This is a genomic window from Streptomyces sp. NPDC005791 (assembly GCF_042871485.1).
GTDB lineage: Bacteria > Actinomycetota > Actinomycetes > Streptomycetales > Streptomycetaceae > Streptomyces.
Window position 1 is genome coordinate 340542 of record NZ_JBIAIP010000004.1, and the last position, 57049, is coordinate 397590.

46 protein-coding genes and 1 pseudogene (2 of these 47 only partly in view) are annotated in these 57049 nt (G+C 70.9%); 22 read left to right on the top strand and 25 right to left on the bottom strand.

Annotated features, from left to right (window positions below):
- Positions 1–1346, top strand: the 3' portion of a protein-coding gene (locus ACFYSH_RS11110; RefSeq protein ID WP_359463485.1) for a protein kinase. Its footprint begins 262 nt before the window's first position; only the last 1346 of its 1608 coding nucleotides appear in the window; its start codon lies beyond the left edge, outside the window; it ends in the stop codon at positions 1344–1346.
- Between the two features lie 9 nt (positions 1347–1355).
- Here ACFYSH_RS11110 and ACFYSH_RS11115 read toward each other — a convergent pair whose 3' ends face one another.
- From ACFYSH_RS11115 to ACFYSH_RS11125, 3 genes are all read right to left on the bottom strand, one after another.
- A complete protein-coding gene (locus ACFYSH_RS11115) occupies positions 1356–2411 on the bottom strand; it encodes a phosphotransferase (RefSeq protein ID WP_359463482.1) in 1056 nt (351 codons plus the stop codon).
- Between the two features lie 25 nt (positions 2412–2436).
- Positions 2437–3015: a hypothetical protein gene (locus ACFYSH_RS11120; RefSeq protein WP_359463479.1), complete on the bottom strand. Its 579-nt coding sequence runs from the start codon at positions 3013–3015 to the stop codon at positions 2437–2439.
- 83 nt (positions 3016–3098) lie between these two features.
- Positions 3099–3758 (bottom strand): response regulator transcription factor, encoded by a 660-nt coding sequence (locus ACFYSH_RS11125; RefSeq protein WP_359463476.1) that lies wholly within the window; start codon positions 3756–3758, stop codon positions 3099–3101.
- 345 nt (positions 3759–4103) lie between these two features.
- Between ACFYSH_RS11125 and pdhA the strand changes: the two genes are divergently transcribed.
- The 3 genes from pdhA to ACFYSH_RS11140 are packed head-to-tail and all read left to right on the top strand — an operon-like array spanning position 4104 to position 7647.
- Positions 4104–5264 carry a pyruvate dehydrogenase (acetyl-transferring) E1 component subunit alpha gene (gene pdhA, locus ACFYSH_RS11130; RefSeq protein WP_359463473.1) on the top strand — a complete coding sequence of 387 codons (1161 nt, stop codon included), beginning with the start codon at positions 4104–4106 and terminating at the stop codon, positions 5262–5264.
- Between the two features lie 2 nt (positions 5265–5266).
- Complete coding sequence (locus tag ACFYSH_RS11135) at positions 5267–6247, top strand: alpha-ketoacid dehydrogenase subunit beta (RefSeq protein ID WP_359463471.1); 981 nt, start codon at positions 5267–5269, stop codon at positions 6245–6247.
- An 11-nt stretch (positions 6248–6258) separates the two neighbouring features.
- On the top strand, positions 6259–7647 hold the full coding sequence (locus tag ACFYSH_RS11140; protein WP_359463469.1) for a dihydrolipoamide acetyltransferase family protein: 1389 nt from the start codon (positions 6259–6261) through the stop codon (positions 7645–7647).
- A gap of 321 nt (positions 7648–7968) precedes the next feature.
- Here ACFYSH_RS11140 and ACFYSH_RS11145 read toward each other — a convergent pair whose 3' ends face one another.
- The 3 genes from ACFYSH_RS11145 to ACFYSH_RS11155 all read right to left on the bottom strand — a co-directional run bounded on the left by ACFYSH_RS11145 (position 7969) and on the right by ACFYSH_RS11155 (position 10788).
- Positions 7969–8868, bottom strand: a complete 900-nt coding sequence (locus ACFYSH_RS11145) for a serine hydrolase (protein ID WP_359463466.1) — start codon at positions 8866–8868, stop codon at positions 7969–7971.
- 153 nt (positions 8869–9021) lie between these two features.
- Positions 9022–9441, bottom strand: a complete 420-nt coding sequence (locus tag ACFYSH_RS11150; protein ID WP_359463463.1) for a hypothetical protein — start codon at positions 9439–9441, stop codon at positions 9022–9024.
- Positions 9442–9474: 33 nt separating this feature from the next.
- Positions 9475–10788 (bottom strand): AAA family ATPase, encoded by a 1314-nt coding sequence (locus ACFYSH_RS11155; RefSeq protein ID WP_388751914.1) that lies wholly within the window; start codon positions 10786–10788, stop codon positions 9475–9477.
- A 124-nt stretch (positions 10789–10912) separates the two neighbouring features.
- On the opposite strand from ACFYSH_RS11155, the gene ACFYSH_RS11160 reads away from it, so the two are divergent.
- Positions 10913–11593 carry a GntR family transcriptional regulator gene (locus ACFYSH_RS11160; protein ID WP_359463457.1) on the top strand — a complete coding sequence of 227 codons (681 nt, stop codon included), beginning with the start codon at positions 10913–10915 and terminating at the stop codon, positions 11591–11593.
- Positions 11590–12897: an MFS transporter gene (locus ACFYSH_RS11165; RefSeq protein ID WP_359463454.1), complete on the top strand. Its 1308-nt coding sequence runs from the start codon at positions 11590–11592 to the stop codon at positions 12895–12897. Before ACFYSH_RS11160 ends, ACFYSH_RS11165 begins: the two co-directional genes overlap by 4 nt.
- Before the next feature lie 93 nt (positions 12898–12990).
- On the opposite strand, the gene ACFYSH_RS11170 is transcribed toward ACFYSH_RS11165, so the two are convergent.
- The gene (locus tag ACFYSH_RS11170) at positions 12991–13815 is read right to left on the bottom strand and encodes a maleylpyruvate isomerase family mycothiol-dependent enzyme (protein WP_359463451.1); all 825 of its coding nucleotides are present in this window, start codon (positions 13813–13815) and stop codon (positions 12991–12993) included.
- Between the two features lie 200 nt (positions 13816–14015).
- Here ACFYSH_RS11170 and ACFYSH_RS11175 point away from each other — a divergent pair, with 200 nt between their 5' ends.
- Positions 14016–14813: a carbon-nitrogen family hydrolase gene (locus ACFYSH_RS11175; RefSeq protein WP_388751916.1), complete on the top strand. Its 798-nt coding sequence runs from the start codon at positions 14016–14018 to the stop codon at positions 14811–14813.
- 83 nt (positions 14814–14896) lie between these two features.
- On the opposite strand, the gene ACFYSH_RS11180 is transcribed toward ACFYSH_RS11175, so the two are convergent.
- On the bottom strand, positions 14897–15403 hold the full coding sequence (locus ACFYSH_RS11180; protein WP_388751918.1) for an LURP-one-related/scramblase family protein: 507 nt from the start codon (positions 15401–15403) through the stop codon (positions 14897–14899).
- A 64-nt stretch (positions 15404–15467) separates the two neighbouring features.
- Here ACFYSH_RS11180 and ACFYSH_RS11185 point away from each other — a divergent pair, with 64 nt between their 5' ends.
- Positions 15468–17279, top strand: coding sequence for an NHL domain-containing thioredoxin family protein (locus ACFYSH_RS11185; RefSeq protein WP_388751920.1), 1812 nt, complete (start codon positions 15468–15470; stop codon positions 17277–17279).
- A 409-nt stretch (positions 17280–17688) separates the two neighbouring features.
- On the opposite strand, the gene ACFYSH_RS11190 is transcribed toward ACFYSH_RS11185, so the two are convergent.
- On the bottom strand, positions 17689–18087 hold the full coding sequence (locus ACFYSH_RS11190; protein ID WP_388751922.1) for a VOC family protein: 399 nt from the start codon (positions 18085–18087) through the stop codon (positions 17689–17691).
- A 93-nt stretch (positions 18088–18180) separates the two neighbouring features.
- On the opposite strand from ACFYSH_RS11190, the gene ACFYSH_RS11195 reads away from it, so the two are divergent.
- On the top strand, positions 18181–19170 hold the full coding sequence (locus tag ACFYSH_RS11195; protein WP_388751924.1) for a helix-turn-helix transcriptional regulator: 990 nt from the start codon (positions 18181–18183) through the stop codon (positions 19168–19170).
- A 214-nt stretch (positions 19171–19384) separates the two neighbouring features.
- Here the strand turns inward: ACFYSH_RS11195 and ACFYSH_RS11200 are convergent, their stop codons facing one another.
- The 3 genes from ACFYSH_RS11200 to ACFYSH_RS11210 all read right to left on the bottom strand — a co-directional run bounded on the left by ACFYSH_RS11200 (position 19385) and on the right by ACFYSH_RS11210 (position 22948).
- The gene (locus tag ACFYSH_RS11200) at positions 19385–19606 is read right to left on the bottom strand and encodes a DUF6458 family protein (protein WP_359463433.1); all 222 of its coding nucleotides are present in this window, start codon (positions 19604–19606) and stop codon (positions 19385–19387) included.
- A 104-nt stretch (positions 19607–19710) separates the two neighbouring features.
- Positions 19711–21012, bottom strand: coding sequence for a M18 family aminopeptidase (locus ACFYSH_RS11205; RefSeq protein ID WP_388751926.1), 1302 nt, complete (start codon positions 21010–21012; stop codon positions 19711–19713).
- Between the two features lie 109 nt (positions 21013–21121).
- Entirely contained in the window at positions 21122–22948 is a 1827-nt protein-coding gene (locus tag ACFYSH_RS11210) for an acyl-CoA dehydrogenase (RefSeq protein WP_359463426.1), read from the bottom strand.
- Positions 22949–23119: 171 nt separating this feature from the next.
- Here ACFYSH_RS11210 and ACFYSH_RS11215 point away from each other — a divergent pair, with 171 nt between their 5' ends.
- The 3 genes from ACFYSH_RS11215 to ACFYSH_RS11225 all read left to right on the top strand — a co-directional run bounded on the left by ACFYSH_RS11215 (position 23120) and on the right by ACFYSH_RS11225 (position 25856).
- Positions 23120–23560, top strand: coding sequence for an SseB family protein (locus ACFYSH_RS11215; protein WP_359463422.1), 441 nt, complete (start codon positions 23120–23122; stop codon positions 23558–23560).
- A gap of 169 nt (positions 23561–23729) precedes the next feature.
- A complete protein-coding gene (locus ACFYSH_RS11220) occupies positions 23730–24686 on the top strand; it encodes a pirin family protein (protein WP_359463420.1) in 957 nt (318 codons plus the stop codon).
- Positions 24687–24776: 90 nt separating this feature from the next.
- The gene (locus ACFYSH_RS11225) at positions 24777–25856 is read left to right on the top strand and encodes an AI-2E family transporter (RefSeq protein WP_388751929.1); all 1080 of its coding nucleotides are present in this window, start codon (positions 24777–24779) and stop codon (positions 25854–25856) included.
- On the opposite strand, the gene ACFYSH_RS11230 is transcribed toward ACFYSH_RS11225, so the two are convergent.
- On the bottom strand, positions 25851–27977 hold the full coding sequence (locus tag ACFYSH_RS11230) for a SpoIIE family protein phosphatase (protein ID WP_388751931.1): 2127 nt from the start codon (positions 27975–27977) through the stop codon (positions 25851–25853). The two genes, ACFYSH_RS11225 and ACFYSH_RS11230, sit on opposite strands and share 6 nt — an antisense overlap.
- A 209-nt stretch (positions 27978–28186) precedes the next feature.
- Here ACFYSH_RS11230 and aspS point away from each other — a divergent pair, with 209 nt between their 5' ends.
- From aspS to ACFYSH_RS11245, 3 genes are all read left to right on the top strand, one after another.
- Positions 28187–30004, top strand: a complete 1818-nt coding sequence (aspS, locus tag ACFYSH_RS11235; RefSeq protein ID WP_359463412.1) for an aspartate--tRNA ligase — start codon at positions 28187–28189, stop codon at positions 30002–30004.
- A gap of 254 nt (positions 30005–30258) precedes the next feature.
- Complete coding sequence (locus tag ACFYSH_RS11240) at positions 30259–31020, top strand: hypothetical protein (protein ID WP_388751933.1); 762 nt, start codon at positions 30259–30261, stop codon at positions 31018–31020.
- 67 nt (positions 31021–31087) lie between these two features.
- Positions 31088–31669 (top strand): Uma2 family endonuclease, encoded by a 582-nt coding sequence (locus ACFYSH_RS11245; RefSeq protein ID WP_388751935.1) that lies wholly within the window; start codon positions 31088–31090, stop codon positions 31667–31669.
- 65 nt (positions 31670–31734) lie between these two features.
- Here ACFYSH_RS11245 and metG read toward each other — a convergent pair whose 3' ends face one another.
- Positions 31735–33348 (bottom strand): methionine--tRNA ligase, encoded by a 1614-nt coding sequence (gene metG, locus ACFYSH_RS11250; RefSeq protein WP_359463404.1) that lies wholly within the window; start codon positions 33346–33348, stop codon positions 31735–31737.
- A gap of 49 nt (positions 33349–33397) precedes the next feature.
- Between metG and ACFYSH_RS11255 the strand changes: the two are divergent.
- Positions 33398–33622: pseudogene (locus ACFYSH_RS11255) on the top strand (ATP-binding protein); the annotation flags it as partial.
- Here ACFYSH_RS11255 and ACFYSH_RS11260 read toward each other — a convergent pair.
- The gene (locus tag ACFYSH_RS11260; RefSeq protein WP_388751937.1) at positions 33556–35124 is read right to left on the bottom strand and encodes a VWA domain-containing protein; all 1569 of its coding nucleotides are present in this window, start codon (positions 35122–35124) and stop codon (positions 33556–33558) included. The pseudogene ACFYSH_RS11255 and the gene ACFYSH_RS11260 sit on opposite strands and share 67 nt — an antisense overlap.
- A 459-nt stretch (positions 35125–35583) precedes the next feature.
- Here ACFYSH_RS11260 and ACFYSH_RS11265 point away from each other — a divergent pair, with 459 nt between their 5' ends.
- The 3 genes from ACFYSH_RS11265 (at position 35584) to ACFYSH_RS11275 (ending at position 39980) form a co-directional block, all read left to right on the top strand.
- Positions 35584–37644, top strand: a complete 2061-nt coding sequence (locus tag ACFYSH_RS11265; RefSeq protein WP_388751939.1) for a PhoX family protein — start codon at positions 35584–35586, stop codon at positions 37642–37644.
- Positions 37645–37844: 200 nt separating this feature from the next.
- The gene (locus ACFYSH_RS11270; RefSeq protein WP_388751941.1) at positions 37845–39509 is read left to right on the top strand and encodes a hypothetical protein; all 1665 of its coding nucleotides are present in this window, start codon (positions 37845–37847) and stop codon (positions 39507–39509) included.
- 36 nt (positions 39510–39545) lie between these two features.
- Positions 39546–39980: an RNA-binding S4 domain-containing protein gene (locus ACFYSH_RS11275; RefSeq protein WP_359463394.1), complete on the top strand. Its 435-nt coding sequence runs from the start codon at positions 39546–39548 to the stop codon at positions 39978–39980.
- Here ACFYSH_RS11275 and ACFYSH_RS11280 read toward each other — a convergent pair.
- Positions 39968–40213: a DUF2630 family protein gene (locus tag ACFYSH_RS11280; RefSeq protein WP_359463392.1), complete on the bottom strand. Its 246-nt coding sequence runs from the start codon at positions 40211–40213 to the stop codon at positions 39968–39970. The genes ACFYSH_RS11275 and ACFYSH_RS11280 overlap by 13 nt on opposite strands.
- A gap of 128 nt (positions 40214–40341) precedes the next feature.
- Entirely contained in the window at positions 40342–41199 is an 858-nt protein-coding gene (locus ACFYSH_RS11285) for a hypothetical protein (protein ID WP_388751944.1), read from the bottom strand.
- 126 nt (positions 41200–41325) lie between these two features.
- On the opposite strand from ACFYSH_RS11285, the gene ACFYSH_RS11290 reads away from it, so the two are divergent.
- The gene (locus tag ACFYSH_RS11290; RefSeq protein ID WP_388751946.1) at positions 41326–41742 is read left to right on the top strand and encodes a hypothetical protein; all 417 of its coding nucleotides are present in this window, start codon (positions 41326–41328) and stop codon (positions 41740–41742) included.
- Between the two features lie 82 nt (positions 41743–41824).
- On the opposite strand, the gene ACFYSH_RS11295 is transcribed toward ACFYSH_RS11290, so the two are convergent.
- The 3 genes from ACFYSH_RS11295 to ACFYSH_RS11305 all read right to left on the bottom strand — a co-directional run bounded on the left by ACFYSH_RS11295 (position 41825) and on the right by ACFYSH_RS11305 (position 44108).
- A complete protein-coding gene (locus ACFYSH_RS11295; protein WP_388751948.1) occupies positions 41825–42247 on the bottom strand; it encodes a universal stress protein in 423 nt (140 codons plus the stop codon).
- Positions 42248–42342: 95 nt separating this feature from the next.
- On the bottom strand, positions 42343–43002 hold the full coding sequence (locus ACFYSH_RS11300; protein ID WP_388751950.1) for an FMN reductase: 660 nt from the start codon (positions 43000–43002) through the stop codon (positions 42343–42345).
- A gap of 5 nt (positions 43003–43007) precedes the next feature.
- Complete coding sequence (locus ACFYSH_RS11305) at positions 43008–44108, bottom strand: LLM class flavin-dependent oxidoreductase (RefSeq protein WP_359463377.1); 1101 nt, start codon at positions 44106–44108, stop codon at positions 43008–43010.
- Positions 44109–44467: 359 nt separating this feature from the next.
- On the opposite strand from ACFYSH_RS11305, the gene trpS reads away from it, so the two are divergent.
- Positions 44468–45523, top strand: coding sequence for a tryptophan--tRNA ligase (gene trpS, locus ACFYSH_RS11310; protein WP_388752011.1), 1056 nt, complete (start codon positions 44468–44470; stop codon positions 45521–45523).
- Positions 45524–45544: 21 nt separating this feature from the next.
- Here the strand turns inward: trpS and ACFYSH_RS11315 are convergent, their stop codons facing one another.
- From ACFYSH_RS11315 to ACFYSH_RS11330, 4 genes are all read right to left on the bottom strand, one after another.
- Positions 45545–47548 carry an NAD-binding protein gene (locus ACFYSH_RS11315; RefSeq protein WP_359463374.1) on the bottom strand — a complete coding sequence of 668 codons (2004 nt, stop codon included), beginning with the start codon at positions 47546–47548 and terminating at the stop codon, positions 45545–45547.
- 17 nt (positions 47549–47565) lie between these two features.
- Positions 47566–52464: a DNA repair ATPase gene (locus tag ACFYSH_RS11320; RefSeq protein ID WP_388751953.1), complete on the bottom strand. Its 4899-nt coding sequence runs from the start codon at positions 52462–52464 to the stop codon at positions 47566–47568.
- Positions 52465–52551: 87 nt separating this feature from the next.
- Positions 52552–54678 (bottom strand): flotillin family protein, encoded by a 2127-nt coding sequence (locus ACFYSH_RS11325; protein ID WP_359463369.1) that lies wholly within the window; start codon positions 54676–54678, stop codon positions 52552–52554.
- Between the two features lie 88 nt (positions 54679–54766).
- Positions 54767–55405 carry a hypothetical protein gene (locus ACFYSH_RS11330; RefSeq protein WP_388751955.1) on the bottom strand — a complete coding sequence of 213 codons (639 nt, stop codon included), beginning with the start codon at positions 55403–55405 and terminating at the stop codon, positions 54767–54769.
- A gap of 302 nt (positions 55406–55707) precedes the next feature.
- Here ACFYSH_RS11330 and ACFYSH_RS11335 point away from each other — a divergent pair, with 302 nt between their 5' ends.
- Entirely contained in the window at positions 55708–56772 is a 1065-nt protein-coding gene (locus tag ACFYSH_RS11335) for a helix-turn-helix domain-containing protein (protein ID WP_359463364.1), read from the top strand.
- Between the two features lie 69 nt (positions 56773–56841).
- Here ACFYSH_RS11335 and ACFYSH_RS11340 read toward each other — a convergent pair whose 3' ends face one another.
- Positions 56842–57049: the 3' portion of a TerB family tellurite resistance protein gene (locus tag ACFYSH_RS11340; protein ID WP_359463362.1), read on the bottom strand. It continues 248 nt past the right edge of the window; only the last 208 of its 456 coding nucleotides appear in the window; the start codon falls outside the window, past its right edge; it ends in the stop codon at positions 56842–56844.

Here is a 57049-nt window from a genome sequence, read left to right on the forward strand (position 1 = left end):
ATGCGATCGTCGCCGTGTACGACTCCGGCGAGGATGTCGTGGGCGGGTCGACCGTGCCCTACATCGTCATGGAGCTCGTCGAGGGCAACACCATCCGTGACCTGCTTCTCGAAGCCGAGGCCCCGCCGCCCGAGCAGGCGCTGATCATCGTCTCCGGTGTGCTGGAGGCGTTGGCGTACTCCCACCAGCACGGCATCGTGCACCGCGACATCAAGCCGGCGAACGTGATCATCACGCACTCCGGCGCGGTCAAGGTCATGGACTTCGGCATCGCCCGCGCGCTGCACGGAGCCCAGTCGACGATGACCCAGACCGGCATGGTCATGGGCACGCCGCAGTACCTCTCCCCGGAGCAGGCGCTCGGCAAGGCCGTCGACCACCGCTCCGACCTGTACGCCACCGGCTGCCTGCTCTACGAACTGCTCGCCCTGCGGCCCCCGTTCACGGGCGAGACCCCGCTCTCCGTCGTCTACCAGCACGTCCAGGACATGCCGGTCCCGCCCTCCCAGGTCGGTGCCGTCCCGCCCGAGCTGGACGGGCTCGTCATGCGTTCCCTCGCGAAGGACCCGGACGACCGGTTCCAGAGCGCCGAGGAGATGCGCGGCCTCGTCCAGTACAGCCTGCAGATGCTGCAGGTCCAGGGCGGCCACACAGGTACGTGGAACACCGGCCCGGTCAACGCGCACGACGCCGGTCACACGGCGGCGATGAACATCGGCGCCACGACGGCCATGGGCCACCCCACGCACGGGGACACCTCGCAGGGCCCGATCCTGCCGCCCATGAACCCTGACGACGGGGCGTACGCGGGCGGTCATCACAACGGCGGCGGCCGCAGCAAGATGTGGCTCTTCGTCCTGCTCGCGCTGATCGCGATCGGCGCGGGCGTGGCGTTCGCCGTCCAGGCGGCGAGCGGCGGCGACGACACCAAGAAGAAGCCGGTCACGCCCACCACGTCGAGTTCCCCCTCGCCGACCCCTTCGTCGGCGGAGCCGACGGACGAGGAGACGCAGGAGGAGACCGAGGAGCCGTCCGGTTCCACGGGTGGGCAGCAGTGGCCCACCGAGGAGTCGACGTGGACCCCGACGCAGAAGCCGACCGAGCCGAGTCCGCAGCCGACGGAGGAGACCCCCTCGCCGGACCCGGGTACGAGCGACGGCGGCAGCACGACGCCGGACGGCGGTACCGGTGACGACGGTGGTGCCGGCGACGACGGCGGCGCCGAGGACGGCGGCGCCGGCGATGACGCGGGAGGGGCGGCGGAGGGAGCCTCGGTCGGCACCTCGGTCGGCACCTCGACAGGCACCGCCGAGGGAACCACGGCGGGCTCCACCGCCGGCCAGTGACGACCGCCTTCACTCCGTGAAGGCCTCGCCCACCGCCTCGTACTCCCGCGTCCACCACACCGCCAGGGCCGACACCGCAGGGAACTGCGGGTCGGCCCTGCGGTCGTTCAGGCGGTAGCGCCAGCTCAGTATCCAGAAGTCGTTGAGGCGCTCCCACCACACCCGGTGCACCGCGGCCGCCAGCTCGGCCGCCCCGGCGCCCGCCGACCGCCGGTAGGCGCGGGCGTACGCCCGCACCTTCTCCAGCTCCAGCTCGCCGTCCGGCCGTACGAAGAAGATCGCCGCAGCCCGTACGGCCTCCTCCGCGCGCGGCTGGACGCCGAGCCGGTCCCAGTCCACGATCGCGACGGGGTCGGCGCCCTGGTAGAGCAGGTTCAGCGGGTGGAAGTCGCCGTGCACCCAGCCCCTGGCGGATCCCTCGGGAGTGGGCGGGCGGCGGTGCGCGTGCTGCTCCAGCAGGGCACGGCGTTCGACGAGACGGTGCACGGCGAGCTCGTCGAAGGCGTCCCGTGGGCCCAGGTGCCGCGCGGCCGTCAGCAGCTCGTCGATCAGCGTGAACGTGTCGGCGGGGTCGGGGCTCTGGCCGCGTACCGGAGGTGGCTGGTCCGCCTCCATGACCTGCTCCAGGCCCATGTGTACGGCTCCGAGGAGCGCCCCGAGGCGGCGCGACTGGGCGGTCGTCAGCTGGGCGCCGTCCCGGTGGAGGCCGTCGACCCATCGGTGCAGGGCGTAGCGCTGCCCGTCGATGACGGTGACCGTGTCACCCTGCGTGTCGGTCAGGGGCGGGGCCACCGGTACACCGAGGGAGTGAAGCTGCTGGGTCGCCCGGTGTTGCCGGACGATCGTGGCGTGGTCGCCGCTGGCGTCGTCGAGGTGATGTTTGTCGAGGTGGTGCTTCAGGAAGTACGAACCGCGGGTGGTGGACACGCGATAACCGTGGTTCAGCAGGCCTTTGTCGAGGGGCTCGCAGGCGAGGGGCTCACCGGCGTCGGGGTAGCGGCGCAGGACCTCGCCGACCGGAGGGACAGGCGGGTGGGTCACATATGAGCGCAGCACTTGCCACATGTTAGGTGACCCTGCGTGTCCGGTTTTACGGACTTGTGTCAAACGTCAAAGTGTGTATAAGGGCGAGTTCTGGATCGAGCCGCAGATACACCGGATCGAAGTCCTCGCCGTTCACTTCGGCCGGGCCGGGCCCGAACCGTCCGCGCTGCTCGGCGGCCGGGTGCACCATCTCGACGGGGCCGGTGAACTGCACCGACCAGAGGTCTTCCACGCCGCTGGACACGCCGCCGGACACACCGCCACCCAGGCCGCCGGAAGCGTCACCGGACGCGGCGGAGTTGCAGTTGTCCGCCCCGTAGGCGATGACACTTCCGTCGCAGGCCTCGTGGAAGCCGAGCCCCCGGTGCATCCGCAGGATGACACGGCCCTCGATGACCAGGTGCCGGGCCACCGCCAGGAAGGGCAGCGCGCGCATGCTCATGGCCAGACGGCCGTACCGGACGCTGCCGAGCAGCTCGATCGCCAGCAGCCTGTCCGCCGCCGAGGAGGCGGAGGCGGACGCGGCGGGGGAAGGGGCGGGCGCGGCAAGGACGGGCGGCCCGGCAGGGCCGGAGGAGTGGATACCCGTCGCCGTACCGGTGCCGGAGGGGCGGGAGGAGAGCATGCTCCCACTCTCCGCCACGGGTAGGAGCCGTGTAAGGGCCTGCCGCCCCGACGGGCAGGGACCAAAGTCCCCGCACCGCCCGCTCAGCGCTTCTCGGCCTGCAGCCTCGCCACGTACGCCGCCGCCTGTGCGCGCCGCTCCATGCCCAGCTTGGACAGCAGACTGGAGACGTAGTTCTTGATGGTCTTCTCGGCGAGATGCAGCCGCTCGCCGATCACCCGGTTCGTCAGTCCCTCGCCGATCAGATCGAGGATCTTGCGCTCCTGCTCGGTCAGCCCGGCCAGTCGGTCGTCGCCCTTGCCGTCCTTGCCCTCGCGCAGGCGCTCCAATACACGGGCGGTGGCCGCGGGGTCCAGCAGGGACTTGCCGGCCGCCACGTCGCGCACGGCGCCGAGCAGCTCGGCCCCGCGGATGGCCTTCAGTACGTACCCCGAGGCGCCCGCCATGATCGCGTCGAACAGGGCTTCGTCGTCGGCGTACGACGTGAGCATCAGGCAGTGGATGCTCTCGTCCGCCGAGCGGACCTCGCGGCAGACCTCCACCCCGCTGCCGTCCGGGAGCCGTACGTCCAGGACGGCGACGTCGGGACGGGTCGCCGGGATGCGGGCGAGCGCGTCCGCGGCCGTGCCGGCCTCGCCGACGATCTCGATGTCCTCCTCGGCGGTCAGCAGCTCATGCACTCCCCGGCGGACGACTTCGTGATCGTCGAGCAGGAATACCGTGATTTTTCCTTCTTCGCGCACATTCGCAGTCTCACACACTCCCTTCTGCTCCGCCCTTCCCTGCGACTGAGTACCGGGATAACGTGCCGTTGTTCCGGCCGCCTGCCGGGCCGTTACCAGTGCTGTGACCAGCGGGAGTTCGTGATTTTGGCGATTTACTTGGAAATCCAAGCAAAATCGCAGGTCACAAGGTGTTTCGCAGTTATGCGATGCACTGGGTAACGTGCTTATGACAGGACGCTCGCCGGGGCACCTGTCACGCCTGTTCCGGCCGAGTGGCACCCACCCCGTGCACGGGTCCGGACGCAGGCGAGCCGCACTGGTTCCCGGCCATCCCGGGGGCCGGACCGACGGAGGAGCACGCACGTGACCGTGGAGAGCACTGCCGCGCGCAAACCGCGACGCAGCAGCAAGCGGACCAGCGCCGCGAAGACGCCCGCGAAGACGCCGGAGCAATCCGGCCCCCAGCTGGTGCAGCTGCTGACGCCCGAGGGCGAGCGCGTCGAGCACCCGGAGTTCCAGATCGACCTGAGCGCGGACGAGCTCCGCGGTCTCTACCGGGACATGGTCCTGACCCGTCGCTTCGACGCCGAGGCCACCGCGCTGCAGCGTCAGGGCGAGCTGGGTCTGTGGGCCTCGCTGCTGGGCCAGGAGGCCGCGCAGATCGGCTCCGCCCGGGCGCTGCGCGACGACGACTACGTCTTCCCGACCTACCGTGAGCACGGCGTGGCGTGGTGCAGGGGCGTCGACCCGACCAATCTGCTCGGGATGTTCCGCGGCGTGAACCACGGCGGCTGGGACCCGAGCACCAACAACTTCCACCTCTACACGATCGTCATCGGCTCGCAGACGCTGCACGCCACCGGCTACGCCATGGGCGTCGCCAAGGACGGCGCGGACTCGGCCGTGATCGCGTACTTCGGCGACGGCGCCTCCAGCCAGGGCGACGTCGCGGAGTCGTTCACCTTCTCCGCCGTCTACAACGCTCCGGTCGTGTTCTTCTGCCAGAACAACCAGTGGGCGATCTCCGAGCCGACCGAGAAGCAGATGCGTGTGCCGCTCTACCAGCGCGCGCAGGGCTTCGGCTTCCCCGGTATCCGGGTCGACGGCAACGACGTACTGGCGTGCCTGGCCGTCACCAGGTCCGCGCTCGAGCGTGCCCGCCGGGGCGAGGGGCCGACCCTCGTCGAGGCGTTCACGTACCGCATGGGTGCCCACACCACCTCCGACGACCCGACCAAGTACCGGGCGGACGAGGAGACGGCGGCCTGGGAGGCCAAGGACCCGATCCTGCGGCTGCGCACGTACCTGGAGAAGCAGAAGTTCGCCGACGCGGCGTACTTCACCGCGCTGGACGAGGAGAGCGAGGCCCTCGGCAAGCGGGTGCGCGAGGTGGTGCGGACCATGCCCGAGCCCGACCGGCTGGCGATCTTCGACCACGCCTACGCCGACGGCAGCCCGCTCGTCGACGAGGAGCGCGCCCAGTTCGCCGCCTACCAGGCATCGTTCGCCGAGGAGGGCAACTAGCCATGGCCGCCACGAAGATGTCTCTCGCGAAGGCGCTCAACGAGTCGCTGCGCAAGGCTCTCGAGACCGACCCCAAGGTCCTCATCATGGGTGAGGACGTCGGCAAGCTCGGCGGGGTCTTCCGCATCACGGACGGTCTCCAGAAGGACTTCGGCGAGGACCGGGTCATCGACACCCCGCTCGCCGAGTCCGGGATCGTCGGTACGGCGATCGGCCTCGCCCTGCGCGGTTACCGCCCGATCGTCGAGATCCAGTTCGACGGCTTCGTCTTCCCCGCGTACGACCAGATCGTCACGCAGCTCGCGAAGATGCACGCCCGTGCCCTCGGCAAGATCAAGATGCCGGTCGTCATCCGCATCCCGTACGGCGGCGGCATCGGTGCCGTCGAGCACCACAGCGAGTCGCCCGAAGCACTGTTCGCGCACGTGGCCGGCCTGAAGGTCGTCTCGCCGTCCAACGCGAGCGACGCCTACTGGATGATGCAGCAGGCCGTCCAGAGCGACGACCCGATCATCTTCTTCGAGCCCAAGCGGCGCTACTGGGACAAGGGGGAGCTCGACACCGAGTCCATCCCCGGCCCGCTCCACAAGGCAGCCGTGGCCCGTGAGGGCTCCGACCTCACGCTCGTCGCGTACGGCCCGATGGTGAAGGTCTGCCTGGAGGCGGCTGCCGCGGCGCAGGAGGAGGGCAAGTCGGTCGAGGTCCTGGACCTGCGATCGATGTCCCCGATCGACTTCGACACCGTACAGACCTCGGTCGAGAAGACCGGCCGACTCGTGGTGGTCCACGAGGCGCCGGTGTTCTACGGCTCCGGGGCCGAGATCGCGGCCCGGATCACCGAGCGCTGCTTCTACCACCTCGAAGCGCCGGTGCTGAGGGTCGGCGGCTATCACGCCCCTTACCCGCCGGCCCGGCTCGAGGACGAGTACCTGCCGGGTCTCGACCGGGTGCTCGACGCCGTCGACCGCTCGCTGGCGTACTGAGGAGAGGGTTCGTGACGACGATGACCGAAACGTCTGCTCGCTTCCGTGAGTTCAAGATGCCCGACGTGGGCGAAGGGCTGACCGAGGCGGAAATCCTCAAGTGGTTCGTCCAGCCCGGAGACACCGTCACCGACGGCCAGGTGGTGTGCGAGGTCGAGACGGCCAAGGCCGCGGTCGAGCTGCCGATCCCGTACGACGGGGTGGTGCACGAGCTGCGCTTCCCCGAGGGCACGACCGTCGACGTCGGTGAGGTGATCATCGCGGTGGACGTGGCGCCCGGCAGCGGTGACGCCCCGGCGGCTCCCGCAGCGGTGCAGGAACCCGTGAAGGAGCCCGAGTCGGAAGCGCCCGAGGGCCGGAAGCCGGTGCTCGTCGGCTACGGCGTGGCCGTGACCTCCACCAAGCGCCGTGCCCGTAAGGGTGTCGAGGTCCCGGGTCCGGCCGCCGCCGCGGTCCAGGCCGAGATCAACGGCCACGGAGCGGTGGTCCCGGAGAGCCGGCCGCTCGCCAAGCCGCCGGTGCGCAAGCTCGCGAAGGACCTGGGCATCGACCTGGCGACGGTCACCCCGACCGGCGAGGGCGGCATCATCACCCGCGAGGACGTCCATGCGGCCGCCGCGCCGGCCGCCGCCGAGGCCCCCGCACCCGCGCCCGTACCCGCCGCGGTTCAAGCTCCGCCGGTGGAGACCGTCGCGGGTGCCCGGGAGACGCGTATCCCGGTCAAGGGCGTACGCAAGGCCATCGCGCAGGCCATGGTGGGCAGTGCCTTCACCGCGCCGCACGTCACCGAGTTCGTGACCCTCGACGTGACGCGCACCATGAAGCTCGTGGCGGAGCTCAAGGAGGACAAGGACATGGCGGGGGTCCGGGTCAACCCGCTCCTGATCATCGCCAAGGCGCTCCTGGTCGCGATCAGGCGCAACCCGGGGATCAACGCCGCCTGGGACGAGGCCAACCAGGAGATCGTGCAGAAGCACTACGTCAACCTGGGCATCGCCGCCGCCACCCCGCGCGGTCTGATCGTGCCGAACATCAAGGACGCCCACGACAAGACCCTGCCCCAGCTGGCCGAGGCACTGGGCGAGCTGGTCTCCACGGCCCGTGAGGGCAAGACGTCCCCCGCGGCCATGGCGGGCGGCACGGTGACCATCACGAACGTCGGTGTCTTCGGCGTCGACACGGGTACGCCGATCCTCAACCCGGGCGAGTCCGCGATCCTCGCGGTCGGGGCGATCAAGCTCCAGCCCTGGGTCCACAAGGGCAAGGTGAAGCCCCGCCAGGTGACCACGCTGGCGCTCTCCTTCGACCACCGGCTGGTCGACGGCGAGCTCGGCTCCAAGGTCCTCGCGGACGTCGCGGCGATCCTGGAACAGCCGAAGCGGCTGATCACCTGGGGCTGACGGCCTCAGCGGTACGTGTTTGCGGTGGGCCCGCGCGAAGGATGTGCGGGCCCACCGGCATGTCCGACCCTCGTAGCGCGACGTCGGCGAACACGGTCTTCCCGACGGTGCGTGGCTCGACGCCCCACCGGTCGGCGAGCTGCGCGACGACCATGAGGCCCCGCCCGTCACAGTCGTCGGCACCCGCCTCCCGTGGAGTCGTCCTCGTCCCCGCCGCTTGGGTAAGTTTCATAGCGGGTCTGCGTCGGCAATCGTAAGAACGACGGAAGGCCCTGCCCGCGCACCGCGCGGGCAGGGCCCTCGTCCGTCCGAGCAGCGGACCTACTTCTTGAACGCGTAGTCCATGAGCTTCTTCGCGTCCGTCGTCCGGCTCGTCGCGGACGTCGACGTGAGCACCGTGCCGATGACCGTCTTGCCGTTACGCGTCGCCGCGAAGACCAGGCAGTACTTGGCCGTCGGCCCGGAGCCGGTCTTCACACCGATCGCGCCGCTGTAGCTCCCCAGCAGGGGGTTGGTGTTCGACCACGACATGTAGCGGTAGCCACCGCTCTTCGTCGTGACCTTCTGCTTCGTCGACTTCGTCTTCACGATCGTGCGGAACGTGGAGTTCTTCATCGCGCTGCCGGCGATCTTCGTCAGGTCGCGCGGCGTGGAGTAGTTCGAGCCACTGCCGATGCCGTCGAACGAATCGAAGTGGGTGTTCTTCAGGCCGAGGCTCTTCGCCGAGGCGTTCATCTTGCCGATGAACGACTTCACCCGGGCCGCGCGTGTGGAGCCGGAGCCGAACTTGTCGGCGAGGGCGTACGCGGCGTCGCAGCCCGACGGCAGCATCAGGCCGTACAGGAGCTGGCGGACCGTGACCTTGTCGCCGACGATCAGCCGGGCCGACGAGGCGGTGTTCTTGACGATGTAGTCGCTGTACGCCTTCTGGACCGTGACCTTGGCATCGAGGTTCAGGTTCTTCTGCGCCAGGACCACCTTGGCGGTCATGATCTTCGTCGTGGAGCCGGTGGAGCGGCGGGTGTCGGCGGTTTTGCCGTACAGCGTCTTCCCCGTGCCGCTGTTCATCACGAAACCGCCCTTGGCGGTGATCGAGGGCGTCGGCGGAGCCGCCGCCTGAGCCGCGGTGGCGAACGCGCTGCCCGCCAGGACGGCACCCGCGGTGAGAGCCACAGTGGCGGCGATGCTGGCGCGGTTTATGTTCTTCAGACCGTTTTTCAAGTCGAATGCTCCAAATGCACCTGAAATGCGGCCACATGGGGTGCCGCTCGGTGATGAGACTCCTGAGGCGGCCGGATGGATGTGCTCACGTACGGGTGAATGTGCACACGCCTCGTCAGACCTCGGTTGATCCCTGTCGGAGAGGAATGTCGGTCAGCCGTACGACTTGAGCAGCGTGTCCAGCGTCCAGATCGTGGCCCGGACACCAGAGGTGCGGGCGAGGTACCGGTCCCGCTCGATCAGGATGTTCAGGTCACCGCAACCGAGGCCGTTGCAGGCATGCTCGATCAGGCTGCTGCCGGTGCTGCCGCCGTCGACCAGGGCCCGCAGATGCGCGGCATCCCACTCGACCTCGTTGAGCGCCCAGGGGGCGTTGCCCTCGATGACTGTGACCAGGACTCCGGAGAGCCGTTGCGCACACGAGCGGCGCGCTCGGCCGTCGGACACCTGGGCGATGTGGTTACCCGTCTCGATGATCGCGGTGACCGGAAGCAGAAGGTCGGTCTCCCGCTGTTCACGCTTGCTCTTGAGCTCGTCGATCACCTGCTTGCGGTCCTGACACTTCCCCGGCACCTCCAACAGGTTGCACAGGATCGACGTGTCGGTTCACCCGATCCCGAGGAGCCGGTCGAACTCCGCGTAGTCATGTTCGCCGCGGTCCTGCCGCACCAGCCTGTCGTAGGTCACCACGTCTCCCAGCGGTCCGGAGCCCATCGCCGAGGCATAGCCGTCGAGCTCTGTGAGCCGCGTCAGGAGGCTGGTGCCCGTCGTGCGGTCCCGCGAACAGACGATGACACCTTGGTGGTCGTCGCCGCTCAGCGCGGAGAGCAGCGCGGGGCTGTGGGTGGTGATCAGGACCCGGGTCGTGCTGCCGCCGGCCGCTTCCTGCACCAGGTGCAGCACCTCCCCGGCCTGGGAGGGGTGCAGCCCGTTTTCCAGCTCCTCGATGACCAGCGTGAGCGATCGGTCGGTGTCGTCGTCCGGCGCCGAGCCCAGATCCAGCCCCTCACCCCCGGTCAGCAGCGAGGTGGTGACCGCGAGGAACCTGAGCATGCCGTCACTCATCTCACGGGCGGGGGTGAGCCCCAGCGGCCCCTCGTCGAGGGCGAGCATGACGTCTCCCAGCTCGGACCTGGTGACGGCCAGCCGCTCGATGTCGTGATCGGCCAGACCTCTGAGGAGACTCACGAGGCTCCTGAAGGTCCCCGGGTCATGGCGTTTGATGTTGCCGATCGCCGCAGAAAGGTTTTCCGCCGTCCTGCGAAGACGGAAATCACGGGCCTGGACGTACTGCCGCATGAGATGCGGTACGGGATCCAGGTGGAACGCCCCGGTCAGCGCGGTCAGTAGGGCGTCGGCCGCCCACACGGTGTCGATCTCGCCCTCGCTGTCACCGGGCACCCGCAGGGGCAGCTGGGATGTGAGCAGCCGTGTGCTCCGGAAGGGGGCACTCGGGTTCCGGCCCCGCTTCCCGTTGTGCCATGAGGCGTCGATGTCCGCGCGGTGCGGGACCGGCTCTCCGCTCACGAGGAGCGGGCGGATGCCACCACTCGTGACGGGGCCGGTGAGTCGTTCCTCGATGATCTGGACCTCGGGCTCCACCTGGATCGTCACGTCGAAGGTGATGGGCCCGTACTCCGTACTCACCGTGCAGCCGAGCGAGAAGTGGTCCGAGCCGTGCGGTACGCAACCGTTCAGTCCACCGCGCACCGGGCCGGCGGCGCTGTGCCGGCTCTCGATCGCCTCGTTGACGTCGTCACCACGGGCCAGCCGTGAGAGGACTTCGAGGCCGTCCAGGGCATTTGACTTGCCGCTGCTGTTCCGTCCGATGAGGACGGTCAGGGGGGCCAGCGGGAGCACCGCGCCATGGAAGCTCTTGAACGCGGTGAGACGTACCTCTTCGATGGCGTGGCCTGTCACCTCATCAACCTAGCGCAAGCCGCAGCGCCCCGGGCGGGTGAGCGGCCCGCGTGCCACGGCGCCTTCGGCGGTCCAGGATCCGGACGGCGCACCCATGCGCGCATGTTGTATCTATGCTGTGTTCATGCCTGCCGCACCCACCGCCGCCCTCGCCCGTAAGGCGGACCCGAAGCCTCCGCCCGCAGCCGAGCGGGTCTACACCCACATCAAGGAAGCCGTCCTCGACCGCCGCTACGAAGGCGGCACCTTCCTCACCGAAGGTGACCTGGCCGAGGCCGTCGGCGTATCCCGGACCCCGGTGCGGGAAGCGCTGCTGCGCCTCGAGGTCGAAGGGCTGATCAAGCTCTACCCGAAGAAGGGTGCGCTGGTGCTCGCGGTCTCCGCGCAGGAGATCTCGGATGTGGTGGAGACCCGGCTGCTGGTGGAGGAGTTCGCCGCGCGCAAGGCCGTGCCCGCGTCGGCGCAGCTGATCGCCCGGCTCGAACAGCTCCTGGAGGAGCAGCGGCAGCTGGCGGAGATCGGTGACCTGGCCGCGGTCGCCGTCAAGGACCGCTGTTTCCACGCCGAGATCGTGAAGAACGCCGGCAACGAGATCCTCTCCCGCCTCTACGACCAGCTCCGCGACCGGCAGCTGCGGATGGGCGTCGCCGTGATGGAGGCGCACCCCGGCAGGATCGCCGCCAACATCACCGAGCACGGTGAGCTGCTGGACGCCATCAGGTCCGGTGACGCCGAGGGCGCCGCGCAGGTCGTGCGGCGCCACGTCAGCCGGGTCAAGGTGCTGGTCCGGGGTGATGACCGATGAGCTCCGCGGCCCCCACCCTGTCCCTGCCCGGAGACCCGCCGGGCGGCCGTCGTGCCGTGTGGGTCTGGGGCATCGGTGTCGTCGTCTACTTCGTCGCGATCATCTTCCGTACGAGCCTGGGCGTCGCCGGACTCGACGCCGCCGACCGGTTCGACGTCAACGCCTCGGCCCTGTCGACGTTCTCCATCCTTCAGCTGCTCGTCTACGCCGGCATGCAGATACCCGTGGGTCTCCTGGTCGACCGCCTCGGCACCAAGAAGGTCCTCACCATCGGAGTGGTGCTCTTCACGCTGGGCCAGCTGGGCTTCGCGCTCTCCCCCTCGTACGGGATGGCGCTGGCCTCCCGCGCGCTGCTCGGCTGCGGTGACGCGATGACCTTCATCAGCGTGCTGCGGCTCGGCGCCCGGTGGTTCCCGGCCCGGCGTGGACCGCTGATCGGGCAGGTGGCCGGCCTCTGCGGGATGGCGGGCAACCTCGTCTCGACCCTCTTCATCGCCCGCGCGCTGCACGGGTTCGGCTGGACCACGACCTTCGTCGGCAGCTCACTCGCGGGCGTGGTGGTGCTGGTCCTGCTGCTCCTCTTCCTCAAGGACCACCCCGAGGGCCATGAGCCACCGCCCGCCGAGCACGCCGGAGCGGCGTACGTGCGCAAGCAGATCGCCACTTCGTGGCGGGAGCCGGGCACCCGCCTGGGGATGTGGGTGCACTTCACGACGCAGTTCCCCGCGATGGTGTTCCTCCTGCTGTGGGGCATGCCGTTCCTCGTCGAGGCGCAGGGGCTGAGCAGGGGTACCGCCGGCGAGCTGCTGACCCTCGTGGTGCTCTCCAACATGGTGGTGGGGCTCGTCTACGGCCAGATCATCGCCCGCCACCACGCGGCGCGTGCCCCGCTGGCTCTGGGCACGGTCGCGATGACCGCGCTGCTGTGGGCGGCCACCATCTTCTACCCCGGCGACCACGCGCCGATGGGGCTGCTGATCACCCTGTGTGTGGTGCTCGGCTGCTGCGGTCCGGCCTCGATGATCGGCTTCGACTTCGGCCGTCCGGCCAATCCTCCGGAACGCCAGGGCACCGCCTCCGGCATCGTCAACATGGGCGGCTTCGTCGCGTCGATGACGACGCTGTTCGCGGTCGGAGTCCTGCTGGACGCGACAGGGGACAACTACCGCATCGCGTTCGCCTCGGTCTTCGTCCTGGAGGTGCTCGGCGTCGTGCAGATCCTGCGGCTGCACGCCGGCGCCACGCACCGGGAACGCGACCACCACGTCGTCAGCCGGGTCGAAGCCGTACACGTGCCCGCCTGACAGCCGCCTTGGCGAGGCCCTGGCAGTCGTCCCGGCGGCGCGCCCGTCCCGGCCCGTACACGGGCGGGCGCCGCCGGTGACGGCGTCACGGGGTCACGGGGTCACGGCGAAGTGGCGCAGGATCTCGGCCGCCAGGTCCTGGTCGCCCTCGATCGTAATCAGGTCCCCCACGGCCTGGGCGCGGACCCGCCCGCAGGCCAGCCGGTAGTACGTCTCCCAGTCCATCGCCAGGGTCGCCGCGGGGCCGAGCGACGGGGCGCCGTCGACCGAACCATGCCCCTCACCGTCGACCCTGACCGTGCGCAGGAACTCCAGCGGGCCGTGCACATCGAAGACCACGGCCGAATGGGGCGGGGCGCCCGCGTCCTTGGCGACCACCTTCGCCAGTCCGGCCAGCAGCGTGTCCCGCACGATCAGTGCGCCGGGAGAATCCAGATTGCCGGGCTGTCCCAGCGTCGTCCGCAGATCCTGCTCGTGCACCCAGACGTCGAAGGCCCGCATGTGCAGTGCCAGTTCGAGCGTCTGCTCGGCGCCCAGCGGCGCCCGCACCATGGTCTCGGGGGCCCGCGACTCGTTGCGCAGCTGACGCATGCGCCGGATGAGCGTGTACTCCAGCTCCGAGGTCATCTCCGGCGCCGTGTGGTGGCGCCGGACGTCGACCTGCATCTCCATGTAGCGCTGGTGGTCGTTCTGCACGTGGTAGAGGTCGCGGGGCAGTGTGTGGATCGGGCGAGGGTCGCCGAGCTGCTCGCACTCCATGCCGATGACGTGCGAGACGATGTCGCGCACCGACCAGCCCGGGCAGGGCGTCCGGCGGTTCCACTCCCCCTCGACGAGCGGCTTGACCAGCTCGGATATCGACTCGACGGAGTGGGTCCAGGCATCGGCATAGGTCTGGAGGCTGGGATGGACGGTCACGGGACCCCTCGTGCGGTTCTGCGGTGCATGGGCTGGAGAGCAGGGAGTGCCGGACGGGACGGCCGGCACCGACGGTGCTGTCTGCGGTCTGCGTGGGAGGTTCGCTCGCTAAGTTACGCTGCGAGCAAGCACCCCGGCAGTGCTTTCGTGTGACGATCGTAGGCCCGCGTTGACGGCTCCCATGCCAGGACGGTGGTAGTGTGCACGCCTCCCTCATCCAGATCGCAGTAAACTCGGATGAATCGGTCAATTCCCGTAGAGAGCGCGCGGCTTCACTGGTGGTGGCCCAACGGGATGCGGACCTGGTCGTCCTTCCCGAACTCTGGCCGGTCGGCGCCTTCGCGTACACGGCGTTCGCCGACGCGGCGGAGCCGCTGCAGGGGCCCACGCACGACATCATGGCGAAGGCCGCGGCCGAGGCAGGGGTCTGGCTGCACGCCGGGTCCTTCGTCGAGCGCGCCGAGGACGGCACGCTCTACAACACCTCACTGGTGTTCTCGCCCGAGGGCGAGCGCGCCGCCGCCTACCGCAAGATCCACCGCTTCGGCTTCGACAAGGGCGAGGCGGTACTGATGGGGGCCGGTGAGGAGCTCGTCACCGTCGCCCTCCCGGAGACCACGATCGGCCTTGCCACCTGCTACGACCTGCGCTTCCCCGAGCAGTTCCGGGGGCTCGTCGACGCGGGGGCCGAGACCCTGGTCGTCGCGGCCGGCTGGCCGGAGCGCCGCCGCTCGCACTGGACGCTGCTGGCGCAGGCGCGCGCCGTCGAGAACCAGGCGTACGTCCTGGCGGTCGGGTCGGCAGGCACTCATGCCAGGGTCGAGCAGGCCGGGCACAGCATCGTCGTCGATCCCTGGGGCGAGGTGCTCGCCGAAGCCGGGGCGGGCGAGGAGGTGCTGACCGTGGAGTTCGACGCGACCAAGGTCGCCACCACCAGGGAGCAGTTCCCGGCCCTCAAGGACCGCCGTCTCGGCCTGGCCCGGCGCCGCCTGGCCTGATCGGTTCCGCACGGACACGCGTGACATGACGGCCGGGGTTCGTTTCACGTGCAACCGGGCCGTCGCTCTGTGTGTTCCGCCCTTCAGCCCTCGCCGCGCTCCTTGTCGTGTTCCTTGTCCGCGAGGACGACCACGCACACCGCCACGGCGATGAGCAGAGAAACGTCGGCGTCCTCCCGCACGATGTCGACGCCGTAGGTGTCGCGGACGGTCAGCCAGCGCCGGGAGATCTGGGCGAGCAGCTCTCCGTCGTACTCGATGGCGAACTCGCGGTCCAGGATCTTCCCGCTGACGTCCAGCTCGGTGCCGTCCATCAGGGCCACCCGGTAGTGGTTGCGCAGGAGCGAGAGCCGCTTCCGCCTGACCTCGGCGAGCTCCTCGCCGTCGCGCTCGATGACCATGGTCTCGCGCAGGCTGATCAGCTTCCGGCGGATCTCCACCAGCACCCGGCCGTCCGTGTCCTTCAGCTCGAAGGTGTCCCGGAGCCGCATGGCCTTGCCGTCGACGAGGAACAGCTTCCGCCCGGCCGCGTCCTCGATCCAGTAGTCGTCACCGACGCCGAACAGTCGCTCACGTACCAGAAGTCTCATGGATCACAGGTTCCCCGACGCCTCACCGGAATGCTCGCAGGCCACGGTGCTGTTGACTGTTGGCATGACAGCACGTGCACGTGTCCGCGCCCCCGAACTGATCGGCAAGGGCGGCTGGCTCAATACAGGCGACCGGCAGTACACCCTTGCTGACCTGCGGGGACGCATCGTCATTTTGGATTTTTGGACCTTCTGCTGTGTGAACTGTCTGCATGTGCTCGATGAGCTGCGTGAGCTGGAGGAGAAGCACCGCGACACGGTGGTGATCATCGGTGTCCACTCCCCGAAGTTCGTGCACGAGGCCGAGCACCAGGCCGTGGTCGACGCCGTCGAGCGGTACGAGGTGCACCACCCCGTCCTCGACGACCCGGAGCTCGCCACCTGGAAGCAGTACGCCGTCCGGGCCTGGCCCACGCTCGTCGTCGTGGACCCCGAGGGTTACGTCGTGGCCCAGCACGCCGGGGAGGGGCACGCGCACGCCCTCGAGAAGCTGGTCGAGGAGCTGGAGGCCGAGCACGCCGCGAAGGGCACGCTGCGCCGTGGCGACGGCCCGTACGTCGCTCCGGAGCCGGTCGCCACGCACCTGCGATTCCCCGGCAAGGCGCTCGCGCTCCCCGACGGCGGTCTCCTGGTCTCCGACACCACCCGCCACCGTCTGGTCGAGCTCGACGCCGACGGGGAGACCGTGCGCGGGCACTTCGGCAGCGGCGAGCGTGGGTTCGCGGACGGCGGACGGACCGAGGCGCGGTTCAGCGAACCGCAGGGCCTCGCCTTCCTGCCGGACGGCCGCATCGCCGTCGCGGACACGGTCAACCACGCGATCAGGGCCCTCGACCTCGCGACGGGCGTGACGACCACGCTGGCCGGGACGGGCCGCCAGTGGTGGCAGGGCTCCGCCACCAGCGGCCCCGCCACGCAGGTGGACCTGTCCTCGCCGTGGGACATCGCCTGGTTCGACGACCGGCTGTGGATCGCCATGGCCGGAGTACACCAGCTGTGGACCTACGACCCCGAGCGGGGCACGGTGCGGGTCGCCGCCGGTACGACGAACGAGGGTCTCGTCGACGGGCCCGGCGCCGAGGCCTGGTTCGCGCAGCCGTCGGGTCTGGCCGCGGCCGGTGACCGTCTCTGGGTCGCCGACCCCGAGACCTCCGCGCTGCGTTACGTGGACCTGGAGGGCGCCGTCCACACGGCCGTCGGCACCGGCCTCTTCGACTTCGGCCACCGCGACGGCCCGGCGGCGCAGGCACTCTTCCAGCACCCCCTGGGCGTCACGGCACTGCCGGACGGCTCCGTCGCCGTCAGCGACACCTACAACCACGCGCTGCGGCGCTTCGACCCGGAGACCGGCGAGGTCACGACGCTCGCCACGGATCTGCGGGAGCCGAGCGACGCGGTACTCGTGGACGGTGATCTGGTCGTCGTCGAGTCCGCGCGGCACCGGCTGACCCGGCTGCGGCTGCCTGAGGAGGCCGTGCGGGTCGCTGACCGCGCTCACCGCACCCAGCGGGCGGCCACCGAGGTCGCCGCCGGCACGCTGCGGCTGGATGTGGTCTTCCAGGCGCCCGCCGGACAGAAGCTGGACACCCGGTACGGCCCCTCCACCCGGCTGCTGGTCTCCTCGACCCCGCCGGAACTCCTGGCCGGGGGATCGGGTGCCGGTACGGATCTGAGCCGTGATCTGGTCCTGGCGGACGGAGTCACCGAGGGCGTCCTGCATGTGTCCGCCATGGCGGCGTCCTGCGACGACGACCCGGCGAACGAGTACCCGGCCTGCCATGTCCACCAGCAGGACTGGGGCGTTCCCGTGAGCGTCACCGCGACGGGGGCGTCCAGGCTCCCGCTGGTGCTGGCCGGGATGGACGAGCGGGGCTGACGGCTCGGAAGTCGTCGGCGCCGTTGCGCAGCTCGGGCGTCCAGTAACCGGTCGCCCACGTCGCCGCGGTCCACCGCGACGCCCTCGGCGCCGGGCGCCTTCACGACGGCCATGCCGGCGTTGTCCGGCAGCGTGACGGAGAAGTCCTCCACGGTCTGGACGTCCGCGTCCATCCCGCCGTCCGGCAGCCTGACGAGTGCGTACGCGGGAGCGCCGGCCTCGAGCACCACGGGGGCTCGGCCGGGACCGGTGGGTTCGCAGGCGCGGGCGGCGTCGGTGCCGACGCCGTGCATGCGCCGGCCGCCGCCGGTCGGGATGCCTCCGAGCTTCTTGACGTCGACGCTCGGCGGCCGCGTGCACCGGGAGCCCCGGGCTCTCAGGGCTCCCGCGTGAGCGGCTGTGTATGGCGTCAGCGTGCGAACTTTTCGATGGCCGCTGGGGTGACGGGGGTGAAGAAGTTGACGAGGTTGCCGTCGGGGTCGCGGAACAGCAGCGACCGGTTGCCCCAGGGCATCGTGGTGGGCTCGGTGACGAAGTCGGTGACGCATCCGGTCAGGTTCTGGTAAACGCGGTCCACGTCGTCGACGAGGAACTCGGTGATCACGCTGTGGTTGTCCGCCGGGCGGGCGGAGCCCGGGGCGAACAGCGGGACGGTGCGGGTTCCGGCGATCGCGAGGGTGGCGCCCGCGGCCTTGAGTTCGGCGAAGTCCTCGGTGGCCCACGTCGCCTGTACCCCTGTGGCTCGCTCGTAGAACTCGACGAGGCGCGCTACGTCGCCGGTGATGATGCGGATCGAGACGAAGTCCATCGGAATCTCCTTGGCTGTGCTGGAGGCGTGCACGTCGCAGGCTAGGAGAAATAGTGGACAGAATCGGTCCTGTATTCGCGTTAGGCTCCGAACATGCCTCGCCCGACCGCCCGCGTGCTGACCCTCCTGGAGCTGCTGCAGTCGGGCGGCACCCGGACCGTGGCCGAACTCGCCGACCGCCTCGGCGTCGAAGGGCGCACCGTGCGGCGGTACGTGGACCAGCTGATCGGCCTGGACGTGCCCGTGGAGTCGGTGCGCGGCCGCTACGGCGGGTACCGGCTCGCCCCCGGGTACCGTTTGCCTCCGCTCATGCTCAGCGGCGACGAGGCGCTGGCCGTGCTGCTCGGCCTGGAGGCCGGCCGCCGGGCAGGGCTGACGACGACGGAGCACACGGCAAGCGAGACGGCATCGGCCAAGATCCGGCGGGTCCTGCCCAAGCACATCGCCCATCGGCTCGGCACACTCCTGGAAGCCCTCGCCTTCACGAATCGGCCCGGCGGGTTCGACACCCCGGACGCCGAGGTCCTGCTCACCGTCGCCGATGCGGTGCGCCACTGCCGACCGGTCTCGATCCGCTACACCGACCGCGACGGACGGCGCAGCGAACGCACGCTGCACGCGTACGGGATCGTCGCCCATGCGGGCCGGTGGTACGTCACGGGCAAGGACGCCCGGATCGACGAGGACCGAACCTTCCGGCTCGATCGCATCGAGTACGCGAGGACCCTGCCCGGCTCATTCGAAGCGCCCGCAGGGCCCGGTCCGGCACAGCGCGTGCTGTCAGCGTTCGCCACGGCCGAGTACCGGCATGAGGTGACCCTGCGCATCCACGGGACGGTCGAGCAGATCCGCGCCCGCCTTCCCGCCGGCGTCGCAAGCCTGGAGGAGTACGCGCCCGTGGCAGGCGAGGACCGGGCGACCGAGCGCTGGCTGCGCGTCGAGCTGCGGGCGGAGCGGCTCGACTGGTTGCCTCCGGTACTCGCCTCACTCGACCGGCCGTTCGTCATCGAGCGCCCCGATGAACTGCGCGACCTCGTCATCGCGCTCGCCGATCGCCTCACGTCCTCCGCCCGTCAAGCCTGACAGCGAGGAACCGATCGGCGGGCCCGAGCGGCAGCGGACCGGTGTGCGTGTCGAAGGAGACCGTGCCGAGCAGCCGGAACTCCACGGGCAACTTTCCTTCCGGGCAGGATCACCCGGTGAGGGGCCCGGATCGAGTCCCAGAGCATCGGCGCCGCCCCGGGACCGACGCACGGTCACCCCGAGGGTGTGGCAGGGTGCCTGGCTGCCCCTCAGGTCACGGGTAGCGGCGCTCGTCCTCCTGGACGACCGTCGTGGTGGGCGGCACGACCATGCGGCGGCGACGCGCGATGCTCACGTAGACGAAGACCCCGATGAGGCCGACGAGCATCATGATCCAGCCGACCAGGTCGACATTGACGGTGTCCATCTCCCAGTCCGTGGCGAACGCCAGGATCGCCCCGCCACCTATCAGGAGAATGCATCCTCCGAGTCCCATGATTTCCGCCTCCTCGACGGCCCGGTGACTCCGGGCCGGTGTACAGGTCGCGTACCCGGCCCGGCAACCATCATGTCCCGGCGCCGCGTCGAGGAGTGGAGAGCTCAGCCGGCCAGGAACGCCGTCAGGGCGTTCGCCAGCAGATAGGGGTCGTCGGCGCCGCACAGTTCACGGGCGCTGTGCATCGACAGGATGGCGACGCCGATGTCGACGGTGCGGATGCCGTGCCTGGCGGCGGTGATCGGGCCGATCGTGGTGCCGCAGGGCATCGCGTTGTTGGAGACGAACGTCTGCCACGGCACCCCCGCCTTCTCGCAGGCCGCCGCGAACACGGCACGGCCGCTGCCGTCCGTCGCGTACCGCATGTTGACGTTGACCTTGAGGATCGGGCCGCCGTTGGCCACCGGGTGGTGCGTCGGGTCGTGCCGCTCGGCGTAGTTGGGGTGGATCGCGTGACCGGTGTCGGAGGAGAGGCAGATGGTCCCCGCGAACGCCCGGGCCCGGTCCTCGTACGCACCGCCGCGGGCGAACACGGAGCGCTCCAGTACCGTGCCGAGCAGCGGGCCGTCCGCGCCGGTGTCGGACTGGGAGCCGTTCTCCTCGTGGTCGAAGGCGGCGAGCACGGGGATGTAGGGGATCTCGTCGTCCGGCTGCCCGGCCACGGCGACGAGCGCGGCGGTCGCGGCGTGCACCGAGAGCAGGTTGTCCATGCGCGGGCCTGCGAGCAGCTCGCGGTCCCGGCCCAGATAGGCGGGCGGCTCGACGGCGTGCGGCATCAGGTCCCACCCGATGACGTCGTCGGCTTCGACGCCCGCCTCCTGGGCGACGAAGCGGATGAGGTCGCCCTCCTCGACCGCACCGAGCCCCCAGATCGGCTGCATGTGCTTCTGGCGGTCGAGCTTGAGTCCGTCGGTGTTCGCGGACCGGTCCAGGTGCACGGCCAGCTGCGGTACGCGCAGCAGCGGACGGTTGATGTCGACCAGCCGGTGTGTCCCGTCACGCAGCGAGATCCGGCCGGCGAGACCGAGGTCCCGGTCGAGCCAGGTGTTGAGGAGCGTTCCGCCGTAGATCTCGACGGCGATCTGGCGCCAGCCGTACGCGCCCGTGTCGGGCAGCGGCTTGACCCGCAGGTTGGGGGAGTCGGTGTGGGCCCCCGCGATCCGGAACGGGGTGTGGGCGGCGGCCCCCTCCGGCACGTACCAGGCCACGATCGCTCCGCCGCGCAGGACGTACTTCCCACCCGTGGTGGCGTCCCATTCCGCGGTCTCCTCGACCTCCTGGAAACCGGCCTCCGCCAGCCGGGCCGCGGCGGACGCCACGGCGTGGTACGGGGAGGGGGAGGCCATCAGGAAGGTCATCAGGTCGTCGGTGTGACCGCGGTCGAAGCGGGCGGGAGGTGTGCTCATGCGCCACACCCTACGACGTGCCCCTGCCGCCCGGACGCGGGACGGCACAAGGGCCCGCGTCTCCGGAAACGCGGAGACGCGGGCCCTCGTGGAGCTGGTGGGGCAGAGGCTAGAACGCGGCCTCGTCCAGTTCCATCAACGAGTTGTCGACGGCCTCGGCCAGCGCGCGCTCACCGGAGACGCCCGGCAGGACGTTCGCGGCGAAGAACTTCGCAGCGGCGATCTTGCCCTGGTAGAAGGCGACGTCCTTGGCGGAGGCGTCGCGCAGCTTCTCGGAGGCCACGAGCGCGCCCTTGAGGAGCAGGTAGCCGACGACGACATCACCGGAGGCCATCAGGAGGCGGGTGGTGTTGAGGCCGACCTTGTAGATGTTCTTGACGTCCTCACCGGTGGCGGTGAGGTCGGTGATCATCGTGCCGACGATCGCCTCCAGGTCCACCGCGGCCTTGGCGAGGTTGTCCAGGGAGCCGGACAGCTCCTCGTTGCCGTGGGCGTCCGCGAGGAACTTCTTGATCTCCTCGGAGAGGGCGTTGAGCGAGGCGCCCTGGTCGCGGACGATTTTCCGGAAGAAGAAGTCCTGACCCTGGATCGCCGTCGTGCCCTCGTACAGGGTGTCGATCTTGGCGTCCCGGATGTACTGCTCGACCGGGTACTCCTGGAGGTAACCCGAACCGCCGAAGGTCTGGAGCGACTGCGCGAGCTGCTCGTAGGACTTCTCGGAGCCGTAGCCCTTGACGATCGGGAGCAGCAGGTCGTTGAGGCCGTTGAGCGCCTTGGCGTCCTCGCCCGCGGCTTCCTGGACCTGGATCGCGTCCTGGACGGAGGCGGTGTACAGGACGAGGGAGCGCATGCCCTCGGCGTACGCCTTCTGCGTCATGAGGGAGCGGCGCACGTCGGGGTGGTGGGTGATGGTGACCTTGGGGGCCGTCTTGTCCATGAACTGCGACAGGTCGGTGCCCTGGACGCGCTCCTTGGCGTACTCCAGGGCGTTGAGGTAACCCGCCGACAGGGCGGCGATGGCCTTCGTGCCGACCATCATGCGGGCGAACTCGATGATGCGGAACATCTGACGGATGCCGTCGTGCTTGTCGCCGATCAGCCAGCCCTTGGCGGGGTGCTGGTCGCCGAAGGTCATCTCACAGGTGTTGGACGCCTTGAGGCCCATCTTGTGCTCGACGTTCGTCGCGTACACGCCGTTGCGCTCGCCGAGCTCACCGGTGGTCCAGTCGAAGTGGAACTTCGGGACCAGGAAGAGGGAGAGCCCCTTGGTGCCCGGACCGGCGCCCTCGGGGCGGGCCAGCACGTAGTGGAGGATGTTCTCGGACATGTCGTGCTCGCCCGAGGTGATGAAGCGCTTCACACCCTCGATGTGCCAGGAGCCGTCCTCCTGCTCGACCGCCTTCGTGCGGCCGGCGCCCACGTCCGAACCGGCGTCCGGCTCGGTCAGCACCATCGTCGAGCCCCACTGCTTCTCGACGGCGATCTCGGCGACCTTCTTCTGCGCCTCGTTGCCCTCGTCGAAGAGGATGCCGGCGAACGCCGGGCCGGAGGAGTACATCCACACGGCCGGGTTCGAGCCGAGCAGCAGCTCCGCGTAACCCCAGATCAGCGAGCGGGGGGAGGTGGTGCCGCCGATCTCCTCGGGCAGGCCCAGACGCCAGTACTCGGAGTCCATGAAGGCCTGGTAGGACTTCTTGAAGGAGGCCGGTACGGGCGCGGTGTTCGTCTCGGGGTCGAAGACCGGCGGGTTGCGGTCGGCGTCGGCGTACGAGTCGGCGAGCTCGTTCTCCGCGAGGCGGGTGACCTCGTCCAGGATGCTCTTCGAGGTGTCGACGTCCATCTCCGCGAACGGACCGGTGCCGTACACCTTGTCGCGCCCGAGGACCTCGAAGAGGTTGAACTCGATGTCGCGGAGATTCGACTTGTAGTGCCCCATGGGAAGGCTCCGTAATCAATAGCCGTGGCGCGCAGCGCCCCGTGGAGGAGTGAGGTTCGGGCGGCGGACAGCCTGACGTGGGTATGTCACCTGACCCCTCCGATGATGCTACCCGTCAGTAATAAGACGCAACCCCTCAAGGCGTGGATGTGGCCGATTACTCTTTGCCGCATGTATGGCTACGACCAGAACCCAGGCGTGCAGCAGCAGATGGGCGGCGGCTACGGCGAGCAGCCGTTGTACCCCGAGCCCTCGCCGCCGTCCCTGGCCGACGCGGTACGGGCCTTCACGACCGGTTCGCTGTCCGCGGAGGACTTCCAGCAGATCTTCGCCACGGCGAAGGTCTACTGTCCGCGCGGTGACAATCCCGGCTTCCTGGCGCTCCACAACACCCAGCAGCCGGTGATCCCCATGTTCACCACGCTCAAGGAGCTCCGGAGCTACGCGGGCAAGGAGTCCAAGTACTTCGTGATCACCGGCGCCGAGGTGATCGACCTGCTGCCGACCGGCTACGGCTTCGTCCTGGACATGGAGGGCGATCACCGCATGGTCTTCGACGCCAAGGCGGTGGAGCAGATGGTGGACTTCGCGATGCGCCGCATGTACGGCTGAGACGCCTCTCCAGGTTTCCGGTCCGAGGGCCCGCACCCACCCGGTGCGGGCCCTCGCCGCTGTCCGGGGGCGGGAATCGCTGTCCGGGGGCGGCGGGAATGAACGCCGCCTTGCAAGATGTTCACTGTTCAACTAAATTGAGAGCAGAAGACTCCCGGAGGTGGCTCCCATGCCCGCAGTGACCGTCGAAAACCCGCTGACCCTGCCGAAGGTGGCGGCCCAGGCCGAGGCCACGGCCCGCCCCGTGCTGACCGTCACGACCGCGCCGAGCGGTTTCGAGGGCGAGGGGTTCCCGGTGCGGCGCGCCTTCGCCGGGATCAACTACCGACACCTCGACCCGTTCATCATGATGGACCAGATGGGTGAGGTGGAGTACGCCGCCGGCGAGCCGAAGGGGACTCCCTGGCACCCACACCGCGGCTTCGAGACCGTCACGTACATCATCGACGGCAGCTTCATCCACAAGGACAGCCACGGTGGCGGCGGCGCCATCGAGAACGGCGACACGCAGTGGATGACCGCGGGTAGCGGTCTCCTCCACATCGAGACGCCGCCGGAGTCCCTCGTCATGTCGGGCGGCCTGTTCCACGGTCTCCAGCTCTGGGTGAACCTGCCCAAGGCCGACAAGATGATGGCGCCGCGCTACCAGGACATCCGCGGCGGCCAGGTCCAGCTCCTCGCCTCCCCGGACGGCGGCGCGCTGCTCCGTGTCATCGCCGGTGACCTCGACGGCCATGAGGGCCCGGGCATCACGCACACCCCGATCACCATGGTGCACGCGACGGTCCGCCCGGGCGCCGAGGTGACGCTGCCCTGGCGCGAGGAGTTCAACGGCCTCGCGTACGTCCTGGCCGGACGCGGGAGCGTCGGTGCCGAGCGCCGTCCCGTCCACACCGGGCAGACCGCGGTCTTCGGCAAGGGGTCCTCGCTGACCGTCCGCGCCGACGAGACGCAGGACGGCAACACGCCGGACCTGGAGGTCGTGCTGCTCGGCGGACGCCCCATCCGTGAGCCCATGGCGCACTACGGGCCGTTCGTGATGAACACCCAGGACGAGCTCAAGCAGGCCTTCGAGGACTTCCAGGCCGGCCGTCTCGGCAAGGTCCCGGCCGTCCACGGCATGTGACGCGCCGCCGGCGGGCGTACGGGTGACGAGCCGTCACCCGTACGCCCGTGCGGGAGGGACACCGCTCCCGGCCCGTGATCGGGTGGGACGGTGCCTACCCGCAAGCCCCTCCTGCCCGACGCCGCACGGCGGACGGCCGCCTGGTGCGGCGTCCTGCTCCTGGCCGCCGGGGTCGTGGCGGTCGCCGTCTGGCTGTGCGTGGCGCTCAAGACCGCTGTCACCCCGGTCCTGCTGGCCCTGCTCGGCACGGCGCTCCTCGGGCCCGTCCACCGCTGGCTGACCGCCCACCAGGTGAACAGATCGGTGGCTGCCGGACTCACCTGCGCCGCGCTCGTCGCGGTGGTCGGCGGCGCCGGATACATCGTCGTCACCGCACTCGTCGACACCGGCGACCAGATCGTGGCCTCGCTGAAGGACGCCGCGCAGTGGGTCATCGACCATTTCGACATCGCGGGTGTCGCCGACGTGGACGACCTGGCGGAGAACGCCAGGAACCTCGTCGGGAGGTTCGGCGCGAGCGCGGCGGGCGGACTGCTCACCGGGATCAGCCTCATCGGGTCGCTCGTGACCACCGCCGTCCTGGCCCTGTTGCTGACGTTCTTCTTCCTGCGGGACTCCGACCGGGCCGTGCACCTCGCCCACACGGTCGCCCCGCGCGGCACGGGCGACCTCGTGGAGGCCATGGGGCGCAGGGCCTTCGAAGCCGTCGAGGGGTTCATGCGCGGCACCACCTTCATCGCCCTGATCGACGCGCTGTGCATCACGGTGGGCCTGCTGATCCTGGGCGTACCGGGGGCGGTGGGACTGGGCGCGCTGGTCTTCGTCGGCGCCTACATCCCGTACCTCGGGGCCTTCCTCTCCGGGGCCGTCGCCGTGCTGGTCGCACTCGCGGACCGGGGCTTCGTGATCGCGCTCTGGGCGCTGGGCGTGGTGCTCGCCGTGCAGGTGCTGGAGGGACATGTGCTCCAGCCCGTCATCCAGAGCCGTACGGTCCAGATGCACCCCGCCATGATCATGGTCGCGCTGACCGCCGGTGCGAGCGTCGCTGGGCTGCTGGGCATGCTGCTCGCGGTGCCGCTGTGCGCCGCTGTGTCCGGGGTGATCGGCGAGCTGCGCCACGGGGACGCGGCGTCCGACGGCACGGGACGCGCGGTCCCGGACGGTTCATGAGCCGGGGGAGCCCCCGGCCGGTTCCGCGGGCTCCGCCGACTCGTACAGCTCGAACCAGATCGACTTCCCCTCGCCCCTCGGGTCCACCCCCCACACGTCGGCCAGCATCTCCATCAGGACCAGCCCGCGGCCGCTGGACGCCATCTCCCCCGGGCGCCGTCTGTGCGGCAGCTCGTCGCTGGCGTCGGCCACCTCGACGCGCAGTCGCCGTTCCCCCCGCTCGCCCGTGACCTCGGCCAGGAGCAGTGCGTCACCGTCCGTGTGGACCAGCACGTTCGTGGACATCTCGGAGACCATCAGCTCCGCGGAGTCGATCTGTTCGGCGTCCGACCAGTCGTGCAGCAGCTCCCGTAGCTGCTGCCGGGCGGCCGCGACCCGCTCCGGCTCCGCCTGGGCGATGGTCATGGCCGAACGCCGCCCCGGGGTCCTGCGCGTCCGTGCGGCCTCGCGGCGCAGCACCAGCACCGCGATGTCGTCCTCACGGCGGTCCGCCAGCGGCCCGGTCGTGTAGTGCGAGCCCGGGCCGTGCACGGCCTGGACGAGGGCGTCCGCGAGCTCCTCCAGGTCGTCGACGGGTTTCTCCAGGACCGGCCTGAGCCGGGTCCACCCGGTGGCCATGTCGTGTCCGCCGGTCTCGATGAGCCCGTCGGTGCACAGCATGATCGTCTCGCCCGGCCCCAGGACGACACGGGTCGTCGGGTAGTCGGCGTCCTTCTCGACGCCCAGGGGCAGCCCGCCGGCGGTCTGCCGGATCACCGCGGTGCCGTCGACGCTGATCACCACCGGGTCGGGATGGCCCGCCCTGGCCACGTCGAGGACGCCGGTCTCGGGGTCGGCCTCCGCGTACAGACAGGTCGCGAAGCGCGTCGCGTCGGACGGGTCCTCGCCGTCGGCGCGGTCGTACGTCTCCGCCAGCCCGGCCAGGAAGCGTGAGGCCCGGGAGAGCACCGCGTCGGGGCGGTGCCCCTCGGCGGCGTACGCGCGCAGGGCGATGCGCAGCTGGCCCATCAGGCCGGCCGCCCGCACGTCGTGGCCCTGGACGTCACCGATGACGAGGGCGATCCGGCCGTTGGGCAGCGGGATCATGTCGTACCAGTCGCCCCCGATCTCGAGCCCGCCTCCCGTCGGGATGTAGCGGGCCGCCACCGACAGGCCTGGGACGCCGGGGCCGAGGGACGGCCTCATCGCCTTCTGGAGGCCCAGGGACAACTCCCGTTCGTTGTCGGCCGCCCCCGCCCGGGTCAGGGCCTGGGCCAGCATCCTGGCCACCGTCGTCAGCACGGAGCGCTCGTCCGGCGAGAAGGCCACGTTGTGCCGGAACCCGGCCATCCAGGCACCCATGGTGTGCCCGGAGGCGATCAGTGGCAGGAAGGCCCAGGAGCGGCGCCCGAACGCCACGGCGAGGGGCCAGGTGGCAGGGAAGCGCCGCCGGTACTCCTCAGGGGACTCGAGGTAGATCGGCCGGCCGGTCCGTACGACCTCGGCGGCCGGATAGTCGGTCTGCAGGGGCATGTCGGTGAACGGCTTCTCGTCGCCGTCGTTGTGCCCGTGGTGCCCGATGATCGTCAGCCGCTCACCCGAGACGCCGAAGACGGCGAGTCCGTCCGGGGAGAAGCCGGGCATCGAGAGCGAAGCGGCGACCCGCAGGACCTCCTCGGTGGACCCCGCCTCGGCCAGCGCCCGCCCCGCGTCCAGCAGGAACGCCTCGCGTGACCGTCGCCAGTCGCCGGTGAGCGGGGTCTGCGCCGCGGCGCCGTCCGGAGGCTGGGCGACCTCCTGGAGGATGCCCATCAGTACGTAGGTGAGGCGGCCCGGGGTGTCCAGCGGGACCGGCTTGGAGCGGGTGCGCACCGTGCGTATGACCGAGCCGTCCTCGTCCAGGATCCGCATCCTGGCCTCGGCGACCGTGCCCTCCGCGATCGCGAAGTTCACGATGCCGTCGATCTCGTTCCAGTCGGCCGGGTGGAAGCGGTCACGCACCTCCGTACCGGGCCGGACCGTGGCCTCGGCGGGCAGTCCCACCAGCCGCGCCGCCTCGGCGTCGAGCGTGACCATGCCCGACGAGCTGTCCCAGCTCCACAGGCCGGTCCCGATCGCAGCCAGGATCTCCTCGGTGCGCATTGCCCCACTTTAGGAAGATGTTCTTCCCGGCCGCCACCGAAGGGACGCCACCCGGCGGCCATCGCGTCAGCCGCCCGTCAAGGGCCCCCGGACGCCGTCGGACGGCTCTCGGACAGGCGTACGGCGGCAATGCCAATGAAGCGGTACGGCCACGGGCGGTAGCCTGGGGTGTCAATCCACCCCGAACCGCGAAGACTGGATGAACGACGATGCATCGGTACAGGTCCCACACCTGCGGCGAGCTCCGCGCCTCTGACGTCGGCACCGACGTCCGGCTGAGCGGCTGGCTGCACAATCGCCGAGACCTGGGTGGCATCCTCTTCATCGACCTGCGCGACCACTACGGTCTGGTGCAGCTCGTCGCCCGTCCGGGCACCCCCGGCAACGAGGCCCTGGCGAAGCTGACCAAGGAGACCGTCGTCCGGATCGACGGCAAGGTCTCCGCGCGCGGCGCCGACAACGTCAACCCCGAGCTGCCGACCGGTGAGATCGAGATCGAGGTCACCGAGGTCGAGGTGCTGGGCGAGGCCGCCCCGCTGCCCTTCACGATCAACACCGAGGACGGGGTCAACGAGGAGCGGCGCCTGGAGTACCGCTTCCTCGACCTGCGCCGCGAGCGCATGCACCGCAACATCATGCTGCGCTCGTCCGTCATCGCCTCCATCCGCTCCAAGATGGTGGCCCTCGGCTTCAACGAGATGGCGACCCCGATCCTCGCCGCGACGTCCCCCGAGGGCGCCCGTGACTTCGTGGTCCCGTCCCGCCTGAACCCGGGCAGGTTCTACGCCCTTCCGCAGGCGCCGCAGCAGTTCAAGCAGCTGCTGATGATCTCCGGCTTCGACCGCTACTTCCAGATCGCGCCCTGTTTCCGCGACGAGGACGCCCGCGCCGACCGTTCGCCCGGCGAGTTCTACCAGCTCGACGTCGAGATGTCGTTCGTCGAGCAGGAGGACGTCTTCCAGCCGATCGAGAAGCTCATGACCGAGCTCTTCGAGGAGTTCGGCAACGGCCGCCACGTGACCTCGCCGTTCCCGCGCATCCCGTTCCGCGAGTCGATGGTGAAGTACGGCAACGACAAGCCGGACCTGCGCGCCCAGCTGGAGCTCGTCGACATCTCCGACGTCTTCGCGGACTCGGAGTTCAAGGCCTTCGCGGGCAAGCACGTCCGTGCCCTTCCGGTGCCGGACACCGCGGGCCAGTCCCGGAAGTTCTTCGACGGCCTCGGCGCGTACGCGGTCGAGCACGGCGCCAAGGGCCTCGCCTGGGTCCGTGTCGGCGAGGACGGCACGCTGGCGGGCCCGATCGCCAAGTTCCTCACCGAGGCCGACGTGAAGACCCTCACCGAGCGGCTGTCCCTCGTCCCCGGCCACGCCGTCTTCTTCGGCGCGGGCGAGTTCGACGAGGTCTCCAAGATCATGTCCGTCGTCCGCGTCGAGGCCGCCAAGCGCGCCGGCCACTTCGAGGAGGGCGTCTTCCGCTTCTGCTGGATCGTCGACTTCCCGATGTACGAGAAGGACGAGGAGACCGGCAAGATCGACTTCTCGCACAACCCGTTCTCCATGCCCCAGGGCGGCATGAAGGACCTGGAGGAGAAGGACCCGCTCGACATCCTGGCGTGGCAGTACGACATCGTCTGCAACGGCATCGAGCTGTCCTCCGGTGCCATCCGCAACCACGAGCCCGAGGTCATGCTGAAGGCCTTCGCGATCGCCGGTTACGAGGCGGAGACCGTCGAGCGGGAGTTCGCGGGCATGCTGCGCGCCTTCCGCCTCGGCGCCCCGCCGCACGGGGGCATCGCCCCGGGCGTGGACCGCATCGTGATGCTGCTGGCCGACGAGCCCAACATCCGCGAGACGATCGCCTTCCCGCTCAACGGCAACGCCCAGGACCTGATGATGGGCGCCCCGAGCGAGCTGGACGAGACCCGGCTGCGCGAGCTGAACATCCAGCTCCGCAAGCCCGTCGCAGCGGCCAAGGAGAAGGCCGAGGCCAAGGACTCGGTGGCGCGGGACACCGGCGCGAAGTGAGCGGCCTCGTGCCGCTCCGGTTCCACGTGAAACAGCGGTAGCGGGAATCTCCCGGTGAAGGGCTCGGACCGATCACGCGATCACGGTCCGGGCCCTTCGCATGCGTACGGGTGGAGGCGCGGGATCACCCGGCCCCGGTCATCCGGGCGGGGCGGGTACATCCGGATGGCCCCGGTTCCGGTTCGGCGCCGTCCGGCCCGGCAAAGACTGGCACGGGAAGCGCTCGTCCGACCCCCCACCGAGGAGTCCCGCCCGTGTCCGTCCCGCGTCGTCCGTACGTCCTGCTCGTCGCCCTGTTCCTGCTGGTCATCGGTTGTTCCGCCGGGGCCGTGCACACCTTTGACCCCTCCGCGCCCCGGGGCGCGGCCGGTCCCACGGCCTCGGCCACGCAGTCCCGCTCGGTGGAACCCCTCCGCAGCCCCACGGACATTCCGGGGCTGGGCCCGCTGACCCGGGCGCGGATCCCCGCCACGGCCCGGCAGGCCGTCGTGGTGACCGGTGAGGGCCCCGACTCCCCCCGCTCCACGGTCGTGCTCCACCGTTTCGACGACCCTGCTCTCGGCTGGAGACCCGGGGAGGGCCCCTGGCCCGCCCACAACGGCATGCGCGGCTGGACGGACCATCACCTCGCGGACGACCTGCGGTCCCCCGTCGGGGTCTTCGGCCTCACCGACGCGGGCGGCCGGCTGCCCGACCCGGGCACGCTGCTCCCGTACGACGAACAGCCCCGCTTCTCGGTGACCGGCGAGGGCTTCCTGGGGGAACCCCTCGAAGGCTCCTTCGACCATGTCGTCGCCATCAACTACAACCGCACCCCGGGCACGAGCCCGCTGGACCGCACCCGGCCGCTCGGTGAGGAGAGGGGCGGCGGCATCTGGATCCACGTGGACCACGGCGGCCCCACCCAGGGCTGCGTGTCGCTCACCGAGGACCGGATGCGCGAGCTGCTGCTCACGCTCGATCCCGAGAAGCACCCGGTGATCGTGATGGGGGACGCCGCGTCGCTGGCCCGGTGAAAGGCGGAACGTGTGCCGCGGCCTGCCCGTACGATGAAGTCGTCACCCGGTTCCGGAGGAGGCAGTCGTGAGCGTTGCCGAAGAGTCCGTCCTGACGCAGGACGTTTTCGAGGACCTGGCCCGTAGCGCCATACGCGCGGAGGAAGCGCTACGGCTGGAATTCGTGAACGGGAAGCTAGGGGTCAAGGCTGTGCCGGACGGGGACCACGGGCGGATCATCGCCTGGCTGACGCAGATCTGCATGCAGGCGGATCCGAGCCGATGGCTTTTCGGTGAGCAGGGGCTGCGTATCGAGTCCTACCGCAGGGGCAACGCCCGGCCGGATGCTTCTCTCGCCCCCATGGAGACATTCGCCGGCCAGGGCCAATGGGCCGACCCCGACGGCGTTCTCATGGTCGTCGAGGTGACCTCGTACGACGAGGACACCGACCGCCGCGACCGGGTCGAGAAGCCACGTGCGTACGCCGAGAGCGGCATCCCCGTGTATCTGCTGATCGACCGGGACACCTGCGAGGTGAAGGTCCACTCACAGCCCGACGGTGTGCGGTACGAGCAGGTGATCACCGTGCCGTACGGCAAGACCGTGACGCTTCCCGAGCCGGTGGGGATCGAGCTGGACACGGAGCCGCTCAAGAACTGGACGCGCTGACGCGTCACGCGGAAGGAGCCCGGGACCCGATGTGCGGGTGCCGGGCTCCTTCGCTGCGTACACGCCTACGCGGGCTTCTCCTCCAGGCGCGGGAACAGCACCGCGCCCTTCGTCACCGTCGCGCCCACGGGCAGCTGGCCCCAGCGGCCCGCGTCCTGCACCGGCTGGTCGGCCAGGGCGCCCAGGGACGCCTCGGCGCCCAGGGACTCCCACAGCTTCTGCGAGGTGTCCGGCATCACGGCGTTCAGCAGGACCGCGACACCGCGCAGCGAGTCGGCCGCCGTGTACAGGATGGTCGCGAGGCGGGCCTGGCCCTCCGGCGACGTGTCCTTGGCGACCTTCCAGGGCTCCTGCTCGGTGATGTAGCCGTTGACCTGCTTCACGAAGTCGAAGACCGCCAGGATGCCGCCCTGGAAGTCCAGATCCTCGCCGATCTTCCGGTCCGCGGTGACGACCGCCTGGGCCAGGCCCTCCTGGACCGCCTGCTCGGCGGCCCCGGACGCCGTGGCCTCCGGGAGCGAGCCGCCGAAGTACTTGCCGACCATGGCCGCCACGCGCGAGGCGAGGTTGCCGTAGTCGTTGGCGAGCTCCGAGGTGTAGCGGGCGCTGAAGTCCTCCCAGGAGAACGAGCCGTCGCTGCCGTACGCGATGGCACGCAGGAAGTACCAGCGGTACGCGTCCACGCCGAAGTGCGAGGTCAGGTCCTGCGGCTTGATGCCCGTCAGATTCGACTTCGACATCTTCTCGCCGCCGACCATCAGCCAGCCGTTGGCGACGACCTTGCCGGGCAGCGGCAGACCCTGCGCCATCAGCATGGCCGGCCAGATGACCGAGTGGAAGCGCAGGATGTCCTTGCCGATCAGGTGGACGTCCGCCGGGAAGGTGCCGTCGAACTTCTCCTGATTGGCGCCGTAGCCGACCGCCGTCGCGTAGTTGAGCAGCGCGTCGATCCACACGTAGATGACGTGCTTCGGGTCCCACGGCACCGGGACGCCCCAGTCGAAGGTGGAACGCGAGATCGACAGGTCCTGCAGCCCCTGCTTGACGAAGTTCACGATCTCGTTGCGGGCGGACTCGGGCTGGATGAAGCCCGGATTGGCCGCGTAGAACTCCATGAGCTTCGGGCCGTACTCACTCAGCTTGAAGAAGTAGTTCTCCTCCTTGAGGAGCTCCACCGGCTTCTTGTGGATCGGGCACAGCTTGGTGCCGTCCTCGGCCTCGACGAGGTCGCCGGGGAGCTTGTACTCCTCGCAGCCCACGCAGTACGGGCCTTCGTACCCGCCCTTGTAGATCTGGTCCTTGTCGTACAGGTCCTGCACGAACTCCTGCACACGGTCGGTGTGCCGCTTCTCCGTCGTACGGATGAAGTCGTCGTTCGCGATGTTCAGGTGCTCCCAGAGGGGCTTCCATGCCTCCTCGACGAGCTTGTCGCACCAGGCCTGGGGCGTGACGTCGTTCGCCTCGGCCGTGCGCAGGATCTTCTGGCCGTGCTCGTCCGTGCCGGTGAGGTACCACACCTTCTCGCCGCGCTGGCGGTGCCAGCGGGTGAGCACGTCGCCTGCGACGGTCGTATAGGCGTGCCCCAGGTGAGGAGCGTCGTTGACGTAGTAAATGGGGGTCGATACGTAGAAACTCTTCACGCCGTCGCCCCCTTGCTTCTCGGATCCAGTGGCCGCCATGGTCGAAATCCTAACGGTCCGGCGGAGATCCACTCACATCGATAACGGGGGCACCGGCCGCGGAGAGCTTTGCGAAACATCCTGGGGGCAGGGCTCGGGGCTCGGCCTGTCGGTCGTGCGGTCCGTCACCCTGGCCCACGGCGGTACGGTCACGGCGGTTCCCGGCCCGGAGGGCGGGCTCGCCGTGACCGTACGACTGCCGGTGGATCAGTCCTGCGCGAGGACTCCGCGGGCCTTGGCCCAGGCGGGCAGTCCGGCGAGGACCTCCCGGTAGAACGTCGCGTCGGGTACGTCGCGCGGGGCGGGGCCCGCGTGGAAGAACCCGGCGTTCTCGACGTCCAGCCTGCGCAGGAAGTCGAAGCCCTTCGCGTCCTCGTCGCCGAACGCGACGAACTGGAAGAACAGCGGCAGCCGTGCCGCGTCCGCCAGTGCCTGCTTGGCAGCCACCTTGGCGTCCGGTGCGCCGTCCGTCTGGAAGATCACCAGCGCCGGGCCGGTGGCTCCGGACTTCTCGTAGTGCGCGACGACCTCCTCGACGGCGCGGTGGTAGTTCGTACGGCCCAGGCGTCCGAGGCCCGCGTGCAGCTCGTCGATGCGGCCCTCGTGGGCGGTGAGGTCGATCGCCCCGGTGCCGTCGATGTCGGTCGAGAAGAAGACGACGGGCACGGTGGCGTCAGCGTCCAGGTGCGCGGCGAGCGCGAGGGTGCGGTCGCCGAGGTGCTGGGCGCTGCCGTCCTTGTAGAACGGCCGCATGGACCCGGAGCGGTCGAGCACCAGGTACACGGTGGCCCGCAATCCCGTCAGCCCGTGCGCCTTGAGCTTGGTCTGCGCGGCCTTGTACGGGGCTACGAGGGCGGGCGCCGCGCTCTTGACCTGGGCGAGCGTGACGGCCGGCTCACCGAGGGGGGCGGCGGACTCGGTTTCGGCGGCGGTTTCGGCCTCCTGCTCGGGCTCGGGCTCGGGCTTCGGCTCGGCGGCGGGCTCGGGTGCGGTTTCGGCCTCCTGCTCGGCCGCGGGCTCGGGCTTCGGCTCAGCGACCGGCTCGGGCTTCGGTGCTACGGGCTCAGCTTCCGGCGCGGTTTCGGCCTTCGGCTCGGTGACCGGCTCGGCGGCGGGCGCGGCCTCCTGCTCGGCGACCGGCGCGGCCTCCTGCTCGGCCTCCGGCTCGGTGGCGGGCTTCTCGATGGCCGCCGGCTCGGGTGCGGCCTCCACCGCAGCCTCGCCGACAGGCGCTTCGGCAGCGGGCGCCTCAGCAGCCGCCGGCTCCTCGACCGCGGGTGACGCGGCGTCAGGCGCGGCCGTCTCGGGCGTCCTGGGCTTCTCGAGCGGGACATCGGCCTCAGGGGCCGCCTCGACCGAGGCCGCCACAGGCTCCGCCTCCGGCTCCGGGTCGATGTCGATCGTGATCGGCGTCGCGGGCGCAGGCTCGACCACGGCGGCCGGCTCGGCCTCCGGGGCGGTCTCCGCAGCCGGCTTCGCCTCAGGGGCCGACCCCTGGGCCGGGACCTTCGGCGCCGGCGCGGGTGCCGCCTTGTCGAAGGCCGCCGCCACCAGGTCCGACGCCTGTCCGCTGTCGTGCTCGGCCCCGGCGGACCGGTCCGAGGGGGAGGCCGGGGCCGGCACCGAGGCCTTCGCGGGCTCGGCCGCCGACGTGGTGCTCTCCGGCTCCAGCTCCGTGGGCTGGGTGCGCTCGGCCTGGGGCGGGACGGTGGCCGTGGTCGGCTCGTCCTGCTCCGTGCGGCCGAACACCTTGCGCAGCAAGCTCCGAATGCCCATGGGCGAGGCCTTTCGCATGAGTTGATGAGGTGGGTGCGATGCAGACCGACCGGCACATGGAGGGCGGCTGTCGCGGGGGCCGGGTGCGCGCGTCTGCGGCGTCGTCGTCGATCGACAACGCTCCGCGTTGCCTCGATCCACCGCCTGCAGTCGCGCGCACCCTGCTCCGCTCCTTCTCCCACCCTCCATGTGCTGCCGGTCTTATGTCCGTACTGCGGGAATTGCTCCCTGGCCAGGGCGGATACGTAAGGTTAGCGGCCGGATCCGGCCGTTCGCCGGTCCGGCCCGCCCCTGCGTCAACCGAGCTCCAACCGAGTCGTCACCGAGTCCTGGAGGGGCCCCGCCGGGCAGGAAGCGCAGCGGTGTCCCGGACTTCACCCTCTGTTCACCGGCAGTCCCACGTACGGCGTGGATACGCACCTACCGTCACGTGTGACACACAGACGGAGGGACGAAAACGTGCGCAATCTGCTGCCGCTCATCGGCTCGCACCCGGGCGGGCGCTCTGCGCTGACCTGCCGCTACCGCTGCGGTGACGCCTGCTTCCAGGACATCCCGAACACCAGCGACAACGAGTACGCGGGCGACATCATCGCCGGTGCCCTGTCACGCCGGTCGATGATGCGCGCCGCCGCCGTGGTGACCGTGGCCGCCGCCGCCGGAACGGCCGCGATCGCCGGTCCGGGGGCCACGGAAGCCGAGGCCGCACCGCTCGCGGGCCGGCCGGGCGGCAAGCCGAAGCCCACTCCTTCGGGAGCCCGGGGCCTGCGTTTCGCGGCCGTAGCGCCCAACAAGGACGACAAGGTCACGATCCCCGACGGTTACGGCCAGAACGTCGTGATCCGCTGGGGCGAACCGATCCTGCGCGGAGCTCCCGCCTTCGACCCGGACAAGCAGTCCGCGAAGGCGCAGGCGGGCCAGTTCGGTTACAACAACGACTTCCTCTCCCTGCTCCCGCTCCGTGGTGAGCGCGGCCGTCAGGTGCTGGTCGCCAACCACGAGTACACGGACGAGGTCCTGATGTTCCGTGGCTACGATCCGGCCGCCCCGACCCGTGAGCAGGTCGAGATCGCCTGGGCCGCGCACGGACTCTCCGTGGTCGTGGTCCAGGAGGAGAACCGCACCGGCAAGCTCGGCCCGGTCAGCCGGCACCCGCTGAACCGCCGTCTCACCGCGACCAGCGAGTTCCGGGTCACCGGCCCGGCCGCGGGGAGCCCGTTGCTCCGTACCTCCGCCGACCGCACCGGCCGCAAGGTGCTCGGTACGCTCAACAACTGCGCGGGCGGCACCACTCCGTGGGGCACCACGCTGCACGGCGAGGAGAACTTCAACCAGTACTTCGCCAACGGTTCCAGCGACACCGACAAGCGCTACGGCATCGGCACGGCCGCCACCGAGCGCAAGTGGGAGCGGTTCGACAAGCGCTTCGACCTGGCGCAGGAGCCGAACGAGGCGCACCGCTTCGGCTGGGTCGTCGAACTCGACCCGTACGACCCGGATTCCACGCCCCGCAAGCGCACCGCGCTCGGCCGGTTCAAGCATGAGGCGGCGCAGCCCCGGCTGACCTCCGACGGCCGCCCCGTGGTCTACATGGGCGACGACGAGCGCTTCGACTACTTCTACAAGTTCGTCTCCAGCAAGCGGATGAAGAAGGGGAACTCGCGGGCCGCCCGTGAGCACAACCTCACGCTGCTGGACGAGGGCACGCTGTACGTCGCCAAGCTGACCGGTGACTCCCCGGCCGCGGAGTTCGACGGCACGGGCAAGCTCCCCTCCGACGGCGAGTTCGACGGCAGCGGCGTCTGGATCCCGCTCGCCACGGGCACCACCTCGCACGTCCCGGGCATGACGGCCGACGAGGTGTACGTCTTCACCCGTCTGGCCGGTGACAAGGTCGGCGCCACGAAGATGGACCGTCCCGAGGACGTCGAGCCCTCGCCGCGCACCGGCCGGGTCTACGTCGCGCTCACCAACAACACCGACCGGGGCAAGGCGGGCAAGGCCGGCACGGACGAGGCCAACCCGCGCAACGCCAACAAGCACGGTCAGATCCTGGAGCTCGCGGAGCACTGGGACGACCCGGCGGGTGACGGGTTCGCCTGGCGGCTGTTCCTCGTCGCGGGCGACCCGGAGGACCCGGCGACGTACTTCGCCGGGTTCCCGAAGGAGAAGGTCAGCCCCATCTCGTGCCCCGACAACGTGGCCTTCGACGACCACGGCAATCTGTGGATCTCCACGGACGGTGCCCAGCTCGGCTCGCACGACGGCCTGTTCGGCGTCGCGACGCAGGGTGAACGGCGCGGTGAGCTCAAGCAGTTCCTGACCGTCCCGACCGGTGCGGAGACCTGCGGACCGGTGATCCAGGACCGCCGCGTCCTCGTCGCCGTGCAGCACCCGGGCGAGGTCGACGGCGCCTCCGTCGAGAAGCCGGCGAGCACCTGGCCGGACGGGCCGGGCAAGGTCGTGCGCCCGTCGGTCGTCGCCGTGTGGCGTAAGGACGGCAGCGACATCGGCGTCTGAGCGTCGGCACGCCGGGGGCGCGACGACGCCGGAACCGGAAGCCGGCCTTCGGCCTGTGCTCGCGCGGTGCACGCCTGATGGGTGTCGTTCACATGTGCGCAGGCAACGCGGTCGCGTTGCTAGCGTGACCGGCCGGTGCGCCTGATGACTGATCAGGTGCACCGGCCGATCGCTCACGCGCACTCACGAAGGGCCCCCACATGGGACAACCATCCCGTCGAACACGTCTCGCGGCCTGTGCCGTGGCAGCAGGCGCACTGCTGACCGCGCTGGTGCCGGCGACGGCTGTCTCCGCCGCGCCGCTCACCGTCGCGGCGGACGACCCCGTACCGGGCCATGAGGGCATGCCGGACGACGGGTTCGAGAACGCGCCCGAAGGGGAGCAGGACGACCTGGCGGGTACGGGCACCGCGCCGTCCGCGACAGCCGAGGCCGAAGCGCAGGCGGTGGTCCCCGGGCGCCCCGGCGACTTCACGCTGGCGGCCGGCTCCGGTCTGACCGGGCTCGTCGACAAGCTCGACGCCGCCCTGCCCAAGCAGGGCCTCACCGAGGTGATGACGCTGGCCAACCGTGACGCCGGCTGGAACTCCACCTGTGGTGACACCGGCATCTACGGCCCCGACCTGACCGCAGCCCCCCGCGTCTGCTGGAAGGACGACGACGCCACCTCCTCCGAGTGGGTGCCGCAGGCCATCACCGGGGTCTCGGACGCCCAGGAGGACGAGGACTGGGGCACGTCGGACGCCGAGCCCATCGCGGTGGCGAGCTACGACGACCAGAACCCGGGCCGCAGCAACTACGCCTCAGGCCGTAGCAACTGTGTCCAGGACTCGGCTTCCGACGCCTGCAACGAGAAGGGCATCCGGGTCAGCTTCTTCAACCAGGCCACCGAGAAGTACCGCCATGTGCTGTTGGCCTGGCCCTACATGAACTCCAAGGACCACATCTCCTTCGACGCGCTGCACGCGAGTGAGGGCACCTGCACGCAGGAGTCCGGGGTGACGGACGCGTGCAGGGCGCAGAACGGCATCCACGCGGGCGGCATGGTCTGGTACGGCAACTACCTGTACGTCGCCGACACGGCCAACGGCATGCGGGTCTTCGACCTCCGCAAGATCATGGACCTCAACCCGGACAACGACTCCGCGGTCCACGACCCGACGCCGGACGGCCTGGTCAGCAACGTGGTCGACAAGAAGCGGGTCGGCCGCCAGAACAACGTCTGGTACGCCTACGGCTACCGGTACGTGATGCCCCAGGTCGCCACGCTGAAGTTCACCACGGCCAGGAACGGCGGAAGCACCGCCGAGAACCAGTGCTACGCCACCGGCCGCCCGAAGGCCTCGTACATCTCGCTCGACCGGACCGGCGACGACCACATGGTCCTCGGCGAGTACTGCAACACCAACAACGGAGGGTCCAGCAACGGCCGCGTCGGCACCTACCCGATGACCGCGCTGACCGCCGCCGTCGAGGGCGCGTCGGGCACCACGGCCAAGGCGGACCTCGCGTACGGGCTGCCGGGCACGGGGACCTTCGGGGGCGAGGACCTCTGGCACAAGATCCAGGGCGTCACGCGCTACGACGGCACGTGGTACTTCCACCGCAGCAACGCCTACGACAACGGCCGGCTGATGCAGGCCACCCCGGGGACCGTGGACGGCACGACGCAGCTCGTCGCCAACCCGAAGATCCTGGAGAGCTCGTTCGGCCCCGAGGACCTGTATCTCGCGCACGGCCGGGGCGACGGATTCGCCCCGAGACTGTGGTCGCTCAGCGAGCACGCGCCCAGCAGGTGCGGGGTCTGCAAGCGGGAGCTGTACAGCTACGACATGGGTGAGGTCATCAGCGGTTTCGGCTCCTGACCCCGCCAGGCGCCTCACCGGATTAGAGTCGTACGCATGGTTTCCGGTGAGGCGCCGCAGGCGGAGGGAAGCGTCCGGGTCGATGCCTGGATCTGGGCGGTCCGGCTGACGAAGACCCGGTCGCAGGCGGCTGCCGCCTGCCGGGCGGGACACGTACGGGTCAACGGCGAGCGCGCGAAGCCCGCACAGGCCCTGCGTACGGGCGACGAGGTGCGGCTGCGGCACGCGGGCCGGGACCGGATCGTGGTCGTCTCCAAGATCGTGAAGAAGCGCGTGGGCCCGCCGGTGGCGGCCGAGTGCTTCGTCGACAACAGCCCGCCCCCGCCGCCGCGCGAGATGGCGGTCCAGGTCCCGGTCCGCGACCGGGGCACGGGCCGCCCGACCAAGCGGGACCGGCGCGAGATGGAACGCCTCCAGGGTCTTCACGGCCCGCAGGGCAGAGGCCCGGACGGCGGCCCTCAGCTCCGGTAGCCCTCCACCTCGTCGGCGGGGCGCACCTTCGCTTCCGAGGGGTCCTCGCCGTACTCGCTGAGCGCGCGCCGCCGGCGCAGCAGGTCCCAGCACTGGTCGAGCTGAACCTCCACCTCGCGCAGCCGTGACCGCTCCTCGGAGGTCAGGCCCAGTTCGGCGGTCGAGCGGGCGCGCAGGGCGCGCTCCTCGGCGACCAGCACGTCGATGTTCTCGAAGATGTCCTGCTCGGCCATGGGTGTCTCCCGGTTCCGGTGTCCTTGGGCCAGGGGTCTTCCACTGTCACCCGGCCCCTGCGCCCCCGCACGTCGCACTGCGTCGGGCGAACGGCGTCGCCAGGCAGGCGGGACTTTCGAAACACGCCCTAGCCGCGCCGGGAGACCACGACCCGTCCCGCCGCGCCGCCGACGGCCAGGACCGCTCCCGCGATCAGCACGGCCCACACCGTCGTCAGCAGGGAGCCGGTCAGCGCGTCGTACACCGCGGCGGCCCCGCCCCGGTCGGTGCCGGGCACCTCCTCGAGCACCCGGTCGCGGCCGACGGCGACGGCGAGCCGCAGCAGGACCGCGCCGAGCACCAGCCCCCCGCCGGCCACGGCCGCGGTCGTCGGACCGGCGCGAGGGCCGCCGCGTACGAGGGCGAGACCCGTCACCAGGACGAGCAGCACGGCCGTCGCCACGGCCGGCCAGACACTGCGGGACCGCAGCCACCGGAACGTGGACCGCAGGTCGTCGGCGCGGTCGGCGGACAGCACGGTGATCGAGGTCTCCCGGACCGGGATCCGGTCGGCGAACGGCACCCCGTCGCCGACCAGTTCCTCCTTGACCTCCTCGATCACCGGCGCCAGATCGATGGTGACCGCCTGCCCGTCGTCCCCGTGCAGCGCGGCGGTCACGTCCTGGTGCGCCATCCGGTTCGCGGCGTCCCAGGCCCGCCGGAAGGCCTCGGTGGTCGTGAACGACAGCGCCGTTTCGTGCAGGAACTGCCCGACGGCGTCCTGGAGCGGCCCGAGGTCGACGTTCTTCATCGTCTCGTCGGTGATCAGGGTGGCCACGGTGTCGCGGACTTCCGCGTCCGAGGCCAGCGGGGAGACGGCGGCCAGATACCGGTCGGTGTCCTCCAGCTCCAGATCGACCCAGGCGGAGAGCGCGCTCAGCGGGACCAGCACGGCGAGCAGGACGAGCAGTACCGCCGACAGGGCCGCTGAGATGGAGGTCCGCACGGACACCAGCCAAGCGCGTGCGGCGGCGGGGCGCTCCGGGCCGTACGCCGTTCGAGTTGCCGGGCGGTCCGGTCGGGTGTGCGCTGGAGGGACACAGGGACGGGGCGACGGAAGGAGCTGTGTGCCATGGCCACACACGCGACGATGCCGATGCGACGCCGCACGCACGCACGCACCCCCGCCCGGCGGGAGCACGGGCACAACGCGCTCGTCTGGGCGGTGCCCCTGGTGCTGGGCGTGATCCTCGGCTTCTGGGCGTTCTTCATCAGGCGGGACGGCGGGGCGACCACCGGCGGTCAGATCTGGCTCGGTGTCGTGTCCGGGGTGGTCTTCGCCACGCTCTGCTACGCGCTCGCGCGCTTCCGCTGGGCCCTGTCGCCCGGGCTGCGCGCCACGGCGTTCGGTGTGCTGACCGGGGGCGCGGTCGGCTTCCTGTCCAGCCTGAACGGCAGAAGCGTGCTGATGTCGAGCTTCATCGGACTGGTGGTCGGGGCGGGGATGCTTTGCTCGTTGTTCTACCTCTTCCACACGCACGACGACTGACCTCGGTCGTCCCGAGGAGGCCGTGGTGGAACGAGTGGGCGCGGTGTCGGGGCGCGGAGCCGGTGACGATCAGGGAGACGGCTCAGTCGCGGACGACGGTGACCGGGCAGGTGGCGTGCTGGGCGACATGGAGGCTGACCGAGCCGAGCAGGGTCGCCTTGAAGCCGCTGTAACCGCGCGCGCCGACGACCAGCAGGTTCGCGCCCCTGGAACGCTCCAGCAGGGTCTGGGCGGGATTGCCGATCACGACGATCTTCTCGACCGCCGCCGCGCCCTCGGCGCCGAGAGCCTCCTCCAGCGCCTCGGTGAGCGCCACGGTCGCCACCGCCTGCGGGTCGAAGTCCTCAGGCATGCCCGGCATCATGGACGCCCAGCTGGTCGCGGGGTACTCCCAGCTGTTGACCGCCTCGACGGTGTCCCCGGTCAGCTCGGCCTGACGCACGGCCCATCGCAGCGCCTTGACCGACGCGTCCGATCCGTCGACGCCCACGACGATCCTGCCCATGTCTGCCTCCAGTGTGTACGAACATGTACGGCATACAGGGGCGACTCTAGCCAAAACCGTCGTCCGGGGGCCGGGTGGGCCCCCGGACGACGCGGTCAGCTGATCCGCAGATCCGCGAGCTGCTGCGCGAACGGGACGACCGCGTCCTCGCCGTCGTCGAGGGTGAGGGCCCGGGACGCGCCGGAGACGGTCCGCCCCGTGACGGCGGAGGCGAGCTCGCCGCCCGCACGCCGGATCCGGGCGGGCAGCCCTTCGGTGTACTCGTCGCCGGGTGAGCCCCAGTCCTCCGACGCCGCGTACACGGAGGTCGGGAGGACGACGGCCCTCAGATAGGCGAAGAGCGGGCGCATCGCGTGCTCCAGTACCAGCGAGTGCCGGGGCGTCCCGCCGGTTGCCGCGATCACGACGGGCTTGCCGGTCAGCGCGGTGTTGTCGATCAGGTCGAAGAACGACTTGAACAACCCGCTGTAGGAGGCGGTGAACACCGGTGTCACGGCGATCAGCCCGTCCGCCCCGGACACCGCGTCGATCGCCTTCCCGAGCCCGGCCGGCGGGAAGCCGGTGACCAGGTGGTTGGCGATGTCGACGGCCAGATCGCGCAGCTCGACGACCTGTACCTCGACGGGGCGGTCCTGCTCGGCCGCCAGCCTCTCGCGGGTGGCCTCGGCGAGCCGGTCGGCCAGCAGTCGGGTGGAGGAGGGGCTGCTGAGTCCGGCCGCGACGGCGACGATCTTCAGGGGGGTGGTGGCGGGCACGGTCGTCAGAGCTCCTTCGGGTCTGCGGTGGCGGCGGCGCGGGCGGCGGCGACCGCGGGGTGGACGGGGGCGTCCGGCACTCCGGCCGGGCGCAGCCGGGCGAACTCCTTGCGCAGTACGGGCACGACCTCCTCGCCCAGCAGGTCGAGCTGCTCCAGGACCGTCTTCAGCGGCAGGCCCGCGTGGTCCATGAGGAACAGCTGGCGCTGGTAGTCGCCGATGTCCTCACGGAAGGACAGGGTCCGCTCGATGACCTCCTGCGGGGAGCCGACGGTCAGCGGGGTCTGCTGGGTGAAGTCCTCCAGGGAGGGCCCGTGCCCGTAGACCGGCGCGTTGTCGAAGTACGGGCGGAATTCCCGTACCGCGTCCTGCGAGTTCTTCCGCATGAAGACCTGACCGCCGAGGCCCACGATGGCCTGCTCGGCGGTGCCGTGCCCGTAGTGGGCGTAGCGCTTGCGGTAGAGGGCGACCATCTTCCTGGTGTGCTCCATGGGCCAGAAGATGTTGTTGTGGAAGAACCCGTCGCCGTAGAACGCGGCCTGCTCGGCGATCTCCGGGGAGCGGATCGAGCCGTGCCACACGAACGGCGGGACGCCGTCCAGCGGGCGCGGGGTCGCGGTGAAGGACTGCAGCGGGGTGCGGAACTTCCCCTCCCAGTCGACGACGTCCTCACGCCACAGCTTGTGCAGCAGCGCGTAGTTCTCGATCGCGAGCGGGATGCCCTGGCGGATGTCCTTGCCGAACCACGGGTAGACCGGTCCGGTGTTGCCGCGGCCCATCATCAGGTCGACGCGGCCGTCGGCCAGGTGCTGGAGCGTGGCGTAGTCCTCGGCGATCTTCACCGGGTCGTTGGTGGTGATCAGGGTGGTGGAGGTGGAGAGGATCAGCTTCTCGGTGCGGGCGGCGATGTAGCCGAGCGTGGTCGTCGGGGAGGACGGGACGAACGGCGGGTTGTGGTGCTCACCGGTCGCGAAGACGTCCAGGCCCACTTCCTCGGCCTTCTGCGCGATCGCGAGGGTCGCCTTGATCCGCTCGTTCTCGCTCGGTGTCGTACCGGTCGTGGGGTCGGTGGTGACGTCCCCGACGGTGAAGATCCCGAACTGCATGGCGCCCGCCTCCAGAAAAGAATGGTTGAACGTTGAACTATGCGAACACACCCTACAACGGAGCACCCCTCTTGCCTATTCCGCTCGCTCCGACGCAGGTGGAAGTCCAGCGGGGCCGGTCTGCGAACTCCGGGCACGGCACCTGACGGCCGCCTGACGGAGGGGTGCCGATGAGCCGGTGCGCGTTAGACTCGCCCCATGACCTCCGTACCGTGCCGGAACTGGTGGCCCTCCTCCTAGGAGCGGCCACCTTCTTCTGCGCGGAACCAGGGCCGTTCGATCTTCGGACGGTCCTTTTCGCTGCCCCGTGACGGGCCGTCCTCCACGCGTACACCACCAGCGAGGAGAGCCCCGTGACCATGACCACCGACGATCTGCCCGTCAGCCCCGCCGTCCGCCGCAGCGCGGAACTGGAGCAGCAGCTCGCCCTGGACCCCGGCCGCTTCCGTGTCCTCACCGGGGACCGGCCCACCGGGGCCCTGCACCTCGGCCACTACTTCGGCACCCTCCACAACCGGGTGCGCCTCCAGGACCTCGGGGTGGACGTCTTCGTGCTCATCGCCGACTACCAGGTCCTCACCGACCGGGACGTCGCCGAGCGGCTCACCGAGCATGTGGAGGGGCTGCTCCTGGACTACCTCGCCATCGGGATCGACCCTGAGCGGTCGACGGTCTTCAACCACAGCGCCGTCCCCGCCCTGAACCAGCTCCTGCTGCCGTTCCTCTCCCTGGTCTCCGTCGCCGAGCTGGGCCGCAACCCCACGGTGAAGGACGAGATCGCCCATGCGCGGCAGTCCGCCGTCAGCGGCCTCATGTACACCTATCCGGTGCACCAGGCCGCCGACATCCTCTTCTGCAAGGGCAACCTCGTCCCCGTCGGCCAGGACCAGCTCCCGCACCTGGAGATCGCCCGCACCGTCGCCCGCCGCTTCAACGAGCGGTACGGAGCGGTCTTCCCGGAGCCGGACGCACTGCTCTCCGCCGCGCCCCTGCTGCTCGGCACCGACGCCACCAAGATGAGCAAGAGCCGGGGCAACTCCCTCGCGCTGGGCGCCGACGCCGACGAGACCGCCCGGCTGATCAAGGGCGCCACCACCGACGCCGACCGGCACATCACCTACGACCCCGAGCTGCGACCCGGGGTGTCGAGCCTGGTGCTGCTGGCCGCCCTCTGCCTCGACCGCGACCCGCACGAGGTCGCCGAGGAGATCGGGAACACCGGTGCGGTCGGCCTGAAGCGCACCGTGACGGAGGCCGTCAACACCCGCATGGCCCCGATCCGCGCCCGGCGGGCGGAGTACGCCCGGGACATGGGGTACGTGCGCGACGTGCTGCGCGCCGGGAACGAGCGGGCGAACGCCGTGGCCGAGACGACCCTCCGGGAGGTGCGGGACGCCATGGGGATGTTCCGCTAGACACGGCGCGGGCCGAGCGGCTCAGCGGCGCGTCGCCGAGCGCTGCCCGCGCAGCAGCTCGGCCAGCCCTCGCCGGGTCGCGGCGATCACCACCCGGTCCTCCGCCCGCAGCACATATCCCGGGTGCAGATCCCAGACCAGGCCGGCGGGCCGGTCCGAGGAGCCTGCGCCCGGAGGGCCGAGGGGGTCGAACGGGGGCACGGCGGCCAGGTCCGGGACGCGATCGGCCGGCGGGGTGGCGTCGAGGGCCAGGACCCGCCAGGCGCCCGCCCGGAACGCCTGGTCGACGGTCCGGCCCTCCAGCTGGGGGTGCCCCGCCACCTCCAGCGCCGCGAAGAGCATCACCTTGCGCTCCACCGGTACCGCGCCCAGGATCTGCCGGCCCATCATGGCGACCGCGAACGCCGGGGCGGCCAGATGGGACACGGAGCGGGAGCGGGTCAGGGCCCCCGGGTGGGCCGTGCGCAGGGTGCGGTAGACGGCGGTGGCGAACTCGTCGTCGTACAGGCGCAGTGCCACCCGCAGGTCCGGCTTCACCGAGCGGGCGTACAGCGCGGCTTCGAGGTTCGTCGTGTCGACGCTGGTCAGGGCGAGCAGTGCGCGGGCCCGGCGGATCTTGGCCGCCTCCAGGACGCCCTCCTGGGTGACGTCGCCCAGGACCGTCGGGACGTGCAGGCTGCGGGCCAGCGGGATGCCGCGCGCCTCCGGGTCCTCCTCGACGACCACCACCGGTATGTCCAGCTCGCGGAGCCGCACCAGGACCCTCGTACCGATCTTGCCGAGGCCCAGCAGGACCACGTGGCCGGACAGACCGCGTGGCGGGCGACGCAACGAGGACGCGGTGCGCAGCGTGCCGAACGCCTCCAGGACGGCGGCGATCAGCAGGGGCAGCAGCAGGAGCCCGGCCAGGCCGGAGAGCAGCTGGATGACCTGGCGGGACGCCGAGTCGTCCGTCTCGAGCGCGGGGTCGCCCATCGCCAGCAGGTCGAGCATGGTCAGGTAGGCGGCGTGCAGCGGGCTGTCGCCCGTGGTGATCACCGAGGCGACGGCCAGGGCGACGACGGCCGCCGCGACGCCCAGCGCCGACCAGCGCAGCCGACGTGAGAAGACCTGGCCGAGCGGCGCCCCCCTGCCTCCCATGCGGGAGGGTGCCCGGTCGGGCCCCGCCTGGCTGATGGCCTCCAGGACGATCGTGCCCCGGCCGGTGGCGGCGTTCACCGTCGCCAGGTCGGGCAGGAGCTGGGGACCCTCCGCGCCGCTGCTGTCGGAACCCTCGGCGCCGGCCGGGTCCTGGCTGGTGGAGGAGAGCAGGGCGAGGGTGCACAGGCCGGGGTCGGCGAGCTCACCCGGCCGGGGCGGGGTGCGTTCGACGGCGCGCAGGAGCAGTCCCTCGGCCTGGATGACCTTGCTGCTGCCGGTCAGCGCGGTGGCGGCCAGGGCCGGTGCGGCGGTGTCGGCGTCGGACAGGACGGTGGTGGAGGCGTCCAGCGCGGTCGGGTCGAGTCCGGGCACGGAGACGGCGGCCGCCTGGTCGAGCAGCGTCTCCAGGTGCTGGCCGAGCTTGCGGTTGTAGAGCCGGATGACCAGGCGCAGACGGGGATTGAGCCGACGGGCCGTCAGGGCGGCGCGGATGTTCAGTTCGTCGTCGTCGTAGACGAGCGCGAGGGCGGCGGCCCGGTCGACGCCCGCCTCCTCCAGTACCTCGTCGGAGGGCTCGTGTGACTCCAGGATGCGGACGGCCTCGACCCCGGCGTTGGTGTCGCCGTCCCCGCCTGCCCCGCTGCGGTTCATCGCCGCCGACATCCGTCCGAACAGGGCCCCGGCGCGGGCCCGTTGGGTCAGCGGCAGCTCCGGCCTGCTGGTCTCACGGCCCGGCGGGACCAGGAGTGTGACCCGCTCCCCGTAGACGTAGCGCAGTTCGACGGCGAGCCGGCGGGCGAGGGTGTCGTCGCCGCACACCACCATGTGCCCGCTGGTCAGGGGGCGTTGGGGCTGTTGAGGAAGTGATGCCACGGAACCCAGCATGCCTTGCTCTCTCCGTTTCAGTCGGGCGTGTCGGTGATCATCGCGTGACGGGGGCGTGGACCGGCGCCCGTCCGGCGTAGGCCCGCGGCCCGCTCGATGGCCGCCTCGACCGCCGAGAGCCGGTCCGCGAGCAGCCCCAGCGCCCCGACCGCCCGGGAGGCGGGGTCGCCGTCCGGGCCGCCGAGCGCCTGCGCGCGTACGTAGGAGGACGTGACGGCCGCCCACCGCTCCGCCTGCGCCGGGGTGAGCGTGCCCCGCAGCGCCGCAAGCTTCAGCAGGTTGGCCTCGGCGCCCGTGGTGAGCGTCTGGGCCTCGCCCGCGTAGTGGTCGTCGATGACGGAGGCGAGCTCGGCGTCGTTCATGACGGGCACGATCCGCTGCGCGATCTTGTTCATGTCGCGGTACGAACCCTGCAGACGGAAAGGCGGTTCGGTGCGCGAGGCGTCCGTCTGCGCCGCCGAGGCGATGTACGCCGCGTTCACCGCGAGGACCGTGTCCCGGGCGGTCAGCAGATGGCGCAGGACGGAGACGATCCGGTCCAGCTCCGCCGGGCTGTACGGGTGCTCCAGCCGATCGGCGGAAGCCGGGAGGTCCGCGCCGGAGGCGAGGCGCACGAGCAGGGCGAGGTCGCTCCGGGAGCGGGCGGCGAGCGGCGCCAGCACCGGGTTGGCGGTCAGCGCGTTCTCGACGAAGCTCAGCGCGAAGACCTCGTCCCGGCCGCTCAGGACCTCCCCGAGATTCCATACGTCGGCCCGGTTGGCGAGCATGTCCGGAATCCGGAACCGGGCCCCGGACTCGGTGTACGGATTGCCCGCCATCACCACGGCGAACCGCTTGCCCCGCAGGTCGTAGCTGCGTGGCCGGCCGTCGTGGACCCCCTCGACACGGCGGGTGGCGTCGCAGAGCGGGATGAACTTCTGGAGCAGCTCGGGCGAGGTGTGCTGGATGTCGTCCAGATGCAGGAGCGTGTTGGCGCCCGCCGCCAACGCGAAGTTGATCTTCTCGACCTCCCGGCGGGCGGTCACCCCGGGCGCCAGCGCCGGGTCGAGGGACGTCACCTCGTGGCCGAGGTTCGGGCCGCTGACCTTGACGAGGACCATCCCGAGCCGCTCCGCGACGTACTCCACCAGCGTCGTCTTGCCGTAGCCCGGTGGGGAGACCAGCAGCAGCAGCCCCTGCGAGTCGGTGCGGCGGTCCCCGTCGGCGGTGCCGATCTGCTTGGCCAGGCTGTCACCGATGAGCGGGAGGTACACCTCGTCCAGCAGCCGGCTGCGGACGAACGCCGGCATGGCGCGCGGCCGGTGGTCGTCCAGCCGCAGCCGGGAGCGCTCGGCCGCGACGAGGGTGGTGCGCAGCCGCTGGTAGGCGCGGAAGCCCGGCACGGTGTGGGCGCGGAACTCGGCCGTGCGGGCGAGGATTTCGTCCAGCCGGACCGTCATCCGCCCCCGCACCACGCGGGGGTGGTCACCGAGGAGCCCGTCCACCGTCGCGGTGAGCGGGGCGTCGCAGTCGTAGCGCTCCAGCTCCGGGCACAGCTCCACGGCGACCGCCTCAGCGAGGTCGCCCTCGGCCGGGTCCCCGCCGTCCGGGTGCGTGCCGCTCGCGGCGGCGTAGGAGGTGAGCCAGCCCTCCACCAGCCGGCGCCGGGCCGGGAGGTCACCGGCCAGAGCGGCCAGGTCGTCGTCGTACGCGGACGTGCCCAGGGCGCGGCGGAACGTGTCGAGGAGCGTGCGGACCGGCGTACGCGTGACGAACCCGGCGGGGCCGCAGGCCAGCTCCTCGAAGAGGTACTCGGCGACGGCCGGTTCCGACCGCATCACCGCCGCCCACTCCTCCTGCAGTGTCGCGACGGCGGGAGCGAGCCCGAAGGTGTCCCGGGCCCGCGCCAGCGAGCGGGCCTGCCGCGTCCAGGACGTACGCAGGGCATCGTCGGTGTCGTGCGCCCAGAAGAGCTGCGCCGCCGCGCGCACCGTGGGCGTGAAACGCAGCAGCCCGGCCCCGGCGCGCAGCCGCAGCAGCACGGTCAGGACGGCGAGGGCGTCCTCGTCGTGGACCCCGCGCCGGTACCCCTCGTCGTATGCCGACGCCGCCGCCTCCCGCACGAGCGCCGCGAGGTCGGCGCCGGCCAGGGCGTCCGCCCCGTGCTCGTCGAGGAGCCGGGCGGCCAGGTGCTCGGCGCGGTAGACGTGCGGTGTCTCCGAGGGCAGCACCTGGTCCCGGTGCGTGCGGGCGGCCAGGAACTCCGGGTCGGTGACCGGCGCCCGGTAGTCCGTACCGGTGAGCGCGAAGGCGGCCCCGTCCCCCGACGGGACCAGGGTCAGGTCGAACGGCCGGGTGTTCACCGCGAAGCGGTGGCGGCCCAGCCGGATCACCGAGCCGCCGTCCGTGTACAGCTCGCCCCGGTCGCGCAGCGCGCGCCCGGCCTCCTGCCGGGCCGTCCTCAGCCGGCCGTCCAGCTCCTCGGCGCGCACCGGGTCGCCGAGCGCACGGAGCTCCTCGGCGGTGCGGCGGACCTTGGCGACCATGGGGTCGGAGGCGAAGTACGTGTGGACGGCGTCCACGTCCGCCAGCCCGGCCAGCCGCCGGGAGACCGTCTCCAGGACCCGGGCGGCGGACTCCGCGAGCCGTTCCGCCCGGCGGGCCCGGGCGTCCTGCAGCGTCTGCTTCCGGCCCGAGAACGCCTCGTACACCTCCGCACGGCGCTCGCCGAGCCTGCTCAGGAAGTCGTCGGACTCCGCGAAGCGGGATTCCAGGTTCTCCAGCTGGAGCAGCAGGCGGGCCAGCTGTTCGTCGCAGGCCTCGGGGGAGTCCGCCGTGGCCAGGGCCCCGGTGACGGCCTGCCCGAGCAGCGCGAACTCGGCGGCGAACTCGGCCCGCCCCTCCCGGGACACCAGCTCCCCGCGCCGGGCGTCCAGGGTCGCGCGGGCGCGGTTGGCGCCGCCCAGCACTTCGGCGATCCGCTCCAGGACCGAGGTACGGACGGTGGCGTCACCCATGTCCAGTCCGGCGACGACGTCCGTGACCGTCGCCAGGCCGTCCGTGATCTCCGTCAGCCGTTTTTCGGCCGCTGCCGCGTCGGCGACGGTGTCCGACGCGTCGGCGCTCGCGGTGATCTCCGCGAGGTCCTCGTGGTATCCGCTGAACGCGTCCTCGCGGGCGAGGAAGGTGATGGCACGCCGGGCGGCCGATGCGAGCTCCCGCTCGGTCTCCTCGCGGAGTGCGGCGATGCGTTCCGTGTCGGCGTACCGCATGTCGGCGAGGGTCGACAGACGGCCGTGTGCGCGCCGTAGTTCGGAGAGCCCGGCGACCCAGGCGGCGGCCGAGCGCGGGGCCTCGCCCCGGATGCGGCGGACCAGGGCGGTGAGCCCGGTGGCCGCCTCGTCGAGTGCGTCGGCGGCCTGCCCGGTCAGCTCCTGGACCGTCTCGAACTCGGCCAGGACCTGGAGGGCGGTGGCCCGCAGCTCCTCCAGCGGCTCGGCGAGCGCGCCCAGTGCGGGGTCGGCCAGCCAGTGGTAGCGGTCGCCCGCCCGCCCGCAGTCGGCGACGAGCCGGCTGTACACGGCGGCGGTAGGCGTCATGTCCCGCACACCGTTCGCCAGGGCCAGGCAGTCGGAGATCCCGCGCACCAGGTCGGCGTTACCGGTCCGGGCGAGCGGTCCCGTGCCGACGGGACGGGAGGCGGCGTAGGTGTCGGAGACGTACGGGGTCTGCCAGCGCTGCAGCGGGTGGACCCGCCCCGGCCCGTCCGCGCCGTCCTTCAGCAGGATCAGGGTGCCGTCGTCGAGGAGGGCGTGACCCCGGCCGGCCAGCGGAGTGGCGACCTCCTGGCGGATCAGGTTGTAGGGCAGGAGCAGGGTGCGGCTGCCGTCCCGGGACCGGTAGACGTACAGCACGTCCTCGCCGTCGGGTGAGGGGACCGCCTCCTCGAAGACGGGGTCGTGGAGCTCCCCGGCGGTGTCGAAGGTCCTGGCCGTGCCGTTGGTGAGGTAGTACCCGCCGGGGAAGATGATCCCCTGGTCCTCGGGGAGCAGACGGCAGGACGGCCCGATCGCGTCGAGGCGCCGCACGGTGGACAGCAGGGTGTTGAAGACCAGGTGGCGCCAGACCTCCTCCTTGTACGGGCGTACCCGCAGCAGGATCAGCGGCCCGGCCACGGCGTATTCGACGGCGGCGTCCGCCAGGGACTGCAGCGGCTCGTCGACGGGCTCCTCGTGGATCCCGTCGGGGGACTCGGTGTCAGCGGTGGTCCTGACGGTGAGCGTGCCGCCCAGCGTGTCCACGAAGACCGTGTCCAGCACGGAGACGTGGGGATGCCGGCCGGCCACGTGGGCGTCCCGCCCCACGGGGATCCAGTCGACGTCGTGCGACGGCGGGAAGGTGTGGTCGCGGTCGCCCCGGGCGTCCAGGAAGGCCCCGGGCGCGCCGTCGGGGCCCAGCGCCCAGCGCAGGACGCGGATGTCCTCGGCGGTCTCCCCGGTGCGGAAGACGGCGAGCAGCCGGCCGTCGACGCGCCGCAGCCGCAGCAGCCGGGCGTCACGGTAGTAGCGGTGCAGGCCGGCGAACTCCCGTACGAAGGCCTCGTCGTCCAGCAGCCCCGCGTCCGCCTCCTCCAGACCCGGCTCGCGCAGGACCAGGACGTCACCGACCCCGGCGTCCCCGGGCGCACCCGGCCCACGCTCGAAGCCGAACAGCAGGCGCCCGCCCACGGCGACCAGATCCCGGGCCACCGAGGGGTGCTCCGTACGCACCTGTTCGGTGGCGAGCAGGCGCAGTCCGGCGGAGCCGAACTCCTCGGTCCGCCGCGCGTTGAGCGACTCGGCCCGCCGGACCAACTCGTCGGCCTGCTCGTGGAGCCGTCGCCGGAGCACCTCGTGGGCATCGGCGTCGGCATCGGTGAGGGTGATGTCGCGGTCCATGGGTCAGGCTCCCTGCGAGATGACGTTCGACAACGCGTCCGTCCGTGGCCGGGCCGCGGCGGCCCGGCCACGGGCGGGGTCCTGCTCCTATCCGACTGCCGCGCCGTTCCGCGAGGCCGGGCCCTGCGGGGTGCCGTGCGCCGGGGCCGCCTCCGCGAGGGACGACACCGTCATCCCTGCCAGGCCCAGTTGCTCCGCCGCGGCCAGCAGCTGCTCCACCTGTCCCGAGGCCGCCCCCGGGGCCCGCATCAGCCGCGTCAGCAGGGCCGACACCGTCAGATTCCGTACGTCCCCCGTGGACACCGACCCCAGCACCTTGGTCAGGTCGTCCGTGAACGACCCCCGGCCGTCGAGCCACGGTCCGGCCAGCGCCCGTGCGGTCTTCGAGTTCTCCACGAAGCCGTCGACGCTCCGGCCCAGCGAGATCGAGGACACCAGCCGGTCGAAGAACACGGAGTCACCGCCGACGATGTCGATGTCCGCGTTCTCCAGCCCTGTCGCCAGCACCGTCGCCTGGGCCTCGGCGACCTGCCGCTGGACGTCGAACTCCGCGAGCCTGATCTCCTTCTCCGCGTCCAGCCGCAGCCGGTACTCCTCGTGCCCGCGGGACGCCTCGTCGAGCGCCGCCATCGCCGCGGCCTTCTGGGTGAGCCCTGCCGCCTCGGCCTTCAGCTTCTCGCCGATCACCGCCGCGTCCGCGGACGCCTGTGCCTGCGTGCCCTCCGCGACCGCCAGGGCCTTGAGGCGCGCACCCTCCGCCTCCGCCCTGAGCCGGGCCTCGGTGGCCTGTGCCTCCGCGCGGCCGGCCTTCTCCGTGACCTCGGCCTCCGCCTCCCTGACCCGGACGTCCGCGAGTCCGGCAGCGGCGCTCTCCGCCTGGACCCCCTCCGCCAGCCGCAGCTTCGCCTGCGCGTCCAGGTCGGCGGTCTTCAGCCGCGCCTCGGCGAGCGTCAGCTGCTCAGCCGCCAGGTGCGTCGCCGCCGCCTCCGCGGCCTCCGCCGCCTTGATGTCCTTGACCAGCTTCTCCTGGGCCTCCGCCTCCGCAGCGATGATCACGGACCTGCGGGTGCGCTCCGACTCCTCGACGGACCGCAGCGTCAGGATCGACTCCTCCTGCTCGGCGACCGTACGGTCCACCGCGATCCGCTCCCGGATCACGTCCGCGACCTCACGGCGCTCGGCCTCGACCTCCTTCGTCGCGGCGATCCTGTTCAGCTCGGTCTCCCGCTCGCGGCCGATGACCTCCAGCAGCCGGTCCTTCTCGATGCGCTCGTTCTCCACCGCGATGACCCGCTCACGGTTCTTCTGCGCGACGGCCACCTCGCGCGCCTGGTTCTCCCGCTGGATGCCGAGCTGCTCCTCGGTGCGGATGAACGCGCTCTGCGCACCGAGCCGCTCCTCCTCCTGCACCCGGGCGGTGACGGCCTCCTCGCGGGCACGCAGCGTCTCGACCTCGCGGCGCTGCTTGATCTCCGCCTCGGCCTGCCGGCGCTCCAGCTCCAGGATCGTCTCGCGGGCGTCGACGTCCTGCCGGGTGATCTCCTTCTGCTCGGTGCGCTGGAACTCGTTGGTCCGCACGTGCTCGATCGCCGTCAGCTCGGTGATCTTGCGGATGCCCTGCGCGTCCAGGATGTTGGCGCCGTCGAGCTGCGCCATCGGCGTCTGCTCGAGGAAGTCGATCGCCGCGTCGTCCAGGTGATAACCGTTCAGGTCGGTCCCGATGACCCGGATGATCCGGTCCCGGAACTCCTCCCGCTTGGTGTAGAGGTCGACGAAGTCCAGCTGCTTGCCGACGGTCTTGAGCGCCTCGGAGAACTTCGCGGCGAAGAACTCCTGGATGGCGGCCTTGTCGCTGGCCCGTTCCGTGCCGATGGCCTGCGCGACCTTGATGACGTCCTCCACGGTCTTGTTGACCCGGACGAAGAACGTGATGTGGATGTCGGCGCGGATGTTGTCCTGGCAGATCAGGCCCTCGCGGCCGGTACGGCGGATCTCGATGGTCTTCACCGAGATGTCCATGGTCTCGGCCTTGTGCAGCACCGGAAGGACCACCGCACCGGTGAAGGTGACATCGACCTTCTTGGTCTTGGAGATGATCAGCGCCTTCCCCTGCTCGACCTTGCGGAAGAGCCGGGTGATGACGAAGACCAGAGCGATGGTGATGAGCAGGACAACGGCGATCATCACGCCGATGCCCCAGGAGATGGCATCCATGTCAGTCCCAGTCGTACGAAGAGGAGGAGCGCCCCGCAGCACGGCGCGCGGAACCACGGGCCCGGGGCCCGGGGGAAGGGAAGGAGGGTCAGCCGGCCTTGCGCGGCAGGGGCCGTGGGGCGAGCGCCGCGTCGTAGGGCGAGACCCAGAAGAACTCGCCGTCGGCGTCGTAGGCGTAGAGGAGCCCCGTGCTGCCGGAGCTGAACACGTCACTCGGCCCGGACGGCCTCAGTGGCTGCCTGACCTGCACGATCGCGGTCGAACCGTCGTCGGCCGCGACCTCGGCCTGCCCGAAGTCGGCGCTGACGGAGCCGGTGCGGATCGTGCAGGTCCGGCCCACGAAGTCCTCCCTGGACGGTGGAGGCTCCGCGGGGAAGAACCGGCGGAAGCGGCGTACGAGCATGCGGACCACCCCCCAGGCGATCAGTAGCGCCCCCGCCAGGACGGCGAGGTGGAACACGGCCCGCAGGGTGCCGGTGGCTCCGCTGCGGAGCACCAGGACCGAGCCGGTCAGGCCGGTGAACCAGGCGATGACGACGAACAGCGACACCGACACGGAGACGGGCACCCCGCCGAAGCCGACCGCGTCGGTGTCGAGGTCGCCGTCGAACGAGTCGTGCCCGGCCGCCCCGGCCAGGACCAGCAGCCAGAAGCAGACGACGACCACCAGCGCGGCGCCGAGGACGACGGCCGGGAAGGCGAGTGCTGCGGAGAGGAATGCGGTCATCGGTCCCTGCTCCCGTCCCACCGGTCGCTGTACGGTCGCGGAGGCCGGGCGGCGGCAGGCGGGACGGGGGAGCCGGCACCGCGACACCGCGAACGGCCCCACGGCAACCGGTTCCTTCCCCCGTGATCCCCCGTAACCCCCGTGCTTCCCCCGTGTGTTGCTGGACTCATCGTGTCAGCCGGGGCGGCACGGGCGCACTGCCGGAATCCGGCAGGCTTCACGGGCCCCCACTGCCGGGCACCGGCACTCACCCCCGGACGTTGGTGAGGTGACAGTGGTGCGGAGGTACGGAGGAGCGCGACGTGGCGGAGCCCGAGATCCCTGAGAGATTCCTGGAGGGCTATGCCCCCGTCCTGGCCGAGGTCGCGGAGACCGGCCGCCGGCTCACCCGGGACGAGCTGGAGACACGGCGCACGCTCGGCCGCGAGGCCGCGGAGGCGGGGCATCAACTGCGGGCCCTGGTGCGGCGTCACCTCGAGGAGACCCGCGCCGCCTGGCCGCGCGCGGCGGGCGCCTCGGCCACCGACGCCGTGCTGGGCGCCGTGGAACAGGCGGTGGACGCCTTCGCGGAGGGCTTCGAGCGGGCGCAGCGCCTCACTGTGCGCCGCGAGGAGGCGGCGCGGCGGGAGTTCATCGACGACCTGCTGTACGGGCGCAGCGACCTGGGCAGACTCGCGGAGCGGGCCACCCGGTTCGGGCTGCGGCTCTCGCGGGCCCACGCCGTCGCGGTGGCGGCGGGCCCCGAGGCGTACACCGAGTCCGACGCCGTGCCCCGCAGTGTGGAGGCGGCGCTGCTCGCGCGCTTCGGCGGCCGGAAGATCCTGCTCACGACGAAGGACGGGCGGCTGGTCTGCATAGCCCCCGGCAGTCAGCCGGACGTCCTGCGGTACTTCGCCAAGCAGGCGCACGCCGCGACGGACGGCGGCCAGGTCGCGGTCGGCCGCCCGCACCGCGGACCCGGCGGGGTGGTCCACTCGTACGACGAGGCGCTCGAGGCCCTCGACCTGGCGCGGCGGATGACGCTCGACGACCCCGTGCTGTACGCCGCCGACCTGCTGGTCTACCCGGTGCTGACCCGGGACCGGCAGGCCATGGCCGACCTGGTGCGCAGCGAGCTCGGCCCGCTCAAGGAGGCGCGGGGCGGCGCGGAACCCCTGCTGCGGACGCTGTCCGTCTACTTCGACGCGGGCTGTGTGGCCGCCGAGACGGCCCGCCGGCTGTCGCTGAGCGTGCGCGCGCTGACGTACCGGCTGGAGCGGATACACCAGCTGACGGGCTCCGATCCGTCCGACCCGATGCACCGGTACACGCTGCAGACAGCGGTGATCGGCGCCCGGCTGCTGGACTGGCCGGCGAAGGAGCTCTGACGGATCCGGTGCGGCGGTTCCACGGCGCGTACGACCCGAGGGCCCGGGCCGTACGCGGCGGTGTGCGACCTACAGGTCGAACTCGTGCGGCGGCAGGTCGAGCGTGAAGCACGCCTCGCGCACGACCGCCTGCTCCGACTTGTCGAAGTCGCCGTCGGCGCCGCCGATCACGATGCCGATCTGGATCACGGCACGCGCCTCGGCGGGCTTCTTCTTCGCCTTGGCGATCTCCTGGAGCACGCTGACCTTGCCGAAGGCGAAGTCCGCGGTCAGCTTG

Coding starts and splice junctions, on each gene's coding strand:
- ACFYSH_RS11270 (WP_388751941.1), top strand. CDS start 37,845: ATGGGACAACCATCCCGTCGAACACGTCTCGCGGCCTGTGCCGTGGCA.
- ACFYSH_RS11330 (WP_388751955.1), bottom strand. CDS start 55,405: ATGACCGCATTCCTCTCCGCAGCACTCGCCTTCCCGGCCGTCGTCCTC.
- aspS (WP_359463412.1), top strand. CDS start 28,187: ATGCATCGGTACAGGTCCCACACCTGCGGCGAGCTCCGCGCCTCTGAC.
- ACFYSH_RS11280 (WP_359463392.1), bottom strand. CDS start 40,213: ATGGCCGAGCAGGACATCTTCGAGAACATCGACGTGCTGGTCGCCGAG.
- ACFYSH_RS11260 (WP_388751937.1), bottom strand. CDS start 35,124: ATGGGCATTCGGAGCTTGCTGCGCAAGGTGTTCGGCCGCACGGAGCAG.
- ACFYSH_RS11325 (WP_359463369.1), bottom strand. CDS start 54,678: ATGGATGCCATCTCCTGGGGCATCGGCGTGATGATCGCCGTTGTCCTG.
- ACFYSH_RS11180 (WP_388751918.1), bottom strand. CDS start 15,403: ATGAGACTTCTGGTACGTGAGCGACTGTTCGGCGTCGGTGACGACTAC.
- ACFYSH_RS11135 (WP_359463471.1), top strand. CDS start 5,267: ATGGCCGCCACGAAGATGTCTCTCGCGAAGGCGCTCAACGAGTCGCTG.
- ACFYSH_RS11215 (WP_359463422.1), top strand. CDS start 23,120: ATGTATGGCTACGACCAGAACCCAGGCGTGCAGCAGCAGATGGGCGGC.
- metG (WP_359463404.1), bottom strand. CDS start 33,348: ATGGCGGCCACTGGATCCGAGAAGCAAGGGGGCGACGGCGTGAAGAGT.
- ACFYSH_RS11315 (WP_359463374.1), bottom strand. CDS start 47,548: ATGCTGGGTTCCGTGGCATCACTTCCTCAACAGCCCCAACGCCCCCTG.
- ACFYSH_RS11305 (WP_359463377.1), bottom strand. CDS start 44,108: ATGCAGTTCGGGATCTTCACCGTCGGGGACGTCACCACCGACCCCACG.
- ACFYSH_RS11295 (WP_388751948.1), bottom strand. CDS start 42,247: ATGGGCAGGATCGTCGTGGGCGTCGACGGATCGGACGCGTCGGTCAAG.
- ACFYSH_RS11220 (WP_359463420.1), top strand. CDS start 23,730: ATGCCCGCAGTGACCGTCGAAAACCCGCTGACCCTGCCGAAGGTGGCG.
- ACFYSH_RS11165 (WP_359463454.1), top strand. CDS start 11,590: ATGAGCTCCGCGGCCCCCACCCTGTCCCTGCCCGGAGACCCGCCGGGC.
- ACFYSH_RS11115 (WP_359463482.1), bottom strand. CDS start 2,411: ATGTGGCAAGTGCTGCGCTCATATGTGACCCACCCGCCTGTCCCTCCG.
- ACFYSH_RS11275 (WP_359463394.1), top strand. CDS start 39,546: ATGGTTTCCGGTGAGGCGCCGCAGGCGGAGGGAAGCGTCCGGGTCGAT.
- ACFYSH_RS11190 (WP_388751922.1), bottom strand. CDS start 18,087: ATGGACTTCGTCTCGATCCGCATCATCACCGGCGACGTAGCGCGCCTC.
- ACFYSH_RS11160 (WP_359463457.1), top strand. CDS start 10,913: ATGCCTGCCGCACCCACCGCCGCCCTCGCCCGTAAGGCGGACCCGAAG.
- ACFYSH_RS11195 (WP_388751924.1), top strand. CDS start 18,181: ATGCCTCGCCCGACCGCCCGCGTGCTGACCCTCCTGGAGCTGCTGCAG.
- ACFYSH_RS11320 (WP_388751953.1), bottom strand. CDS start 52,464: ATGGACCGCGACATCACCCTCACCGATGCCGACGCCGATGCCCACGAG.
- ACFYSH_RS11200 (WP_359463433.1), bottom strand. CDS start 19,606: ATGGGACTCGGAGGATGCATTCTCCTGATAGGTGGCGGGGCGATCCTG.
- ACFYSH_RS11290 (WP_388751946.1), top strand. CDS start 41,326: ATGGCCACACACGCGACGATGCCGATGCGACGCCGCACGCACGCACGC.
- ACFYSH_RS11205 (WP_388751926.1), bottom strand. CDS start 21,012: ATGAGCACACCTCCCGCCCGCTTCGACCGCGGTCACACCGACGACCTG.
- ACFYSH_RS11185 (WP_388751920.1), top strand. CDS start 15,468: ATGACAGCACGTGCACGTGTCCGCGCCCCCGAACTGATCGGCAAGGGC.
- ACFYSH_RS11230 (WP_388751931.1), bottom strand. CDS start 27,977: ATGCGCACCGAGGAGATCCTGGCTGCGATCGGGACCGGCCTGTGGAGC.
- trpS (WP_388752011.1), top strand. CDS start 44,468: ATGACCACCGACGATCTGCCCGTCAGCCCCGCCGTCCGCCGCAGCGCG.
- ACFYSH_RS11210 (WP_359463426.1), bottom strand. CDS start 22,948: ATGGGGCACTACAAGTCGAATCTCCGCGACATCGAGTTCAACCTCTTC.
- ACFYSH_RS11120 (WP_359463479.1), bottom strand. CDS start 3,015: ATGCTCTCCTCCCGCCCCTCCGGCACCGGTACGGCGACGGGTATCCAC.